General features: G+C 71.8%; 49 protein-coding genes and 1 tRNA gene (1 of these 50 running past the window's edge). 20 read left to right on the plus strand and 30 right to left on the minus strand.

Annotated elements, in window-relative coordinates; genetic code table 11:
- From DZF91_RS10895 to DZF91_RS10905, 3 genes are all read right to left on the minus strand, one after another.
- The coding region (locus DZF91_RS10895) for a sodium-translocating pyrophosphatase (protein WP_117357393.1) at positions 1-2,414 on the minus strand (2,414 nt) is incomplete at its 3' end.
- Positions 2,415-2,894: 480 nt separating this feature from the next.
- Positions 2,895-4,445, minus strand: coding sequence for a sensor histidine kinase (locus DZF91_RS10900; protein WP_235834202.1), 1,551 nt, complete (start codon positions 4,443-4,445; stop codon positions 2,895-2,897).
- Positions 4,442-5,098 carry a response regulator transcription factor gene (locus DZF91_RS10905; protein ID WP_199486552.1) on the minus strand — a complete coding sequence of 219 codons (657 nt, stop codon included), beginning with the start codon at positions 5,096-5,098 and terminating at the stop codon, positions 4,442-4,444. The genes DZF91_RS10900 and DZF91_RS10905 overlap by 4 nt, the downstream gene beginning before the upstream one ends.
- A gap of 159 nt (positions 5,099-5,257) precedes the next feature.
- Here DZF91_RS10905 and DZF91_RS10910 point away from each other — a divergent pair, with 159 nt between their 5' ends.
- The 4 genes from DZF91_RS10910 (at position 5,258) to DZF91_RS10930 (ending at position 9,088) form a co-directional block, all read left to right on the plus strand.
- The gene (locus DZF91_RS10910) at positions 5,258-5,791 is read left to right on the plus strand and encodes a hypothetical protein (protein WP_117357356.1); all 534 of its coding nucleotides are present in this window, start codon (positions 5,258-5,260) and stop codon (positions 5,789-5,791) included.
- Positions 5,788-6,882, plus strand: coding sequence for a peptidoglycan-binding protein (locus DZF91_RS10915; RefSeq protein ID WP_117357357.1), 1,095 nt, complete (start codon positions 5,788-5,790; stop codon positions 6,880-6,882). The genes DZF91_RS10910 and DZF91_RS10915 overlap by 4 nt, the downstream gene beginning before the upstream one ends.
- Positions 6,879-7,646, plus strand: coding sequence for an ABC transporter ATP-binding protein (locus tag DZF91_RS10920; RefSeq protein ID WP_117357358.1), 768 nt, complete (start codon positions 6,879-6,881; stop codon positions 7,644-7,646). The genes DZF91_RS10915 and DZF91_RS10920 overlap by 4 nt, the downstream gene beginning before the upstream one ends.
- Positions 7,647-7,900: 254 nt before the next feature.
- Positions 7,901-9,088, plus strand: coding sequence for an ABC transporter permease (locus DZF91_RS10930; protein WP_117357359.1), 1,188 nt, complete (start codon positions 7,901-7,903; stop codon positions 9,086-9,088).
- 121 nt (positions 9,089-9,209) lie between these two features.
- Here DZF91_RS10930 and DZF91_RS10935 read toward each other — a convergent pair whose 3' ends face one another.
- Together DZF91_RS10935 and DZF91_RS10940 are read right to left on the minus strand one after the other, a co-directional pair.
- Entirely contained in the window at positions 9,210-9,656 is a 447-nt protein-coding gene (locus tag DZF91_RS10935) for an ATP-binding protein (RefSeq protein WP_117357360.1), read from the minus strand.
- 16 nt (positions 9,657-9,672) lie between these two features.
- Positions 9,673-10,026, minus strand: a complete 354-nt coding sequence (locus DZF91_RS10940; RefSeq protein ID WP_026412268.1) for an STAS domain-containing protein — start codon at positions 10,024-10,026, stop codon at positions 9,673-9,675.
- Between the two features lie 257 nt (positions 10,027-10,283).
- Between DZF91_RS10940 and DZF91_RS10945 the strand changes: the two genes are divergently transcribed.
- A complete protein-coding gene (locus tag DZF91_RS10945; protein WP_117357361.1) occupies positions 10,284-12,794 on the plus strand; it encodes a DEAD/DEAH box helicase in 2,511 nt (836 codons plus the stop codon).
- A gap of 1,241 nt (positions 12,795-14,035) precedes the next feature.
- On the opposite strand, the gene DZF91_RS38860 is transcribed toward DZF91_RS10945, so the two are convergent.
- From DZF91_RS38860 to DZF91_RS10995, 9 genes are all read right to left on the minus strand, one after another.
- Entirely contained in the window at positions 14,036-15,862 is a 1,827-nt protein-coding gene (locus DZF91_RS38860) for a hypothetical protein (protein ID WP_147341101.1), read from the minus strand.
- Between the two features lie 259 nt (positions 15,863-16,121).
- Entirely contained in the window at positions 16,122-16,502 is a 381-nt protein-coding gene (locus DZF91_RS43130) for an Rv3654c family TadE-like protein (protein WP_117357364.1), read from the minus strand.
- 1,085 nt (positions 16,503-17,587) lie between these two features.
- Positions 17,588-17,926: a TadE family type IV pilus minor pilin gene (locus tag DZF91_RS10965; RefSeq protein ID WP_235834203.1), complete on the minus strand. Its 339-nt coding sequence runs from the start codon at positions 17,924-17,926 to the stop codon at positions 17,588-17,590.
- A gap of 26 nt (positions 17,927-17,952) precedes the next feature.
- Positions 17,953-18,150, minus strand: a complete 198-nt coding sequence (locus DZF91_RS10970; protein ID WP_328589156.1) for a DUF4244 domain-containing protein — start codon at positions 18,148-18,150, stop codon at positions 17,953-17,955.
- A gap of 318 nt (positions 18,151-18,468) precedes the next feature.
- Entirely contained in the window at positions 18,469-18,981 is a 513-nt protein-coding gene (locus DZF91_RS10975) for a type II secretion system F family protein (RefSeq protein ID WP_235834204.1), read from the minus strand.
- A 1,751-nt stretch (positions 18,982-20,732) separates the two neighbouring features.
- On the minus strand, positions 20,733-21,338 hold the full coding sequence (locus tag DZF91_RS10980; protein WP_235834205.1) for a type II secretion system F family protein: 606 nt from the start codon (positions 21,336-21,338) through the stop codon (positions 20,733-20,735).
- A 98-nt stretch (positions 21,339-21,436) separates the two neighbouring features.
- Positions 21,437-22,603, minus strand: a complete 1,167-nt coding sequence (locus DZF91_RS10985) for a TadA family conjugal transfer-associated ATPase (protein ID WP_117357398.1) — start codon at positions 22,601-22,603, stop codon at positions 21,437-21,439.
- A gap of 746 nt (positions 22,604-23,349) precedes the next feature.
- Positions 23,350-24,429, minus strand: coding sequence for a septum site-determining protein Ssd (gene ssd, locus DZF91_RS10990; RefSeq protein ID WP_117357367.1), 1,080 nt, complete (start codon positions 24,427-24,429; stop codon positions 23,350-23,352).
- 1,766 nt (positions 24,430-26,195) lie between these two features.
- Entirely contained in the window at positions 26,196-27,002 is an 807-nt protein-coding gene (locus DZF91_RS10995) for a Fic family protein (RefSeq protein ID WP_117357368.1), read from the minus strand.
- A gap of 389 nt (positions 27,003-27,391) precedes the next feature.
- Here DZF91_RS10995 and acs point away from each other — a divergent pair, with 389 nt between their 5' ends.
- The 5 genes from acs (at position 27,392) to DZF91_RS41930 (ending at position 32,999) form a co-directional block, all read left to right on the plus strand.
- Positions 27,392-29,359: an acetate--CoA ligase gene (gene acs / locus DZF91_RS11000; RefSeq protein WP_117357369.1), complete on the plus strand. Its 1,968-nt coding sequence runs from the start codon at positions 27,392-27,394 to the stop codon at positions 29,357-29,359.
- A 336-nt stretch (positions 29,360-29,695) separates the two neighbouring features.
- On the plus strand, positions 29,696-30,919 hold the full coding sequence (nhaA, locus tag DZF91_RS11005; RefSeq protein WP_117357370.1) for a Na+/H+ antiporter NhaA: 1,224 nt from the start codon (positions 29,696-29,698) through the stop codon (positions 30,917-30,919).
- A gap of 160 nt (positions 30,920-31,079) precedes the next feature.
- The gene (locus DZF91_RS11010; protein WP_117357371.1) at positions 31,080-31,547 is read left to right on the plus strand and encodes a phage holin family protein; all 468 of its coding nucleotides are present in this window, start codon (positions 31,080-31,082) and stop codon (positions 31,545-31,547) included.
- A 15-nt stretch (positions 31,548-31,562) separates the two neighbouring features.
- Positions 31,563-32,486 carry an alpha/beta fold hydrolase gene (locus DZF91_RS11015; RefSeq protein ID WP_117357372.1) on the plus strand — a complete coding sequence of 308 codons (924 nt, stop codon included), beginning with the start codon at positions 31,563-31,565 and terminating at the stop codon, positions 32,484-32,486.
- Positions 32,487-32,684: 198 nt separating this feature from the next.
- Positions 32,685-32,999, plus strand: coding sequence for a DUF309 domain-containing protein (locus DZF91_RS41930; protein ID WP_235834206.1), 315 nt, complete (start codon positions 32,685-32,687; stop codon positions 32,997-32,999).
- A 161-nt stretch (positions 33,000-33,160) separates the two neighbouring features.
- Here DZF91_RS41930 and DZF91_RS11025 read toward each other — a convergent pair whose 3' ends face one another.
- Positions 33,161-34,357 (minus strand): MarP family serine protease, encoded by a 1,197-nt coding sequence (locus DZF91_RS11025; RefSeq protein ID WP_199486547.1) that lies wholly within the window; start codon positions 34,355-34,357, stop codon positions 33,161-33,163.
- A 188-nt stretch (positions 34,358-34,545) separates the two neighbouring features.
- On the minus strand, positions 34,546-35,208 hold the full coding sequence (locus DZF91_RS11030) for an NUDIX hydrolase (RefSeq protein ID WP_407920903.1): 663 nt from the start codon (positions 35,206-35,208) through the stop codon (positions 34,546-34,548).
- A 365-nt stretch (positions 35,209-35,573) separates the two neighbouring features.
- Between DZF91_RS11030 and DZF91_RS11035 the strand changes: the two genes are divergently transcribed.
- Positions 35,574-36,146 carry a maleylpyruvate isomerase family mycothiol-dependent enzyme gene (locus DZF91_RS11035; protein ID WP_199486548.1) on the plus strand — a complete coding sequence of 191 codons (573 nt, stop codon included), beginning with the start codon at positions 35,574-35,576 and terminating at the stop codon, positions 36,144-36,146.
- A 70-nt stretch (positions 36,147-36,216) separates the two neighbouring features.
- Here DZF91_RS11035 and nth read toward each other — a convergent pair whose 3' ends face one another.
- A complete protein-coding gene (gene nth, locus DZF91_RS11040) occupies positions 36,217-36,963 on the minus strand; it encodes an endonuclease III (protein ID WP_117357375.1) in 747 nt (248 codons plus the stop codon).
- Positions 36,964-37,412: 449 nt separating this feature from the next.
- Between nth and DZF91_RS11045 the strand changes: the two genes are divergently transcribed.
- On the plus strand, positions 37,413-38,099 hold the full coding sequence (locus DZF91_RS11045) for a Crp/Fnr family transcriptional regulator (RefSeq protein ID WP_026412280.1): 687 nt from the start codon (positions 37,413-37,415) through the stop codon (positions 38,097-38,099).
- A gap of 278 nt (positions 38,100-38,377) precedes the next feature.
- On the opposite strand, the gene DZF91_RS11050 is transcribed toward DZF91_RS11045, so the two are convergent.
- The 5 genes from DZF91_RS11050 to DZF91_RS11070 all read right to left on the minus strand — a co-directional run bounded on the left by DZF91_RS11050 (position 38,378) and on the right by DZF91_RS11070 (position 41,408).
- A complete protein-coding gene (locus tag DZF91_RS11050) occupies positions 38,378-39,190 on the minus strand; it encodes an MBL fold metallo-hydrolase (protein ID WP_199486553.1) in 813 nt (270 codons plus the stop codon).
- 204 nt (positions 39,191-39,394) lie between these two features.
- On the minus strand, positions 39,395-40,264 hold the full coding sequence (locus DZF91_RS11055; RefSeq protein WP_235834207.1) for an NUDIX hydrolase: 870 nt from the start codon (positions 40,262-40,264) through the stop codon (positions 39,395-39,397).
- Between the two features lie 75 nt (positions 40,265-40,339).
- Entirely contained in the window at positions 40,340-40,801 is a 462-nt protein-coding gene (locus DZF91_RS11060; protein WP_117357376.1) for a RidA family protein, read from the minus strand.
- A gap of 2 nt (positions 40,802-40,803) precedes the next feature.
- Positions 40,804-40,962: a DUF4177 domain-containing protein gene (locus DZF91_RS11065; protein WP_117357377.1), complete on the minus strand. Its 159-nt coding sequence runs from the start codon at positions 40,960-40,962 to the stop codon at positions 40,804-40,806.
- A gap of 5 nt (positions 40,963-40,967) precedes the next feature.
- Positions 40,968-41,408, minus strand: coding sequence for a winged helix-turn-helix transcriptional regulator (locus DZF91_RS11070; RefSeq protein WP_117357403.1), 441 nt, complete (start codon positions 41,406-41,408; stop codon positions 40,968-40,970).
- Between the two features lie 147 nt (positions 41,409-41,555).
- Between DZF91_RS11070 and DZF91_RS11075 the strand changes: the two genes are divergently transcribed.
- Positions 41,556-42,536, plus strand: coding sequence for an NADP-dependent oxidoreductase (locus DZF91_RS11075; RefSeq protein ID WP_117357378.1), 981 nt, complete (start codon positions 41,556-41,558; stop codon positions 42,534-42,536).
- Between the two features lie 34 nt (positions 42,537-42,570).
- On the opposite strand, the gene DZF91_RS11080 is transcribed toward DZF91_RS11075, so the two are convergent.
- Positions 42,571-43,062 carry a MarR family winged helix-turn-helix transcriptional regulator gene (locus DZF91_RS11080; RefSeq protein ID WP_117357379.1) on the minus strand — a complete coding sequence of 164 codons (492 nt, stop codon included), beginning with the start codon at positions 43,060-43,062 and terminating at the stop codon, positions 42,571-42,573.
- A 73-nt stretch (positions 43,063-43,135) separates the two neighbouring features.
- On the opposite strand from DZF91_RS11080, the gene DZF91_RS11085 reads away from it, so the two are divergent.
- On the plus strand, positions 43,136-44,377 hold the full coding sequence (locus DZF91_RS11085) for an MFS transporter (RefSeq protein ID WP_117357380.1): 1,242 nt from the start codon (positions 43,136-43,138) through the stop codon (positions 44,375-44,377).
- A gap of 102 nt (positions 44,378-44,479) precedes the next feature.
- On the opposite strand, the gene DZF91_RS11090 is transcribed toward DZF91_RS11085, so the two are convergent.
- The gene (locus DZF91_RS11090) at positions 44,480-45,571 is read right to left on the minus strand and encodes a slipin family protein (RefSeq protein ID WP_117357381.1); all 1,092 of its coding nucleotides are present in this window, start codon (positions 45,569-45,571) and stop codon (positions 44,480-44,482) included.
- Positions 45,572-45,828: 257 nt separating this feature from the next.
- On the opposite strand from DZF91_RS11090, the gene DZF91_RS11095 reads away from it, so the two are divergent.
- Genes DZF91_RS11095 through DZF91_RS11100 form a run of 3 tightly spaced genes read left to right on the plus strand, consistent with a single transcriptional unit; the run spans position 45,829 to position 48,088 of the window.
- Positions 45,829-46,824, plus strand: coding sequence for an ArsA-related P-loop ATPase (locus DZF91_RS11095; protein WP_235834208.1), 996 nt, complete (start codon positions 45,829-45,831; stop codon positions 46,822-46,824).
- Positions 46,821-46,955: a hypothetical protein gene (locus DZF91_RS42640; protein ID WP_268915931.1), complete on the plus strand. Its 135-nt coding sequence runs from the start codon at positions 46,821-46,823 to the stop codon at positions 46,953-46,955. The genes DZF91_RS11095 and DZF91_RS42640 overlap by 4 nt, the downstream gene beginning before the upstream one ends.
- Positions 46,955-48,088 (plus strand): ArsA family ATPase, encoded by a 1,134-nt coding sequence (locus tag DZF91_RS11100; RefSeq protein WP_117357383.1) that lies wholly within the window; start codon positions 46,955-46,957, stop codon positions 48,086-48,088. The genes DZF91_RS42640 and DZF91_RS11100 overlap by 1 nt, the downstream gene beginning before the upstream one ends.
- Positions 48,089-48,707: 619 nt before the next feature.
- Here the strand turns inward: DZF91_RS11100 and DZF91_RS11110 are convergent.
- Entirely contained in the window at positions 48,708-49,019 is a 312-nt protein-coding gene (locus DZF91_RS11110) for a WhiB family transcriptional regulator (RefSeq protein ID WP_117357385.1), read from the minus strand.
- Between the two features lie 337 nt (positions 49,020-49,356).
- On the opposite strand from DZF91_RS11110, the gene DZF91_RS11115 reads away from it, so the two are divergent.
- On the plus strand, positions 49,357-51,675 hold the full coding sequence (locus tag DZF91_RS11115; protein WP_147341102.1) for a penicillin-binding protein: 2,319 nt from the start codon (positions 49,357-49,359) through the stop codon (positions 51,673-51,675).
- A gap of 149 nt (positions 51,676-51,824) precedes the next feature.
- On the opposite strand, the gene DZF91_RS11120 is transcribed toward DZF91_RS11115, so the two are convergent.
- Complete coding sequence (locus DZF91_RS11120; RefSeq protein WP_117357387.1) at positions 51,825-52,283, minus strand: GatB/YqeY domain-containing protein; 459 nt, start codon at positions 52,281-52,283, stop codon at positions 51,825-51,827.
- Positions 52,284-52,381: 98 nt separating this feature from the next.
- Here DZF91_RS11120 and DZF91_RS11125 point away from each other — a divergent pair, with 98 nt between their 5' ends.
- Together DZF91_RS11125 and DZF91_RS11130 are read left to right on the plus strand one after the other, a co-directional pair.
- Positions 52,382-53,281: a metallophosphoesterase gene (locus DZF91_RS11125; RefSeq protein WP_117357388.1), complete on the plus strand. Its 900-nt coding sequence runs from the start codon at positions 52,382-52,384 to the stop codon at positions 53,279-53,281.
- Positions 53,282-53,393: 112 nt separating this feature from the next.
- A tRNA-Pro gene (locus tag DZF91_RS11130) sits at positions 53,394-53,467 on the plus strand.
- A 415-nt stretch (positions 53,468-53,882) separates the two neighbouring features.
- On the opposite strand, the gene DZF91_RS11140 is transcribed toward DZF91_RS11130, so the two are convergent.
- The 4 genes from DZF91_RS11140 to DZF91_RS43240 form a co-directional block, all read right to left on the minus strand.
- On the minus strand, positions 53,883-54,944 hold the full coding sequence (locus DZF91_RS11140) for an EcsC family protein (RefSeq protein WP_158587912.1): 1,062 nt from the start codon (positions 54,942-54,944) through the stop codon (positions 53,883-53,885).
- A gap of 408 nt (positions 54,945-55,352) precedes the next feature.
- Entirely contained in the window at positions 55,353-56,528 is a 1,176-nt protein-coding gene (locus DZF91_RS11145; protein ID WP_158587913.1) for a serine hydrolase domain-containing protein, read from the minus strand.
- 84 nt (positions 56,529-56,612) lie between these two features.
- Positions 56,613-57,371 carry a L,D-transpeptidase gene (locus DZF91_RS11150; RefSeq protein ID WP_199486549.1) on the minus strand — a complete coding sequence of 253 codons (759 nt, stop codon included), beginning with the start codon at positions 57,369-57,371 and terminating at the stop codon, positions 56,613-56,615.
- Positions 57,372-57,395: 24 nt separating this feature from the next.
- Positions 57,396-57,671 carry the 3' portion of a DUF7507 domain-containing protein gene (locus DZF91_RS43240; protein WP_456236645.1) on the minus strand. It continues 189 nt past the right edge of the window, so 276 of the gene's 465 nt are visible here — the last part of the coding sequence; its start codon lies off the right edge, out of view — the gene reads right to left on this strand; it ends in the stop codon at positions 57,396-57,398.

Here is a 57,671-nt window from a genome sequence, read left to right on the forward strand (position 1 = left end):
GACGGCGTCGTCCCGGGCGCCCCCACGGCGGCCGTCCCGCCGGTGCCGGCGGGCGGGACGGCGGTCCCCGAGGCGGTCTGCGGGGGCGCGGGCGGCGCCTCCGAGGCCATCTCGCCGATCGGGTCGGCGCGGCGCTTGGAGACCACGATCGCGGCGATCACCACGGCGACCGCGACGGCCGCGACCAGGACGCGCAGCAGGGTGTTCCCGGCGTAGCGCACCACGGCGTCCGCGACCAGCAGCGCGACCAGGTTCATCACCTTGATCAGCGGGTTGATCGCGGGTCCGGCGGTGTCCTTGAACGGGTCGCCGACGGTGTCGCCGATGACCGTGGCGGCGTGCGCGTCGGAGCCCTTGCCGCCGAGCTTGCCCTCCTCGACGAGCTTCTTGGCGTTGTCCCAGGCGCCGCCGGAGTTGGCGAGGAAGACCGCCATCAGCACGCCCGCCGCGATCGCCCCGCCCAGGTACGCGCCGAGCGGCGCGTAGCCGAGCGCGAACCCGACCGCGATCGGCGTCATGATCGCCAGCAGTCCCGGCGTGGCGAGCTCGCGCTGCGCGTCCCGGGTGCAGATCGACACGACCCGGTCGTAGTCGGGCTCCTCGGTGCCGTCCATGATCCCCGGCCGGGTCCGGAACTGGTTGCGGACCTCGACCACGACGCGTCCGGCCGCCCGCCCGACCGCCATGATCGCCAGGCCGGAGAAGAGGAACACCACGGCCGCGCCGATCACCAGGCCGATCAGCACGTTGGGGTTGTCGATGGACAGCGAGAACACCTTGAAGCTCCCCAGCGCGTCCCGCGCCGAGGGTGAGGCGTGGCCGAGCGCGTTCACCACGGTCGTCCGGAACGAGCCGAACAGGGCCGTCGCGGCGAGGACGGCGGTCGCGATCGCGATGCCCTTGGTGATCGCCTTGGTGGTGTTGCCGACCGCGTCCAGCCGCTCCAGCACGGCGGCGGCCTCGCCCTGCACGTCGCCGGACATCTCGGCGATGCCCTGCGCGTTGTCGGAGACCGGGCCGAAGGTGTCCATGGAGACGATCACGCCGACCGTCGTCAGCAGGCCCGTGCCGGCCATCGCCACGGCGAACAGCGCGACCGTGGTGTTGCCGAAGCCGAGGAGGAAGGCCCCGTACACGGCGGCGGCGATCACCAGGGCGGTGTAGACGGCGGACTCCAGGCCGAGCGAGATCCCGGAGAGGATCACGGTCGCGGGGCCGGTGCGGGCGCTGCCGGTGACCTCCTTGACCGGCTTGCGGTTGGTCTCGGTGAAGTACCCCGTGAGCAGCTGGATGGCGCTGGCCAGCACGATCCCGATGAGGACGGCCCCGAGCGCGACCCAGCGCGGGTCGGCGTCCAGGCCGCGGATGCTCTGGTCGGTCACGCCTTGCAGGTCGGCGAACGAGGACGGCAGGTAGGCGAAGGCGGCGACCGCGACCAGCACCGCGGAGAAGATCGCGGAGATGAAGAAGCCCCGGTTGATCGCGGACATCCCGGACCGGTCGGACGCGCGCGGCGCGACGGCGAAGATGCCGACCACCGCGGTGATCACGCCGATCATCGGGACGATCAGCGGGAACACCAGGCCCTCGTTGCCGAACGCGTTGGTGCCGAGGATGAGCGCGGCGACCAGCATGACCGCGTACGACTCGAACAGGTCGGCGGCCATCCCGGCGCAGTCGCCGACGTTGTCGCCCACGTTGTCGGCGATCGTGGCGGCGTTGCGCGGGTCGTCCTCGGGGATGCCCTGCTCGACCTTGCCGACCAGGTCGGCGCCCACGTCGGCGGCCTTGGTGAAGATGCCGCCGCCGACCCGCATGAACATGGCGAGCAGCGCGGCGCCGAAGCCGAAGCCCTCCAGCACCTTCGGGGCCTCGCCCTTGTAGGCGAGGACGACCACGGCCGCGCCGAACAGGCCGAGGCCGACGGTGAACATCCCGGCGACGCCGCCCGTGCGGAACGCGATGCGCATCGCCCTGCGCTCGCCCCCCTCGGCGTCCCGCGCGGCGGCGGCGACGCGCACGTTGCCGCGCACCGCCAGCCACATGCCGGTGAACCCGGTGACGGCCGAGAACAGCGCCCCGACGACGAAGAAGACCGATCGGCCGATCCGCTCGCCCGTGCTGTCGGCGGGCAGCAGGAGCAGGAGGAACGGGATGACGACGACGAAGATGGCGACCGTGCGGAACTGGCGTTTCAGGTAGGCGAGCGCGCCCACCTGGACGGCGCGCGCGATGGACTGCATCTTGGCGGTGCCCTGGCCGGCGGCCAGCACCTCCCGTACCAGTCCTGCGGCGACGGCCAGTGCCAGCAGCGCGACCACGGCGACGACGACCACCAAAGTGAGGTCACCGCCGCCGAGACTGACGTCCGCGGCTTTCGCAACGGCCGGGCTCGACAGGGAAAGCCCAGACATCCGTCCTCCTCGACAGGGGCGTGGCGATCCGGATCGCCCAAACGGACGATCTTTACCGCGTACCCCGCGAGCGGCCGGTTCAATGTCTCCGAGGAGGGACGGGCCCCCTGCACCCCTCGGCGGCAACGCCGAATCAGTCACTGCGCACGGCTACGCGGGTGCCGGGAGTGTACGCAGGTGACGGCGTGTTTGAGAAGACCGTCCGAGTCGTCCGGCGGTGCGGCGGAAATGCAATACCCAGGGAGCCCGGGATTCGTCCGCGTCCACACCTCTCCGTCCATCAGGGCAGGTCAGGCAAGGTAAGATCACTCTTACCCCAGCGTCATAATTGCGCCACGCCATCCCCACGGACCCCACGCTTCCCCGTTGTAGGCATCCGTAATTGATAATTGTTCTTTGACCGATATCCGTCCGGCGCGAAGATCGTCAAGAGAACGATCTCATAACCGTTCCCACCACGCACACCAGGGGTCTCCCGAATCACTTCGGCCCCGAATTCGGCAATCGCACGGTGACCCGCAGACCACCCCGCGGATTCGGCGACGCCGCCGCCGTTCCGCCGTGCGCGCCCGCGACCGCGCGGACGATCGACAGCCCCAGTCCGCTGCCCCGGTCCGACCGCACCCGCTCCGCGCCGAGCCGCCGGAACGGCTCGAAGATCGTCTCGGTCTCGTAGGCCGGGACGACCGGCCCGGTGTTGGTCACCGTCAGCTCCGTCCAGCCGTCGTGCACGCCGGTCAGCACCCGGCACGTCCCGCCGCGGTGGTTGTGCCGGACGGCGTTCTCCACCAGGTTCTGCACCAGCCGCTCCAGCAGCACCGGGTCCCCCGCCGTCGGCGCCGGGTCCAGCTCGCCGCGGACCGTGACGTCCCGCTCGGCCGCCTCGCCGCCCTCCGCCGCCGCGAGGTCCACCACGTGCCGGGCCACGTCGGCGAGGTCCAGCGGAACCCGCTCGGTCACCTCGTTCTCGCCGCCCGCGAGGGTGAGCAGCCCGTCGATCAGCCGCTCGTGCCGCTCGTTCACCACCAGCAGCGACTCGCCGAGCCGCCGCACGTCCTCGGACGCGCCGCGCCGCCGCACCGCCACGTCCACCAGCGTCCGGTTGATCGCCAGCGGCGTGCGCAGCTCGTGCGAGGCGTTGGCGACGAACCGGCGCTGCCCGTCGAACGCCCGGGACAGCCGGCCGAGCATCGTGTCGAAGGTGTCGGCCAGCTCGCGCACCTCGTCGCGCGGCCCGTCGTACCCGATCCGCTCGGTCAGGTCGTGGCTGCGCGCCACCCGCCGCGCGGTCTCGGTGATCCGCTGGACGGGCCGCAGCGCGCGGTCGGCCATCAGCCAGCCGAGCCCGAGCGCCGCCAGCGCCACCAGGCCGAGCGCGATCGCCCCCTGCGTCAGCACCGAGTCGAGCGTCGCCTTCTGGAAGTCGACGGCCGCCCCGCCGACCGCCCGCTTCTGGACGAGGTAGGCCGTCTTCGTGCCCTGGTCGGCGCCGTCGGCGGGACCGTCGTCCCGGAAGATCCGGGCCGGCTGCGCGCCCAGCGTGGCCGCCTTCGAGCCGGGCAGCGGAGACTGCGCCCCCAACAGCGGCGACCGCATGCCCAACAACGGCGACTGTGCACCGAGCAGCGGCGACTGTGCGCCCGCTTTGGTCGGCTTCGCGCCCAGCGGCGCCTGAAGGAGCACCAGCGGGACCGGCGTCCGTCCGGCGGGGGACTGCAGCAGCCGCAGCGCGTCGGGCGTCCCGCCCGGCATCGGCCTGGCCGTCCCCCGCATCTCCTTGGCCGTGCCCTGCGCCCGCTTTGCCGTGCCCGGCGTCGGCTTGGTGTCACCCGCCAGCGAGGGGTTCCCACCCGGCTGGACGGCCTCGCCCAGCACCCTGGTGGACGTGAAGATCTGGTCCTCCAGTTGCCCCCGCGGCCCCTGCAGATTGTTCTGGACGAGCACGTAGGTCAGTGTGAGCAGCACCAGCCCCGCCACGACGAACATGCCGCCGTACAGCAGGGTCAGCCGCGCGCGGATCGTCGTCCTCATGGAATCCGGTACCCCACTCCCGGGACGGTCTCGATGACGGGCGGGTCCCCGAGCCGGCGCCGCAGCTTCATCAGGGTCACCCGGACGGTGTTGGTGAACGGGTCGGTGTGCTCGTCCCACACCTTCTCCAGCAGGCGCTCGGCGGAGACGACCGTCCCGTCCGCGCGGAGCAGTTCGGCGAGCACCGCGAACTCCTTGCGCGCCAGGTGGACGTACCGGCCGTCCCGGAACACCTCGCGGCGGGACGGGTCGAGCCGGATCCCGGCGCGCTCGAACGTCGGCGGATCCGCCGGGCGGGCGCGCCGGCCGAGCGCGCGCACGCGGGCGATCAGCTCCTCGAACGCGAACGGCTTGGCCAGGTAGTCGTCGGCGCCCAGGCCGAGCCCCTCGACCCGCGCGGACACCGACGACGCGGCGGTCAGCATCAGGACCCGCACCCGCGCCCCCGTCACCGCGACGGACCGGCACACCTCGTCGCCGTGCACGACCGGCAGGTCGCGGTCGAGCAGCAGCACGTCGTAGTCGTGCACGCCGAGCCGTTCGAGGGCCGCGTCGCCGTCGTACACCACGTCCACCGCGATCGCCTCGGCGCGCAGCCCCTCCGCGATCGAGTCGGCGAGCATCCGTTCGTCCTCGGCCACCAGCACCCGCACAGCCCCGCCCTCCTCGCGCGGCGCCCCGCCGCTCCGGGCGAGTGTCATGGATCACCCGTAATGTCCGCGTAACGCGAACCGGTTACGGCGGGGTTACCGCCCGCCCGCTGGACTTCTCGACGATCGCCGGGACGGACCCGGCACGGACGAGGAGGACCCATGCGGAACGCACGCGTCGCCGGCCTGCTGCTGGCGCCCGTCCTGGCCCTCGGGCTCGCGGCCTGCGGAGGCGGCGGAGCGAAGGACGAGACCACCCCGCAGTCGGCGAAGAAGGCAGGCGACGCGGCGAAGATGCGCGACTTCGCCAGGTGCATGCGCGAGCACGGCGTCGACATGAAGGACCCCGACGACAGCGGACGCGTCATGGTCCAGCAGACGGCCGGCGCCAACGGCGGGCCGAACGCCGACGAGCTGATGAAGAGCGCGCAGAAGGCGTGCCGGCACCTCATGCCGAACAACGGCAAACCGCGCATGGCCGGACCGCAGGAGCAGGAGAAGATGCGCAAGTTCGCGCAGTGCATGCGCCAGCACGGCATCGACATGCAGGACCCCGGCGCGGACGGCGGCGTCCGTATCACCATGAGCAAGCCGCCGGGCCAGGGCGGCTCCCAGGGCGGCAGCCCGGCGGACGACCCGAAGCTCAAGGCCGCGCAGGAGGCGTGCAAGCAGTTCCAGCCCGGAGGGATGAAGTGAGGAGGTCCCGCGCGATCGTCCTGGGCGTCCTCGCCGTCGCGGCCGTGGGAGGCGCGGGCCTCGCCACGGCCGGGCTCGGCGGCGGGGACGGCTCCGGGCCGTCCACCGGATCCCGGCCCGCCGCGACCGCCACCGTCGAGCGGACGACGCTGACCGAGACGCAGAAGGTGGACGGCAGCCTCGGCTACGGCGACACGACCACGCTGTCGGCCTCGTCCGCCGGGTCGTCGGGCGGATCCGCAAGAGGCGGGGGCGGCTCGTCCGGCGGGACGATCACCTGGCTGCCGTCTCCGGGCTCGAAGGTCGGCCGCGGCGAACCCGCGTACCGCGTGGACAACCGGCCGGTGCCGCTGCTCTACGGCAGGCTGCCGCTCTACCGCACGCTGAAGTCCGGCGTGTCGGGCTCCGACGTGCTCCAGCTCGAACGGAACCTCGCCGCGCTCGGCTACGACGGGTTCGACGTCGACAAGGAGTACACCTCGGCCACCGCCGAAGCCGTCAAACGGTGGCAGGAGGACATGGGCATGGAGGAGACCGGCGACGTAGCCCCCGGCACGGTCGCCGTCGCGCGCGACGAGATCCGCGTCGCCGCCCGCCGCGCGCAGCTCGGCGACCGCGCCGCCGGACCGGTGCTCACCTACACCGGCACCACCCGGGTCGTCACCATCGCGCTCGACGTCAAGTACCAGAAGCTCGCCAAGGTCGGTGCGGGCGTCTCCATCGACCTGCCCGACGGCGGCTCCACCAGGGGGACGGTCAGCGAGGTCGGCAAGGTCGCCACCCAGGCCCGGGCGGACCAGCCGACCACGGTGAAGGTCACCGTCGAGGTCGGGCGGCAGCACGCCCTCGGCTCCTACGACAAGGCGCCCGTGGACGTCCATCTCACCGCGGCGAAGCACGCGTCCGTGCTGGCCGTCCCGGTCGGCGCGCTCGTCGCCCTGCCGGGCGGCGGCTACGGCGTCCAGGTCGTCTCCGGACCGTCCGCGCCCGTCCGGACGGTCCGGGTGGACACCGGCGTGTTCGCCGAGGGCCGGGTGGAGATCACCGGCTCCGGCGTCGCCCCGGGGACCCGGGTGGTGGTGCCCGCATGAGCCTCCCCGAGAAGACCCTCACCTGCCCCGACCCCTCACCGGACGGGCGGAACGGGCCGGGAGCGGACCGGGACGGACCGGGCCTCCCGGTCGTCGAGCTGCGCGAGGTCACCAAGTCCTACCCCGGCGGCGTGACCGCGCTGGACACCGTGTCGCTCACGATCGCGCCGGGCGAGTTCGTCGCCGTCGTCGGACCGTCCGGCTCCGGCAAGTCCACGATGCTGAACCTGCTCGGCACGCTCGACCGTCCCGGCTCGGGGACGGTCCTGTTCGAGGGCCTGGACGTGTCGCGGCTGTCGGACCGGCGGCTGTCGGCGCTCCGCGCCCGCCGGATCGGGTTCGTGTTCCAGCAGTTCCACCTCGCGGCGGGCGTCCCGGCGCTGGACAACGTCGCCGACGGCCTGCTCTACGCGGGCGTCCCGCCGGCCCGCCGCCGCGCCCGCGCCCGCGCCGCCCTGGAACGCGTCGGCCTCGGCCACCGGCTCGGGCACCGTCCGCACCAGCTCTCCGGCGGCGAGAAGCAGCGCGTCGCGATCGCCCGCGCCGTCGTCGGCGACCCGGGCCTGCTGCTCGCCGACGAACCCACCGGCGCCCTGGACACCGCGTCCGGCGCGGTCGTGCTGGACCTGCTCCGCGAACTGTCCGGCGGCGGCACGACCGTCGTCCTCATCACCCACGACCGCGACATCGCCGCCCAGATCCCGCGCCGCGTCACCATGCGGGACGGACGCGTCGTCCACGACACCGCGGAGCCCCGCCCATGACCGCCCCCGAGACCGCCCCGTCCCACCAGGACCCCCGCCGCCCGCGCCGCCTCCCCTTCCGCCGCCGCCCCACCCTCCCGGACGACGCCCACCCCCCGGCGGAAACCACCCGTCCCGCCGAACCCCCGACCTCTATCGCCCGCGAGCCGCAACACGACCGGCTCCCGCAGCACGACCGACTCTCGGAAGGCGACCGGCGCCCCGGATCCGGGCGCGTCTCGGTGCGCGGGCGGCGGCCGTCGCGAGGACGGCGGGTGGACCGGGTGGGACGGCTCGGCGCGCGGGACGTGCTGCGGGTCGGAGCCGCCGGGCTGCGGACCCGGCCGCTGCGGGTCGTGCTGTCCTCGCTGGGCATCGCGATCGGGATCGCCGCCATGATCGGCGTGGTCGGGATCTCCACGTCCAGCCGGGCGCAGCTCCAGACGACCCTCGACCACCTCGGGACCAACCTGCTGACCGTCAGCCCCGGCCACGACTTCTTCGGCGAGAACGCCCAGCTCCCCTTCACCGCGCCCGGCATGATCGCGCGGATGCCCGAGGTGACGTCGGCCGCCGCGACCGGGAAGGTCCCCGACACGCACGTCTACCGCAACGACCGCATCGACCCCGAGGAGACCGGCGGGATCTCGGTCCTGGCCGCCGACCTGCGGCTTCCCGGAACCGTCGGCCTCACCATGCGGTCCGGGACGTGGCTGAACGCCGCGACCGGCAGCTACCCCGCCGTGGTCCTGGGCTCCGCCGCCGCCGACCGGCTCGGCGTGACGGGACCCGGCGTCCAGGTGTGGCTGGGCGGGCGCTGGTTCACCGTCGCCGGCGTCCTCGCGCCGAACGCGCTCGCGCCCGAACTCGACGCGTCCGCGCTGGTCGGCTGGAACGCGGCGGTCTCCCGGCTCGGCTTCGACGGGCACGCCACCACGGTCTACACGCGGGCCGCCAAGGACGCCGTCGAACGCGCCCGGGACCTGCTCGCGCCGACCGCCAACGCCGAGTCGCCGAACGAGATCGAGGTGTCCCGGCCGTCGGACGCGCTGGCCGCCGAGCACGCCGCGAACCAGACCTTCACCGCCCTGCTGCTCGGCCTCGGCGGCGTCGCGCTGCTGGTCGGCGGCGTCGGCGTGGCGAACACGATGGTCATCTCGGTCCTGGAACGCCGCGCCGAGATCGGCCTGCGCCGCGCCCTCGGCGCGACGCGGGGCCAGATCAGGCTCCAGTTCCTCACCGAGTCGCAGCTGCTCGCGGCGCTCGGCGGACTCGGCGGGGTGGCGCTCGGCGCGCTGGTCACCTTCGGTTTCGCGGTCGCGCAGCACTGGCCCACCGTCGTCCCGCCCTGGGCCATGGCGGGCGGACTGGCCGCCACGCTCGTCATCGGCGCCATCGCGGGCCTCTACCCGGCCCTGCGCGCCGCCCGCCTCCCCCCGACGGAGGCGCTGACCAGCGCGTAGCCCGTGGTACCCCGCGACACCACGACCAGGTCGCGGCACGCAGAAGGCCCCGTCCCCTTGGTGGGACGGGGCCTCATGTCGTGTGCCGTACGGCCGGCCCGCGCCGGGAGGAAACCGCGGGTCAGGCCGACGGAACCGCGGGCCGGTCGGTCGGCCAGCTCATCCGGATCTGGACGCCCTTGGGGGTCGTGGAGATCTCCACGTCGTCGGCGAGACCCGCGATGACGGCGAGTCCCAGGTCGGCGTCCCCCGCCAGGGCCAGTTCCAGGGAGTCGTCCGGGCGCGGCGTCGGGGGCGGTCCGCCCTCCGCCTCGTCCGCCGGAACCGAGTCGCTGACGATCACCTGGAAGCGGTGGTCGCCATCGCTCAGCTCGAGTCGCACCGGTTCATCGGGACAGTGCGAGCGGTGTGCCTCCACCGCTCGCGAGCACGCCTCCCCGACCGCAAGCCGGACCTCGTCCATGATCGCCTCGTCGACGCCGCTGCGCCGGGCCACGGCGGTCACGATCAGACGGGCCGTCCGGACGTGGACGGGGAGCGCGCTGAAAGAGAGTTCGACGGTCGCCATCTCTCTGTCAGGCCGCCTACTTGGCGCCCTTGCGCTTCTCCTCGGCCTCGGCGATCGTCTTGTGGATCCCGAAGACCTTGGTGAGCCCGGTGATACGGAAGATCTTGAGGATCCGCTCCTGGGTGCAGACCAGCTCGAGCGAGCCGTCGTGCGCGCGCACCCGCTTCAGACCGCCGACCAGGACGCCGAGACCCGTCGAGTCGAGGAACTCGACCTTCTCCATGTCCACCAGCAGGTGGAACTTGCCCTTGTTCACCAGGTCGATCAGCTTCTCGCGAAGCTTGGGGGCCGTGTAGACGTCGATCTCGCCTTCCACGGTGATGACGGTCAGGCCGTCATCGGTGGTGTAGTCGTTCACCTTCAGGTCCACAGGTCCTCCAGCGCCGTGCAGCAAAAACTTGCACTCCGCACGCCCCGATACCCCCGGTAACGGCCGGTTTCGGAACGACGGAACTCCGTCGAGATTCAACCACGCTCCGCCGCCCGACAGGCAGGTTATCGCCCAGTGGGGCGAAAGTTCGCGCCATCACGTCTGACCTGGTGATCTGCCGGTGGGGCATGGGGGGATCACCCTCCGGCGGCGGGGCGTTCCAATGGTTGTCCCCCGGCTGGCACACTGAAAACCTCATGCCCGGCCAAAGATCTCGCGCCCCTCTGGACCGCCTGCTCGCCGACCCCACCCGCCGCGGGCGGATCACGCACGTCCAGCAGGTCCCGGCACGCCGGGGCCGCCGCGCCCCCTGGCCGTCCTGGGCCCCGGCGGAGCTGGTCGAACGCCTCACCGCCGCGGGCGTCGAAGCCCCGTGGGAGCACCAGGTCCGCGCCGCCGAGCTCGCCCACGCCGGGCGCTCTGTGATCATCGCCACCGGCACCGCGTCGGGCAAGTCGCTGGCCTACCTCCTGCCGTCCATCGCGGCCGTCCACACCGATCCGGCCGTCCCCTCGCCCCGCCTTCCGGAGGCGTCCGCCGTCAGCGAAACCGAGGCCGCACCCGCCGCCACCGGCGCCGGAAGTGACGAAGCACACCTGACGGCCTCGACCTCCCCGAAGCAGGACGCACCCCACGTAGACGGCGTGGCGGTGCCCGCTCCCCGCGCCACCCGGGCGACGGGCCGCTCGCGTTCCCGCACCGCCCAGCGCGGCCGTGGCGTGGGCGAGGGCACCGTGCTCTACCTCTCCCCCACCAAGGCGCTCGCGGCCGACCAGCTCCGGGCCGTCCGGGCGCTGCACCTGCCGCGCGTCCGCGCCGCCACCTACGACGGGGACACCCCCTGGGACGAGCGCGGCTGGGTCCGGCAGCACGCCAACTACGTGCTCACCAACCCGGACATGCTGCACCGCTCGATCCTGCCCGGGCACTCCCGCTGGTCGAGCTTCCTGCGCCGCCTCCGCTACGTGGTCATCGACGAGGCGCACGGCTACCGCGGCGTGTTCGGCTCGCACGTCGCGCAGATCATCCGCCGGCTCCGCCGCGTCTGCGCCCGCTACGGCGCGTCCCCCACGTTCATCCTGGCCTCCGCGACGACCTCCGAGCCCGCGACCGCCGCGACCCGCCTCACCGGCCTGGACGTGGTCGCCGTGGGCGACGACACGTCCCCGCGCGGCCCCGCGACCTTCGCGCTCTGGGAACCGCCGCTGACCGACCTGCGCGGCGAGCAGGGCGCCCCCGTCCGCCGCACCGCCACCGCCGAGGCCGCCGACCTGCTCGCCGACCTCGTCGTCGAGGACGTCCAGACGCTGGCGTTCGTCCGGTCCCGGCGCGGCGCGGAGTCCGTCGCGCTCGGCGCCAAACGCGCCCTGGAGGAGGCCGCCCCCGAACTGACCGGACGCGTCGCCGCCTACCGCGCCGGCTACCTGCCCGAGGAGCGCCGCGCGCTGGAGAGGTCGCTGCGCTCCCGCGAACTCGTCGGCCTGGCCAGCACGAACGCCCTCGAACTCGGCGTGGACGTCTCCGGCCTCGACGCCGTCCTGGTCTGCGGCTGGCCCGGCACCCGCGCGTCCCTCTGGCAGCAGGCCGGACGCGCCGGACGTTCCGGGCAGGCCGCCCTCGCCGTCCTCGTCGCCCGCGACGACCCGCTCGACACCTACCTCGTCCACCACCCCGAGGCGATCTTCGGGACGCCGGTCGAGGCCACCGTGCTCGACCCGGACAACCCCTACGTCCTCGGCCCGCACCTGTGCGCCGCCGCCGCCGAGATCCCGCTGACCGACGCCGACCTCGACCTGTTCGGCCCGACCACCGCCGACCTGCTGCCCGACCTCGTCCGGCGCGGGATGCTCCGCCGCCGTCCCGCCGGCTGGTTCTGGACGCGCCGCGACAACCCGGCCGACCTCGCCGACATCCGCGGCGCGGGCGGCACCCCCGTGCAGGTCGTCGAACTCGCCACCGGCCGCCTCCTCGGCACCGTGGACGAGTCGTCCGCGCACACCACCGTCCACGACGGCGCCGTCTACCTGCACCAGGGCGAGTCCTTCGTCGTCCAGACCCTCGACCTGGACGACTCGGTCGCCCTCGTCGAGGCCGCCGACCCCGACTACTCGACCACCGCCCGCGACGTCACCGACATCCGCATCGTCGAGGAGCTGCGCTCCACCCCCTGGGGCGAGGCCCGCCTGCACTACGGCACCGTCGAGGTCACCCACCAGGTCGTCGCCTACCAGATGCGCCGCCTCCAGACCGGCGAGATGATCGGCGAGAAGCCCCTCGACCTCCCCCCGCGCACCCTCCGCACCCGCGCCGTCTGGTGGACCCTCTCCGCGGACCAGGTGGACGCCCTCGGCGACCTCGACCTGGCCGGGGCCGCCCACGCCGCCGAGCACGCGTCCATCGGCCTGCTCCCCCTCTTCGCCACCTGCGACCGCTGGGACATCGGCGGCGTCTCCACCGCCGTCCACCCCGACACGGGCCTGCTCACCGTCTTCGTCTACGACGGCCACGAAGGCGGCGCCGGCTTCGCCGAACGCGGCTACCGCGACGCCCGCGCCTGGCTCACCGCCACCCGCGACGCCATCGCCTCCTGCGAGTGCGACTCCGGCTGCCCGTCCTGCATCCAGTCCCCCAAGTGCGGCAACGGCAACGACCCCCTGGACAAACAAGGCGCCCTGACCCTGCTGGCCGAACTCCTCCCAACCCCCTGACCGCACCCCTCCAACCCAGGTAGCCGCAGCCCACACCGCCCCGACCACCAACCTGCCGCCGCGCCACCTCCCCACACCCAGGCACCTCGCATCCCACCAAGCCCGCCCCAACGCCCCACCACCTCCGTCGAGCATCCACCCGCAAGGCGCAGGTGAACCCGCGCTCAGAAGCCCGTGACGCCCCCGCCTCACCTCGAAGCCCACGGGAAGCAAACCGAAAGCCGAACCGCCACCTCGCCCCGGCCCCAACCCGCAGCGCTCCTCATCCCCCATCCCCGAACTCCACAGCCGAAGCGCACAGACGAGCGCGTACTCACAAGCTCATGACGCCACGACACCGCCGTCTCAGAGGGCCTACGGGACGCGAACCAGAGCCGAACCGGCACCTCGCCACCGCCCCAAACCTCAGCATCACTCACCACTGACCACGGCGGCCCTATACCCGGCGCACAGACGAGCCCATGTTCAGAAGCTCGTGTGCCAGCACGCGCCCAACTCGGGGGCGAGGGACGAACCGGAAGCCGGACGGCGCCCCGCGTCTGTACCAAGTCACAGCGCCCCTCCCCGCGCGTCCGCGAGGAGCGCCCACCCGAGCCGCACAATGAGCGTGGTCAGAACGTGACGCCAGCACGCCCCATCTCGAAGCGCCATCGGCTAAACCCGAAGCCGAACTAGCCCTCCACATCCGCCCCGAACCACAGCGTCACTCATCACCCACCCACCACTCCCCCACCCGAAGCGCACAGGCAAGGCTCACAGCCGAGCGCGTTCCCACAGCTCATGACGCCAGGCCGCCGCGTCTCAGACATCTATGGGACGCGACCAGAAGCCGAACCGGCACCTCGCACCCCCACCAAGCCCCGGCCGCTCGCACCACCCACCCACGACAAGCCCACAACCGAGGCACACAGGCGAGCGCATGCCCACAAACTCGCGACGCCAGAACGCCGCCGTCTCAGACGTCCACAGGACGCGAGCCAGAAGCCAATCGCCACCTAGTACCCACACCAGGGACCAGCCCGACGAGCTTCACCACCGAGGCGCACGGGTGAACTCGTGCTCTAGGAGTTCGTGACGTCGGGCGCTGCCAGGTCATCCCTACCGGCGTGGAGCCGGAGGCAAAGTCGGGCTGCGTCTGCAGCGCTTCGCACTGCGGGATCGCCGTCCTTCAGTACTTGAGCTCACGAAGCCGGGCGTACTGCGGCGAGCGACGGGTTCCGGTTCAGGGCGCTCGACCGGAGCTACTTCTTACGCCGCCGCGCGCGTCCGGAACGACGTCCGCTCGTCTTATCCGTCGAGGACGAGGCATCACTCGAAGACGAGCCGGACTCGTCACCGACGGCCGACGGGACGCTGAAGATGTCGGGTTGCTTCACCGGACGTGTGCCGGCGTTCGCAGCACTCTCCGCAGCGGCGCCAGCCGAACCAGTTCCCGAACGCTCCGCCGTGCCGGACGTCTCGGCCTTCGCGGCCGGGGGAGCGTCCGTCGCACTCCCCGGAGCCTTCACACCCGAGTCCCCGGACACCGGGGTGCCCGCTGGAGCTTCGACCTTGTCGGCGATGCGGACATCGGCTCCGCCTGGCCGCTTGCCGAGCCGGGCCGGGCGACGAGACGACCGCCGCGGGCCGGGCTTGGCGGCTCCCTGAACCACGCTCGAAGCCCGAACAGCGCCCTTGGAGGTGTTACCGGCGCCAGTACCAAGAGCGGCCGGAGCAGCGACGCCACCAGTAGGCGGCGCGACTCCTGCCCCGTCCGAACCGGCATTCGCCGGCCCGGCACTCGCCGGCGTTGATGCCGTGGCGTCCGCACTCGCGGCGCCACGGGCCGTCGTCCCTGCGGTCGCGGCACCTGCACTCGCCGCGTCCGCGTCGGCCGACTTCGCGTCCGCTGTTCCTGCGGCCACCGTGCCGAGGGCCGAGGCGGCCTTGTCCGCGCCGCCCGCTGTCGCCGTACCGGCTGCTCCGTCTGTGGAAGCGGGAAGGACGGCGGTCTTCGCCATGGCCTCGGCCTGGGCGATGTGCTGCTTGGCGTTCCGGACGCGGCTGCGGGCCGATCCGCTGCGCGCCAGCCTGGCGGCCATGCCCCTCTCGCTCACCCCTGCCTGGGCCGTGCGCAGACGACGCGTCCAGGTGCCGAGGTGCGCGGCCACGATGAGCAGCACGAGCGCGATGCCGATGCTGCGTCCCCACTGGAGTTCGGTGGACGCGGCGGCGTTGGCCGCCTTCGGCGCCTGGCTGGAGGCGACCTGCGGCGTCGGGTAGGTGAAGCCCTGGGTCGCGTCCGACGGCTGGACGGGGGGCAGCGTCAGCGGCGACTGGTTGTTGAAGGGCGTGAGCGGCGTGTTCGAGTTGCGGTTGCCGCCCGGAGGGTTCACGTTCGTGCCGGGTGGCACGCTCGTGGTCGGGCCGTTGCCGTTACCGCCGCCCACGGACACCATCGCGGACGAGGACACGGACGGGACCGAACCGCCGAGCCCGTTGGACCGACGCGCCTGGACCTGCACGGACACGTTCCCGCTCGCCGACCCGAGAGGGACCGACGCCGAGCAGCCGGAGCCCGAGCACAGCTTGCCCACGCCGCCGCTCCTCGAGCCGCCGCCGGGCGCGGAGACCACGTATCCGATCAGGTCGTCCTCGGGCCCGAGGTTCCAGCTGACCTTGATCGTGCGACCGGACACCGATGCGGTCACCCCGGTCGGCGCGGACGGTGCGACCCGGACGGTGAAAGTGCTGGACGAGTAGACGCGCTTGGTCTGGCCGCCCTTGAGGTAGACGGTGTAGCGGCCGTTGCGTTCCAGTGAGAGCGGCGCGGTGAGCGAGTGATCGAGCACTCCGCCCGAAGTCAGGAAGGTGTCACCCGAGCCCGGCTTCTTGGCCCACAGCTGCATCTGGAACGCGAAGTCGTACTTCGCACGGACGGTGACCCCGGACCCGCTGGTGATCACGCTGCCGTTCTGAGGCGCGGTGATGCCGGTGGACGCCTCGGCGGGAAGCATGCCGAACACGGGGAAGGCCATCGCAAGGGGCGTCGCGAGAGCGATCGCGCCGATCCTGCGAATCCTCGTCACAGCCACATACCTCCAACAGCACCCGACCGGACCCGCACCGTCCGCGCAGCCGAGCCCGTCTGGGGGTGTCCGGCCTCGGGAGGGGCGAGGGGCCGTAGCAGCCACCGTGTCACGCGATAACTCTGGGCTTACGGCAGCGTAACGTACTACTTGGTAGCGAAAAGTCACGGAAGAGTGACAAAGCCCGGGCCTCGTCCTGCTGCGGCCGCCGCCGCTCTTCCGGTCTTCTATTGACATCCGGTTCAAGAGTCGAGTCCCGTCAGGGTACGCCGTCCCGTCCCACAGGACCAGCCCTGGCCCGCGCGACGACTCGAACCACTCGCATCCCGAACGGCAGCCGCACCACGGCGTCCGTCGAGACCTCCACGATCCTTCCACTCACGACACAGGACGCCATCCGTCCGCCGGAATCCGCCGCGACTTCACGCGCCGCCCCACACGCCGCCTCCTCACCTTCCCCCACACGACCGGCACCGGCCAGCGCTCCCAGATCAGCCGCCGCCTCCACCCGATGTCGAGCGACACGCACACCTCCGACGACCATCGCGGCGACACCCACCGCCCAGATCACCCCGAGAAAGGCCAGAACCCACACCGTCCCCGACCCCCGATCACGCACCCCCGCACACCACCGCCCCATCCGTCACACCCCCATACGAGCCACGTCCCCGACTCACCCGACTCCAGCCCTCGACCATGTCCCCGCACCCTTCCTTGCCGTACGCCGCCCACACCCCCTCCGCCCCCTGACCGCACACGACCCCTCCCCCTCCGCTGCGCACGACCCTTCACCTCCCGAACGGGCACGCCCCTCACGCCCGCCGGGCGCGACCTCTCACCCCAATCGGCGCCCCTCACCTCCAACGCACACGCCCGCTCCCTCCCGCTCAACCACACACCCCCCTCATCCCCGACCGGGCGTGATCCCCTCCCTCCTCCCGTCCGACGGCCCCTCATCCCGCAAACGCACATGCCCGCTCCCTCCCGCTCTGCCGCACACGCCCCCTCACGCCCGACCGGGCACGACCCCTCCCCCCAACCGGCACGTCCCCCCGCCGGGCGCGTCCCCTCACCCCGCCCTTGCGGAACCTCTCACCCCGGCCTTGCGGAACCTCTCACCCCGGCCTTGCGGAACCTCTCACCCCGGCCTTGCGGAACCTCTCACCCCGGCCTTGCGGAACCTCTCACCCCGGCCTTGCGGAACCTCTCACCCCGCCCGGGCGCGACTTCTCACCGCCAACCGACGTCCCTCCCCCTCCAACGCACACGTCCGCTCCCTCCCGCTCAGCCACACGCCCCTCACCCTTTACCGCGCACGAGTTCTCCTCCTCCGCCGGGCGGTCCGCTCGCACTCCCGGACGGGCACGCCCTCACCCCTCGACCGGGCACGTCTCCACCCCGACCTGGCGAGACCTCACCCCCCCACAACCGGCGCTCCCTCGCTCTCCGCCGCGCACGACTTCTCGCGCTCCACTGCTCACACACCGCCGCGTCTTTCGCCACGCCCACGCCGCTGCGCCTTCCACCGCGCAAGAAGGTCGCCCTGACCGATCGATCCGGGTGGCGCCCCGTTCCAGCAGGCGCTCAACTCGAGCTCCCATCGGTCCCGTGGCCCTCGCCATCCCGCGCCCACCGAACAGCGCCCGACTCAGGCTGAACTCCGAGACGGCAGCCAGACCGGCTTCCCCGTGCCCTGACGAGGCGCAACGCCTTACTCGGAAGCACTTACTCGGGTTGAGCACCCGGCTCCGTCTCCGCCTTGGCGTGGGCTTGGACGCTCAGGGGCGGCAGGCCCGACAACGCTGGAGGACGGACGGTCGTCGAGACCGTCACCTGGACGCTGTCAGGACCGCGCTCCACGGTGACCGTCGCGCCTCGCGGCGCCGACCGGGCCACGACGGCCCGGACGGCGTCGAGAGACTCGCCGCGTGCGGCGGCACGGGATCCGGCGCGGGCCGCGTCCACACAGGCCAGGTGTGTGGACGCGACCGCCACCGCCCACAGGGCGAGCACCGTGACGAGGACCAGGGCGGGCAACGCGACCGCGATCTCCGCGGTGGCCATGCCGCGATCGTGCCGCCACCGCATGGTCACTGCGCCAGCTGAAGGGCCCGCTGGATGATCCCTAACAGGGCCTTCTGGACCTCCGAACTCGTCACGATCTTGTACAGCAGGCCGGCGAAGGCGGTGGCGGCAATCGTGCCGACCGCGTACTCGGCGGTGGACATGCCGGCGTCTCGCGCGCGACCACGACAGCGACGGAGTGCCCGAGCGATCCTTCTCATCATGCTCCCTTCGATCCGGGCTCTTAACGCCCTGTAACCAGGGTGCTACCTGCCGATCGTCATCCCAAGCCGTCCACCGATCTGTGGATAACTCTCCGACCCAGCCGACTGGAGCAGCGAATTCGCAGGTCAAGCGGGTTCGTCTTCTGTGTGGGTGCCAGCCGAACGCGGGATGCCTGCACGATCGCTTGCATCTGCGTTGAAAAGGCCACGGACGAGGCATGCGCCCGCCATCCACGGACGGCCTTAAACGGCGGTACGGCGGCAGAAATCCCGACTCGCGTAGGGCGGGATCCGGCCGCGCGTGAGAATTGCAGGGATTCACCAAGGAAGCGTCATCGAGGACGCAATCCCAACAATGGCCGGGACGATCCCCAGCAACACGAAGGCCGGCAGAAAGCACAAGCCCAATGGCATCAGCGCCCTAATGCCGGCCGAACGCGCTCGTGCGGCGGCTGCGGTCCTCGCCGTCCGCCGCTGTTCCTGTGCGAGACGTCCGAGCGAGACGGCGAGTGCCGTTCCGCTGCGCGATGCACGGACGGCGGTACGCGCCAACGGGGCGAGCGGCGGCTGGCGTTCACCCAGTTGAAGCCACGCCCGCACCGGATCCGCCCCCAGGCGGATCTGCACGGAGACCGCACCGAGCTCTTCGCCGAGCGGACCACCGATCGTGGACGCCACCGCCTCGACCGACTCGTCCCACGGCATCCCACCCCTGAGGCAGGCGGCCAGCAGGTCGACGGTGACCGGCAGCTCAAGGACGATTCGACTCCGTCGATCGCGATCGTCGGCCTTCCCCACGTTCGCCGACCACTTGGCGAACAGAACCGCCACCACGGCTCCCATGACCCAACCGCTCGAGCCGCCGATCACCCAAACCGCAACCAGGCCTGGGACGACGGCTGCCGCTCCCCGCAATATCCGTTCCCGGCCCCTACTCACTGCGGCGGTTTCTCCCGAAGAGGACGAAGCGCCGCTTCGATCACTCCCGCCAGCCCCTCCGTGGTGGCCGCCTCCCCTACCTCGGTCGAGCCCGCGACCGCTGCCCCCTCCCGGCGACGAGACGGACCTGGACGACGACTCGTACCTTCCTGCCCATGGCTGGAGAGTGCCCGGCGATGCTGCTCCGCCCGAAGCGCGCGCTGGATCGACTGGCTGCGCCGACTGCTCCCGCGACCACCTGGCCACTCGCTCGAACGGAACGTTGCCGATCCCGTGGTCACCAGCCCGCAGACGAGGAACTGCCGCAGGTGAAGCCCCCGGAGGAAGACCCGCCTTCCTTACGTCAGCGGCTCCGCGTGGCGAACGGAGTCTGGGAGGCCCGTGGCAACTGATCCTTCCCGAGGACAGCCACTCCAGCAGGCTCCGCCACCCTGTCGCGCGTCCGCTCCACCGACTCTGCGACTCCTGCCCCTTGAAGCGCCCCGATGACCGGACGTCGGCCAAGCGCCGACTCGCCGACCGGGACGGTTCTGACGCCAGATACGCGCAGATGGCGAAGCAGAGGACCGCTATCCACAGCATGTGTACTCCTGAACGACGTAGTGATGAGTACCGGTCGAGGGCCGCCCTCTCGCCCTGTCCATGGCGCCCGGAGCCCGTCGAGACGCGATTGCACGAGGGCCGTGACGCCCAAAGCCTCGGCCTTGGACGCTCACTGGCGAACGGGCCTGCGAGCACAAGAGAGGTCCCCGCCAAGCGACCCGCCGCCGATGCTCGCCCGGGTGGCCTGGCTGTCGTCATCACCGGCACAGGGCCAAGATCCCCTTGCGGATTCCAGCGGTTGACCAGGCTGGTGGCTTGGGATTTCTCGCATCCCACGCGCCACCAGCCAGAGCGCCCGCCCCGGAGTCCCAAACCGGTCCGGACGTCGGACTGCCGGGCGGCGAGGCCACTCCATCAACCGGAGCGCATGACCCGGGCTTCCTGGCTGGTGCACGCGTCGAAGTGCCGGACGGCGAAAGCCACCCCACCAGCCGAAACGCACAACCCGGACTTCCCGGCTGGTGCACGCGTCGGAGTGCCGGACGGCGAAAGCCACCCCACCAGCCGAAACGCACGACCCGGACTTCCCAGCTGGTGCACGCGTCGGAGTGCCGGACGGCGAAAGCTACGCCACCAACCGAAGCGGCCCACCCAGAGTTCCGAGGGGTGACCTGGCTGTGCCCCCGGCTGGCGGCTCTCCTCGCTACCGGCGCTGCCGAATACGAACCGACGACGCCCTGCTTGCACGACTGCTCCGGCCTGCTGCACGTCGTACCAGAGGGCCGTGGTTTGCCTCGGCGGATGGTTACCCGCGTGGTCGCCGCACTGGTAGAGCGGCATAACCACCGTGGCAATGCGGCGGTATGGAGCTGGTGCAGAGCAGCCTTTGAGGGGGTTGCCCGCCGTATGACCGCCGGGCGAGAAGTCCGATCTCGGGGCTCCGGTGGACGAGAGGATTCGGTGGACGGAGGGTCAGGTCGGGTGGTCTGACGAGCTGCCGGAACGACACCTCCCAACCGTTGCCAGTCGCATCGAGCACGATTCGACCGTTGCGACTTACGACATCGAGGCGGGCCTTGTGGGCTGCTCCACGCCGCCGGTCAAGGGTGGGCGGCCTTGGTGGCCAGGTGTCGCGTCCACCAGAGGCCGGTTGCGTCCAAGGCCAGGGCGGTGGCCAGGCAGGCCAAACCGGGGCCGGTGGTGAGAAGAAAAGGGAGCGGGTTGGTCCCCATGGCCGTGGCCATGGCCAGCCCCAGGACCGGGAGGATCGCCAGGAGGCGGGCCGTTGCCCTGGGCGCGGCCAGGTGGACGGCGATCTCCTGTCGCTGCGTTTCCTCATCGCGAAGAGCTGCGGCGAGGCCGTCCAGGACCGTGGCCAGGGTGCCGCCCCGCTCTGCTCCCAACCGCCAGGTCGCGGCCAGGAGGCGCAAGGACTCCGCGCCGGCCTGCGTGGTCGCCACCGCGTCGAGGTGGGTGATGGAGTCATGGTTCGGTGGGGCTCGGAGGGCCTTGGCCACCGGTCGTGGCAGGACGGCGACCGTCGCGGAGAACGCCTCCTCCGGGGATCTGCCTGCGGCGAGTTCGGCGGCCATGCCTTCGCACAGCTCGATCACCGAGGCCCGCCAGCGGGCAGGTGCCCTGCGTCTGTCCAGCAGGGTGGTCCGGAGGGCGGCCGCACGCTGGAGCAGATGAATGACCGGAGACACCTCGGAAGGCGGCGGAAGCGCGCGTCGCAGGCGAGCCGCCGCCGGGGGCGGCCCACAGAGCAGCCAGGCTGCCAGAGCCGCGCAAGCCATAGCCGCAGTCACCATGGCAGCGGCCAATGCGGGTGAAGAAGTTGGGACAGCGCCGCCGCCGCTTCGGCGGGCTCCAGTGCGCCGGACGGCGCGAAGGTCACCGCGGGAACCGCCGTGACCAGCCCGTCGGAGGCTCGCCGCAGCATGCAGATCTCGGCGACGCGGCGCTTGCCGGTACCGGGAGCCCGGACCAGGTGGACGACGACATCCAGCGCGGCGGCCAACTGGCTGTGAACGGCTTCGCGGCTCAGGCCGGCAGCGCAGGCCAGAGCTTCAAGCCGAGCCGGGACGTCGGTGGCGGCGTTCGCGTGCAGGGTGCCGCAGCCGCCTTCGTGCCCGGTGTTCAGGGCGCTCAGCAGATCGACGACCTCGGCGCCGCGCACTTCCCCCACGACCAGACGGTCGGGCCGCATTCGCAGAGCCTGCCGGACAAGCTGGTGCAACGTCACCCCGCCCGCGCCCTCGACGTTCGGCGGTCGCGTCTCCAGCCGGACGACATGCGGATGGTCCGGGCTCAGCTCGGCCGAGTCCTCGACCAGGAGCAGGCGTTCGGAATCGGCCGCCAGCCCGAGCAGGCAGCTCAGAAGGGTGGTCTTGCCCGTACCGGTGCCTCCGCTGATGAGGAACGCCGCTCGTGCCTTGACGAGAGCCGAGAGGAGGGCCGCTCCGGCAGGGGGAACGGTCTCCGTCGCGACCAGTTCGTCCAGCGTGAACGCGCGACGGCGAGGAAGCCGCAGCGACAGGCAGGTGCCCGTGGGGGCGACCGGCGGCAGGACGGCGTGGAGACGGACACCGCCGGGCAGGCGTGCGTCGGCATAAGGGGACGCGTCGTCCAGCCGACGTCCCGCAGCGGCGGTGAGGCGCTGGGCGAGCCGGCGCAGTGCGGCCTCGTCGGCGAAGCGCGTCCCCGTCCGGACGAGCCCGGAACCGGCGTCCACCCACACCTCGTCGGGGCCGTTCACCAGGACGTCGGTCACCTCCGGGATGCGCAACAAGGGCTCCAGCGGCCCCGCGCCCACGAACTCCGCGCGTAACTCGTCGGTCAGAGCCAGCACCTCGCGGTCGCCGAGGAGGCGTTCCTCGGCCCGCAGGGCCACCGCCACCCGCCCCGCGGTGGGCTCGACGCCGCCCTCGGCCAACCGGCCGCGTACCGCCTCCGAGAATCTGCTGTTCATCATCAAAACTCCTTCGCTGTAGATCCGGTCGTTCGATTCTCGGTCATCACTGCTCTCGCGCCGCGTCCCATCGGGCTGATCGAGACGGCGACGGTCTTCCCAGCGGGCCGAATGCCGAGCTGGCAGGCATGACGGCTTCGTTCGAGAAACACGCGTCGTACAGGGCATCGGTTGGGCCATAGCTCTCACCGAGCTTGTAGGCGAGGACGACCCGACCGTCCTGGAGCCGCCCGGTGTCGCCACACCGCCTCACGACGATGCGGTCCCCTCCTGGTCGGCACGCTCCCGTCCTGCCAAGGGCTTGTCGGGGTCACCCCACTCCATTTGCCGGCCCCTTCCACCGGCCACGACGCCCCGCCTGACACGGGTCGCCCGGCCCCCGACGGCCAGACATGGCCCGGTGCACGGTGGGCCAGGTCGGGCTCGGCGGGCGAGGTAGCCGACGTCGGGTCGGCGCGGCACTGGAACCGGCACTGCGGCGCCTCCGCCGACCGAAGCAGTTCCTGGGCCAGGTCGGGCTCGGCGGGCTGGGTAAACGACGTCGGGTCGGCGCGGCATCGGAATCGGTACCGCGGCGCCTGCGCCCGGCCGAAACAGATCCGCAGCGACTCCTCGAACGCCGCGCCGCGCGCTCCATGCCGCCAGCACGCCGCGGCCGGGGAGCTCTGCCAGCAGGGCGCAGTTGGCAACTGCGCGCCTCGACAGAACCTTGCTGGTCAGGAGGTCCGGGATAGGTGCCTGGCGGGTTAGGCGGCCTTGGCTGGACGGGGCGTGGCCGGGGCCAGGGACTGGGCGTCCAGGAGGTGGTCGCAGAGGTCGCGTAATGCGCCTCGGCGGGTTATTCGGGACAGGTCGCCCTGTTCGAGAGCGGGTGGGACGCGGCGGTCGCGGTCGAGGGTGCCGATGCTGGGGAGGTCGAGGTGGCGGGCGACCGTGTCGGGGCGGAGGCCGCCGGGCGGCGGGCCGCCGACGATGAGCCGGACGTCGGAGGTCTCCCGGCGGAGGAAGCCCGCCAGGACATCGGCGGCGACCGTGGCGCGGACCTCGGCGGGGACGACCAGGTAGCACGTGTGCGCCGCACGCAGGGCGGGACGGCCGATGTCGCCCAGATAGCGGGGAACGTCCACGACGGTCAGGTCGAAGCCGCGGGCCGCCGATCCGAGCAGGGAGCGCACCGAGTCGGACGACACGGCGACCGGCTCGCGCTTGCTCCACGACAGGACCGACAGCTCGCCCTGGCTCGGCAGTGAGTCGCGAAGGGTGGCGACGCTGATGCGGCCCTGACGTTGGGCGAGGTCGTGCCAGCGCGCGCCCTCGTGCCCTTCGAGGCCGAGCAGCAGGTCGATGCCGCCGCCCAGCGGGTCGCCGTCGATCAGCAGGGTGCGCAGGCCGTCGCGGGCGGAGCGCTGCGCCAGGGCGGCGGCCAGGACGCTCGCGCCCGCGCCGCCCCGCGAGCCGGTGACGCAGACGACGACACCGCGGGCGTCGTCCGGCTCGGCCGCGGCGGCCATCGCGTCGGTCAGCCAGGGCTCGTCGTCCGGCAGGACGGCGACGTCGCCGGCGCCGACGCCGAGCGCGAGGCGGTAGACGTCGGGACCCTCGCCGGGCCGGGCGACCAGCACGACGCCCGAGCGGCGGTGCGGGCCGGCGGCGGCGAGGCCGTCCGCGACGTCGGTGCCGACGAGCACGAGCGGGGCCTGGTACCAGCCCGCCCGGGCGTCGCCCACGGAGCCGACGACCTCGGCGGGCGCGTCGGCGGCGGCGGCCAGACGCAGCAGGTCGTCGGCGGTGGCCGGGTCTTCGGTGACGATCAGCGCGGCGGTCATCGCGCTCTCCTCTCGCATCGGTGGAGTTCCACGATGCGCCGCCCGCGGCGTCCACCGGAAGTGCGCTCCCGAACTGTGGACAACTCCCGTTCGATCACGAGAAATGCCAGGTCAGGCCCTGGATGGGGAGGAGATTTGTGAAGGCCCGGGTGGGGGCTCCGGGGGGTTGGTAACCGCCACCCGGGCCGTTCACGTAAGGCGACCCCCGCCGGGGGGGAGAGCGGGGGTCGCCGAACGGTCCGGCTCCGGGGGGGTAGAGCCGGCCCGTTTTCCCAAGAAAGTCTCGGTCAGATCGCACTAAGTGGTACACCAGTTTGATCTACGGGAGTAGCAATCTCGCCAACTACAGTCTAGGCAGATACAACATATGCTGCCCGATCGCAGAGAGTTCCGTCGAGCGGGAAAGTCCCTCTGCCCGGACGAATTTTCTAGCCTGGTTGGGAAGACGGTACTCCGGGACCCGCCGACAGCCCGCTCTCGCCCGCCGATCCGGGGCGCCGGAGCGGCGCGCGCCCGTCGCAGCAGGCGTCCACGCGCCTCCACGGAGACGGCCGGACGAAAAGAAACATGGTCACACTGAGTGATCAAAATCGACGATCGGGAAGTGTCGGAGAATGGCGCGTTCCACGCTCGGCGCGCCCTCCGAGCCGCAGCGGGCCACTCTTCCGTTACCCGCGCGCAGCCACCCCGGTGGAGGTTTCTTTTACCGATCCAGGGCTTGTCAACTGGACATATGTGGCGTAGACAGGTTCTACGGACCGAGTGTCCGTGCACGGCAGCCGGGCACCCACGCGCGACCAGCCGCGGGAGGCGCGTCGAGACGGGCTTGACCCGCTCCGACGGATACCAGTTGCACGCTTGGTAACCCGGTGTGACGTGACCAGGGCGGCGCCCCGCCGAGCGCGGGGTGCCGTTCATTTGTCTCGGGCGCTTCCGCCACGGACGGGTGCCCTCGCACGCACCCCCGAGCCGGACGCCACGTCCCGCGCCCAACCCCGGGCTCCACGCCCGCACCCGCCGCCCCCGACGCCCCGCACCCGCCGCGCCCCACGTCCCGCACCCGCCGCGCCCGACACCCCGCACCCGCGTCCTGCGTCGCACACCCGCGTGGCGCGACGCCGCTCGGTTTCCGTCTACCTCTCGGCGGCCGGGAGTCCGTCAGCCGCAGGGTCGCCGCGGGCGACCGACACCCAACCGACGGACATCAGGCTCGTGCGGCCACTCCCCTTCCTCTCGCGCGCGTCCGACCCCGACGCAAGCAGACGCCTTCGCACTCGCACAGACGCCTCCGCGCTCGCGTGTCGCGCCGCCCACTCGATCACTGCGTCTACGTGCGCTTTTGCCACATCAGCGCCCAGCTTCTTCAGGCTGCGGAGGTGTGCAGTCACCAACTCTTAGTGCACGGCCGCCCGGACGCATGACTCCATTCATGCGCAAGCGCACGAGCCGATTCCGCGCATACGCACGAGCAGCCACTCGCGCGCTTCCCGCCACCCACCTGCGCACCGTCACTCAAGGCAATCGCGACCACACCGCAGGGCAGGAAATCGAGCGCGGAGAGCGCGCCAGAAATAGCGCACTGACCAGCAGCAACGCCAAACAGGCGCGCCGCCGGAACGTCCGCCCGAAGGGCCGACCACCTGGGAGCCGGCAAGACAGCAGTCAGCCGCGCAGGGCTCAGCCACGCAGGAGCCAACGCGGAAGACTCAACCCGGAAGGAGTCAGCCCCGGACGAGCCGACCGCGCAGGAGCCAACCGCGCGGAACTCAGCCGCGGAGGTAGGCCTCGCAGATGGCCTGGGAGTCGCGGGCGGCGGCCACCGTGGCGTCGGCGCAGTGGCGGATCCACCGGACCATGCCCTCGGCGGTCCCCGACGCGTAGGCGCGCAGCGCGTCCGGGTAGTCCGCGGCGAGTTCCAGGTGGCCGACCTCGGGCGCCGTGAGGGACTTGGGGTCGAGGCCGCGCGCGACGAACGTGAGCCGCTCCGCCGCCCGTGCGATCACGCCGTCCGCCACGCCGAACGGACGGAGCGTCAGCAGCTCGCCGTGCACCAGGGCGGCGACGATCAGCGCCGGGGCCTTGCTGGGACGGACGAGCAGGTCGCACAGCGCGTCGAGCCGCTGCCCCACCTCCACCGGGGACGGCGGCGCGCCGAGCTCCAGCGGGTCGGCGATCTCGACGGCGGCCTCGGCGCCGCGCGGACGGCCGAGGGCGGCCTGGTCCACCAGGTCGGCGGCGGCCAGGACGTGCAGGCGGGCGAGCACCTGCCGCGGGGCCTTGCGCCAGGTCTCGGCCAGCGAGCCCAGCTCGGCGCTGACCCGCAGCGAGCCCTGCACGATCGGGGCGGCGTGGCCCTCGACCGCGGAGCGCAGCTCGTCCATCGTGACGGACGCGCCTTCCAGGACCGCGGACGCGCGGGCCCCGCGGAGCGCGGACTCGGTGGAGACCTCCGCGCTGCGCCGCCTCAGGATGCGGTGGCCCAGCAGGCGGTCCACCGCCTTGCGGGCGTCGGCCACGGCCTCCTCCACTCCGGGCAGGTCCGCGACGTAGGCAAAGGCATCGACATCGGTCACGCGCCCGACCTTATGCGGTCACCGCCGCGGCTCCGTCAGCCGCCCTCCGCCCACGCGCGGCCCGCTCCCCGCGGCTCCGCCCTATCGGGCCCTATCGGCCGAAACCGGAAAGTTTGTTTCAAGTAATCCCGATCACCCTCGCGCCACGTCTCCGCAGGTCACGATGGTCGCGTCCGCTTCTCGAGCAGAGGGGCGATCTTGCGCGGATTCCCGAACACTGAACCTGGGAAGGCCACGTGTGGCTGGCATCACATAGCATCCAACCCGAAGCCGGGGAGCCCCTTTCGCCCCTTGCGCCCACAAAACCGGCAAGCCCTTGTCCGATCCGGACGTTCGCTGATGGAGTGGGCCGTGGAAGGCGCCCCCTCTTTGAACAGCGAGGAGTACGCGTGAGCGAGAGCCAAGAGACACTGTCGAACCTCCTGCAGGAGACGAGGCGCTTCCCCCCGCCGGCCGAGCTCGCGGAGTCCGCCAACGTCACCGCCGACGCCTACGAGCGGGCCGCCGCCGACCGCCTCGGGTTCTGGGCGGAGCAGGCCGACCGGCTCGCCTGGGCGAAGCGGTGGGACGAGGTGCTCGACTGGAGCAACCCGCCGTTCGCCAAGTGGTTCGTCGGCGGTGAGCTGAACGTCGCCTACAACTGCGTCGACCGGCACGTGGAGAACGGCAACGGCGACCGCGTCGCCTACCACTGGGAGGGCGAGCCGGGCGACACGCGCACGCTCACCTACGCCGACCTCCAGCGCGAGGTGGCGAAGGCGGCGAACGCCCTCCTGGAGCTGGGCGTCCGCAAGGGCGACCGGGTGGCCGTCTACATGCCGATGATCCCCGAGCTACCGATCGCGATGCTCGCGTGCGCGCGTATCGGCGCCACCCACTCGGTGGTGTTCGGCGGGTTCAGCGCCGACGCGCTACGCACCCGCATCCAGGACGCCGAGGCGAAACTCGTCATCACCGCGGACGGCGGGTACCGGCGCGGCAAGCCGTCCGCCCTCAAGCCGACGGTGGACGAGGCCGTCAAGGACACCCCGTCCGTCGAGAAGGTGCTGGTCGTCCGGCGGACGGGCGAGCCGGTGGCGGAGACCGGGCGCGACGTGTGGTGGCACGACGTCGTGGACCGGCAGGACGACAAGCACACGGCGGAGCCGCACGACTCCGAGCACCCGCTGTACATCCTCTACACGTCCGGGACGACGGGTAAGCCGAAGGGCATCCTGCACACGACCGGCGGGTACCTCACCCAGGTCGCCTACACGCACCACGCGGTCTTCGACCTGAAGCCGGAGACGGACGTGTACTGGTGCTCGGCCGACATCGGCTGGGTGACCGGGCACTCCTACATCGTGTACGGGCCGCTCGCCAACGGCGCGACGTCGGTCATGTACGAGGGCACCCCCGACACCCCGCACCGGGGACGCTGGTGGGAGCTCATCCAGAAGTACAAGGTCTCGATCTTCTACACCGCGCCCACGGCGATCCGGACGTTCATGAAGTGGGGCGACGACATCCCCGCGCAGTACGACCTGTCCTCGCTGCGCGTGATCGGCTCGGTCGGCGAGCCCATCAACCCCGAGGCGTACGTCTGGTACCGCGAGCACATCGGCGCGGACCGGTGCCCGGTCGTGGACACCTGGTGGCAGACCGAGACCGGCGCCATCATGATCAGCCCGCTGCCGGGCGTGACGGCGGGCAAGCCGGGCGCGGCGATGCGCCCGCTGCCGGGCATCGCCGCGGACGTCGTGGACGACCAGGCGCGGCCGGTCCCGAACGGCGGCGGCGGGTTCCTGACGCTGCAGGAGCCGTGGCCGTCCATGCTCCGGACGATCTGGGGCGACGACGAGCGGTACGTCAAGACGTACTGGTCGCGGTTCGAGGGCCTGTACTTCGCCGGCGACGGCGCGAAGAAGGACGAGGACGGCGACATCTGGCTGCTCGGCCGGGTGGACGACGTGATGCTGGTGTCCGGCCACAACATCTCCACGACGGAGGTCGAGTCGGCGCTGGTGTCGCACCCGAAGGTCGCCGAGGCCGCCGTCGTGGGCGCGACCGACCCGGTGACCGGGCAGGCGATCGTCGCGTTCGTGATCCCGCGCGGCTCCGCCGGCGAGGACGTCGAGGGCGAGGAGTTCCTCAAGGAGCTGCGGAACCACGTCGCGCACACGCTCGGCCCGATCGCCAAGCCGCGGCAGATCATGATCGTGCCGGAGCTGCCGAAGACCCGCTCCGGGAAGATCATGCGCCGGCTGCTGCGGGACGTGGCGGAGAACCGCAGCATCGGCGACGTGACGACGCTGGCCGACAGCACGGTGATGAACCTCATCTCCGAGAAGCTGCCCAGCGCCAAGTCGGAGGACTGACCCCCTCCGAGTCGAGGGGCGCGGTCCCCTGAGCGCGGGCACTTCGCGATCCCCTGAACGCGGGCGCTTCTCGGGCGCTTCTCGGGCGCTTCTCGGGCGCCCGCCGCGCAGGCGCCGACCCGCGCGCAACGCCGTGACGGGCGCCCGACGGACCACCGTCGGGCGCCCGTTTCGCATGGTCAGCGGCGGGCACAACGGACATAGGCGGCGATCATCCGGGTAGGCTCGGAGCCAGGTGTGCCGGGAAGTCTGGTCGGCGTGGGGACGAGTCGCCTCCGTGTTCCGCACGGGCGAAGCGTCCCCGAGATGACGATTCGCCTGCCACCCGGGGGATGCATGACGCGCGCACGCCACAACCGGCCCGTCCGACCGACGATCCGCTACGCCAGGCACGTGGCCGGGGCGCTGCGCACGGAGACCGTGGGCGGCGTGGTCATGCTCGCGGCCACCGTCATCGCCCTGATCTGGGCGAACACCCCCTGGTCGAGCGCGTACAAGAGCCTCCAGACGCACGAGCTCAACTGGCTCGGCCTGCACCACATGGATGTCGCGCACTGGGCGTCCGGCGGTCTGCTCGCGGTCTTCTTCTTCATCGCCGGACTCGAACTGCGCGAGGAGCTGACGCACGGCGAGCTGCGCGACCCGCGCGCCGCCGCGCTGCCGGTGATCGCCGCCGCCGCGGGCGTCGTCGTACCCGCCCTGATCTTCCTCGCGGTCACCGCGGGGACCGGCGACGGGATGCGCGGCTGGGCCGTCCCGACCGCGACCGACATCGCGTTCGCGCTCGCCGTCCTCGCCGTGACCTTCTCCGACTGCCCGGGACCGCTGCGCGCGTTCCTGCTGACGCTCGCCGTGGTGGACGACCTGATCGCCATCACGATCATCGCGCTGTTCTACGGCTCGGACTTCGTCCCCGGCGCGCTGCTGCTGGCCGTCGCGTGCGTCGCGGTGTACGGCGTGCTGCAGGCCAGGGGCGTCCGGACGCCGTGGGTGTACGTGCCGCTCGCGCTTCTGGCCTGGTACTTCACGCAGCGCAGCGGTATCCACGCGACGGTCGCCGGGGTCGCGCTCGGCATGCTGACGTCCGGCAAGGAGACGCCGGACGAGCGTCCGACGAACGCCGAACGCGCCGACCACGTGCTGCGGCCGATCTCGGCCGGACTGTGCGTGCCGCTGTTCGCGTTCCTGAGCGCGGGTGTGGCGCTCAGCGGGGACGCGCTCAACGGGGTGTTCCACGACCGCGTCGCGATCGGGGTGATGCTCGGCCTGGTCGTGGGGAAGTTCGTCGGGGTCCTCGGCGGCGCGTGGACGGCCGTCCGGCTCGGACTGGCCAGGCTCGGCGGGGGCCTGCACTGGCGCGAACTGGCCGGTGTCGCCGTGCTGGCCGGAGTGGGCTTCACCGTTTCACTGCTGATCGGCGGTTTGGCCTACCCCGACCCGGCACAATTCGAGAGAGTGACGACGGCGGTCCTGATCGCGAGCGTCACCGCCTCGGCGGTCGCGTCCGCGATCTTCCGGCACCGGGTGCGGCAGCGCGCCCGCTCGGTGGAGGTGACCTGATGGCCGTCCCCGGAGGCGGCGGTGCGCACGGCGTGCCGGAGCGGACCGCCGGCGTGGACGGCGGACGGCCCGTGCGCACGGGCCGAGTGGGCGGAGCGGCGGAGGAACTGCCAGGCTGGGTGCGGCCCTGGTGACCGGGGTCCTGGAAGGAGAGAGCGCTATGTCGGAGGCACACTTGCCGGGCGGCCGCATGGAGGACAAGTCCCTCGGCGAGCTCGTCGCCTTGGCGTCCAGCAACGTTTCCAGTCTGATCCGGGCCGAGATGGACCTGGCCAAGCTGGAGCTGAAGGACGACGCCAAGAAGGCCGCGCTGGGCAGCGTGATGTTCACGATCGCCGGGCTCTGCGCCGGGATCATCGTCATCCTGCTGTCGATCGCCGCCGCGTACGGGCTTGTCGCGCTGGGCGTCTGGCACTGGGCGGCGTTCCTCATCGTCGCGGGCGTCTACCTGCTGCTCGCCGCCGCCCTGGTCGGCATCGGCTACCTGCGCATCCGCAAGATCGACGGGGCGAAGCAGACGCGCGCGCAGCTGCGCGCGGACTTCGACATGATCCGGCACCGCGGTGACGGCGAGGACGCCGGCGGCTCCGTCGAGGCGGGCGCGGACGCCCGGGCCCTGACGGACTGAGCGGACACGACGACGATGGCCGCGCCGGACGCCTCGCTGGTCGAGATCGAGGGCCCCTGGACGCACCGCTCGGTGAGCGCGGGCGGCACCCGCTTCCACGTCGTGGAGGCGGGTGAGGGGCCCCTCGTCCTGCTGCTGCACGGGTTCCCGGAGTTCTGGTGGTCGTGGCGGCACCAGCTCGTGTCGCTCCCCGCCGCCGGGTTCCGCGCGGCGGCCGTCGACCTGCGCGGCTACGGGGCGAGCGACAAGCCGCCGCGCGGCTACGACCTGGTGACGCTCGCCGCGGACGCCGCCGGCCTCGTGCGCGCGCTCGGCGAGGCGAACGCGATCGTCGTGGGGCACGACTGGGGCGGGCTGCTCGCTTGGACGATGGCGGCCTACCATCCCAAGGTCGTGCAGAGGCTCGTGACGGTCGGCGCACCCCATCCGTTGCGCCTGCGCCAAGCGCTCCGGGGCGATCCTCGCCGACAGCTCTGGGCCACACGGCACACGCTCGGTTTCCAGATTCCGCTATGGCCAGAGCGACGTCTCGTACAGAACGACGCCGCTCTGGTCGGACGCCTACTGCACGACTGGTCCGGCCCCGGTTGGCCGGACGAGCGCACCGAACGTCTCGTGCGTGACGCGATACGCATCCCCGGTGTGGCGCACTGCGCGCTGGAGTACCACCGCTGGTTCGTCCGCTCGCAACCGCGTCCGGACGGCATCCGCTATGCACGACGTATGCGCGTGCCCATCCACGTTCCGACTCTCCAGTTGCACGGCGCTCTCGACCGGTGCACGCTTCCCTCCAGCGCGCAGGGCTCCGGACGGTACGTCACCGCGCCCTACCGCTGGAAGCTCATCGAAGGCGCGGGCCACTTCCCGCACCAGGAACGTCCGCACGCCTTCGACGCCGAACTCATCGGCTGGCTCAACGACCCCGAACCCGAACGCTGACCCATGACGGAGCCGACCCCCCGGGGACAGGACTCGAACTCGGCACGGGCCCAGGATCCGAACCCGGACCGCGACCGGGACGATCGGGGACGGGCGCGTAACGCTCGTCCGCGCGACGCCTATGGACGTCCGCTTCCGCACGGTGCGTCCGGCATACCGACGACACCGGACGACCTGGACCTTCCACCGGACGAGGCGTTGGCCGAAGCGCAACGCCTCCTCGACAGCGACCGTCCCTTCCACGCGCACGAGGTGCTGGAGGCGGTCTGGAAGGCGTCACCGGAGAACGAACGTGAGCTGTGGCGCGGGCTGGCGCAGGTGGCCGTCGGCATCACGCATCTGCGCCGAGGCAACCCGCGCGGTGCTCAAGCGCTCCTGTCACGTGCGGCCGACCGTCTCGACGAGTACGCAAACGGCACGCACGGCATAGACCTGGCCCGGTTGACGGCGGACGTCCGCTCCCTGGCGGAGGCCCTTCCCCTCGACGCCCCGGTCCGCCTACGCCTGCGCTGAGCCCCACCCGCAACGCCGGTCGGCGCCGCCTGGTCGGCGCGGCCCGCCCTGCTGGTCGGCGCGGCCCGCCCTGCTAGTCGGCGTAGCCAGCCTTGCTAGTCGGTGCAGCCTGCTCAGCTAGTCGGCGCCGCCTGTCCTGCTAATCGGTGCAGCCTGCTGTGCTAGTCGGCGCAGCCTTCGGTGGAGACGGAGATGGTCGCGCCCTGGGCGGCGCGCGCGTCCGGCGCGACCTCGTTGGCGGTGAGCGCGTATCCGGTCTGCGGCGAGTCGAGGGCGGCGGCGAAGATGACGCCGAAGACGCGGCCGTCGCTGGACAGGAGCGGTCCACCGGAGTTGCCCTGCTCCACGTCGCCGCGGATGGCGTAGATCTCGCGGGTGACCTGCGGCGAGTGGTAGATGTCCGGGGCCTTGGAGATCTGCCGGGCGCGGATGCGGGCGGCGAGCGCCGTGAACGGACGGCTCTTGGGGTACCCGGCGATGATGGCGTCGTCCCGCACCCGCGCGGGACCGGCGAACTTCAGCGGCGTCGAGGCCAGCCCCGGCACGTACAGGACGGCCACGTCGCGCTGCGGGTCGTAGAGGACGACGCGGGCGTTGCGGTGCGTGCCGTCCAGCGAGTCGATCCGGGACGGCCCGCGCGCGCCCGCGACGACGTGCGCGTTCGTCATCACGCGCTCGGGCGCGAACACGAAGCCGGTGCCCTCGATGCGGCGCTGGCAGTCCGGCGCGGTGCTGGTGATCTTCACGATGGACTGCTTGGCCGCGCGCAGCGCGCCGGTGTTGAGGATCGCGTCGTCGGGCGGCGGGACCTTGGCCACCGACTCGCCGCCGAGGCCGTTGAACACCTGCGGGAACTCGCTGCTGGCGACGAACCCGCGGAAGGAGGAGAACCAGGTCTGCGCCTCCTGCGGCATCACGTCGTTGACGCCGCGGATGATGGACGACCCCTTGACCTGCGTGCGCACCGACTTGAACTCGGAGTTGGCGACCAGCGACCCGAAGAACCACGCGACGATGAGCAGCGACAGGACCGAGACGAAGCCGCCGCCCACCGCGTCGGCCGTGCGCGCGTTGTTGTCGGTCACCCGGTTGCGCAGCACCGCGCCCAGCGAGGACGCGAGCAGCTGGCCCAGGGTGGCCGCGAGGAAGGCGATGACGATGGCGAGCAGCGCCTGCTGCGCGGTGCCGCTCACCGTGGCCTCGGCGATCGGCGGGGCGATGAGGACGCCCACGACGCCGCCGCCGACGAAGCCGACGAAGCTCAGCAGGCTCACGATGAAGCCCTGCCGGTAGCCGGACACCGCGAACAGCAGTATCAGCACGAGCAGGATCAGGTCCAGAAGGTGGTCGCCCAGCACCGCTTCACCGTATAGCGACTACGGGGCTGCGCACGTCCCCTCGCTGTACCAGTTTCACCGGACCTGTGTAGTCGTGCAGGGCGATGTTCGGAGCCGTGCGGACCGGTGCGGGACACGGCGAACGCGGGTACGCGGCACCCTGAGCGCCGGTGGGACGGGACGTCGCGCGCTCCCCGCGGACGTGTGCGTCAGCCGCGCGCCGAGAGGGAGAGGACGTCCGGCGGAAGGTCCTCAACGTGACCGGTGTCCCACGGACGGTCCCATCCGCCCGCCGCCAGGACGGCCGTGAGCAGCCCCGCGGTGAACCCCCACACGAGCATGCCGCCGACGCGGAACGCGGGACCGAGCCGCAGCCCGGACGGATGCCGGACGGTCAGCCGGTTCGCCGGGTCGGTCAGTTCGGCGATCGGGACGCGCGCGACCGTCGCGACCTCGCCGGGATGGCCGGGCGCCACCTCCGACGGCGCGCGCCACCAGCCCGCCACCGGAGTGACCCGGTGGTCACTGTGGGACAGGTACAGCTCGGGCAGCGTGGCGAGCACGTCCACGCCGGACGGCACGACGCCGGCCTCCTCCTGCGCCTCGCGCAGCGCCGCGGCGACCGGGCCGTCGTCCTCCGGGTCGATCCGGCCGCCGGGGAACGCGGGCTGGCCCGCGTGCTTGGTCAGCGTCGCGGCCCGCTCGGTGAGCAGCACGTCCGGACCGTGCGGGCCCTCGCCGAACAGGATGAGGACCGCCGCACGGCGGCTGCCCGCGGCGGGCCGCATCCCGTCGGGGACCTGCATCCGCGGGGCCTCGCGGACGAAGCGCTCCAGCCAGGCGGGATACGAGGAGGGTGCGGCGTCGATCACATCTCTCCCAACCCGGCGGCGGGCTCGTTGCTTCCCGCCGCCGCGATCCGGCATCCGGAACCCGGGGCCGGACACTGTCCGAAATCACACTGTCCGATATCCGTCGCGGCCCCCTCGGGGACCGGAACACCGATACCCAGGAAGCCGCTCGCCATCACCCTGGCACGCCGCCCACTCGCCGCGCCCCGGTCACACGCCCCCCGCCGCGCGCCGGTCACACGGCCCGGCGCCGCGTGCCGGTCACGCGGCGCGTCGCCGCCAAATCGATGCGTGCAACCACTGCCAAAGCCCTTCGATTCGCGATAGAAACCCCGATGACCGGCCTTGATCGTTTCAAGTCGGCAGCCGACGCGCAGGAGCATGACATGACCAACTGGCCGATTCTGGCGCAGTCCCACGACGCGCTGCGGACCGCCGTGGCCGCGGTCGCCGACTGGGGCGCCCCGACGCCCTGCGCGGACTGGACCGCCGCCCAGGTGTTCCAGCACGCGGCGGGCGACCAGATCGGGTTCGCGGCGTTCCTCACCGGCTGCCCGGGACCGTCCTACGACCCGTTCGCGCCGTCCGGGGTCCTCGACGGAGAACCCCGGGACCTGCTCGAACCGGCCCTCCGGCTCGCCGCCGAGGCGTGGGCGGGCGTCGCCACCAGCTCCGAGCAGGTGCACGTTCCGGTCCCGCCGAACGACATGCCCGCCGGGCTCGGCGTGGGCGCGTGCGCGCTCGACGCCGCCGTTCACGCCTGGGACCTCGCCAGGTCCGCCGGAGCCCCCTCGCCCGTGCCGACCACGCTCGCGCGCGACCTGCTCCCGGTGGCGCAGCAGATCGTCGAGCCGCTGCGCGCCTTCGGCGCCTACGCGCCCGCGCTGCCCGCGTCGTCCGGCGACGAGGTGGCCGCCCTCATGCGCTACCTGGGCCGCGACCCGAACTGGACGGCCTGACCCGCCCTTCGTGGCAGCCCGCAGGGCGGCACGTCAGCCTTCGGGCCGTCCGCGAAAGACCGGGACCGGGTCAGGCGAAGGAGCGGTCGCGGACGAGTTTCGCGGCCGTCACCGGGTCGGTCGGCCCCTCGCCGTAGGACGGGCAGAGGGGGGCGATCGCGCACGCCCCGCAGGCCGGGCGCTGCGAGTGGCAGATCCGGCGGCCGTGCCAGATCATCCGGTGCGACAGGATCGTCCACTCCTTGCGCGGGATGAGCTCGGCGACGTCCTGCTCGACCTTGACCGGGTCGTCGGACGCCGTCCAGCCGAACCGGCGGGCGAGGCGGCCGAAGTGGGTGTCCACGGTGATCCCCGGGACGCCGAAGGCGTTGCCGAGGACGACGTTGGCGGTCTTGCGTCCGACGCCGGGGAGGGTGACCAGGTCCTTCAGTTTGGCGGGGACCTCGCCGTCGAACCGTTCGACCAGTGCTTTCGACAGCCCCATGACGGACTTGGTCTTGGCCCGGAAGAACCCGGTCGGCTTCAGGATCGCCTCGACGTCCTCGGGGTTGGCGGCGGCCATGTCCGCGGGGGTCGGGTACTCCGCGAAGAGCTCCGGCGTCGTCAGGTTGACCCGCTTGTCCGTGGTCTGGGCGGACAGGACGGTCGCGACCAGCAGCTCGTACGGCGACGTGAAGTTCAGCTCGCAGTGGGCGTCCGGGTAGAGCTCGGCCAGCTCCCGGTTGATCCGCCGCGCCCGCCGGACGAGCCCCAGGCGCGTCTCCTCCTGCCATTTGCGCGCGCGAGGACGCGGCTTCTTCTCGGTGTTCGTCGCCATGGCGTTCAGCCTAGGTCGCCGCGGTCACCCGCCGGGCCCGCGAGCGATACCGGGTCGGGGCGGCCTCCGACAACGTGACGAGCATCACGCTGTCCGGCCCTCTCGGCGGATCAGAAGCACCCCGGGAGGCGTCCGCTTCCCTTTGGGCAACGGCGATGCATCGACTTCGGAACGTCCGGGCAAACGGCGCGTGAGCGAGGGGTAATCACGTCCGAAGAGGAGAAACGGTACGTTTGTGACCGCATTCACCCGCGGTTCCGTACACTGGATGCGCAGGTGACGTTCAGGAGACGGGGCGCCGCCGCGGTGGCGATCCGCCGGAAGCACCGCCGCCCGCGGCGGTACGGACGGCCCGGAGCGTCCGGTATCGGCGCGCCGTGGACCCTGCCTTCACGTACGCGGTGGGACGTACGTCACACTATGCATGTGGGTGTTCGAGGAGGAGAAGCGTGACCGACCGCGACGTGGACGTTCTGAGCAGGGCTCCGCTGTTCGAGGCCCTGGACGAGCAGGGTGCCAAGGCGCTGCGCGCCAACGTGACCGAGGTGCGGCTCGCCCGCGGTCAGACGCTGTTCAACGAGGGTGAGACCGGCGACCGGCTGTACGTGGTGCTGGAAGGCAAGATCAAGCTCACCCGGACGGCGCCGGACGGCCGGGAGAACCTGCTGAGCGTGCTCGGTCCGTCCGAGATGTTCGGCGAGCTGTCGCTGTTCGACCCGCGGCCCCGCACCGCCAGCGCGGTCGCCGTCACCGAGTGCCGCCTCGCCGGCCTCGGCCACGACGACCTGCGGCCGTGGCTGACCGGCCACCCGGAGGTCGCGGTGCAGCTGCTCCGCGCGCTCGCGCAGCGGCTCCGCAAGACCAACGACGTGATGGCCGACCTGGTCTTCACCGACGTCCCGGGCCGTGTCGCCAAGGCGCTGCTCGACCTGGCCGAGCGGTTCGGCCAGCCGTCGGAGGCCGGGCTGCACGTCCACCACGACCTCACCCAGGAGGAGCTGGCGCAGCTCGTCGGCGCGTCCCGGGAGACCGTCAACAAGGCCCTCGCCGACTTCGCCCAGCGCAACTGGCTGCGCATCGAGGCGCGTGCCGTCGTCATCCTCGACATCGAGCGCCTCCGCAAGCGCTCCAAGTAGCACCGGCGCCACGGCGCCCCGCTCCGGGCGGTCACCGACCGCCCGGGGGCCGAGGCGCCGTTCCGGGCATTCCGGACTCGGCCGCCACAAGGTCACGCCCAACCCGACGAACGCGCCCGCCGACCCGCGGGCGCGTTCGCGTTTCCCGTCACCCACGACCACAACCCGGCCAAACCAAGGCACAGCCCCACCCAACGCAGGCACTGCCGCCTTCCCGCGCGGGCACATCCGCCTAACGCCTCGTACGGCCGGCCCGGCCCGCACACGAGCGCCGAGCGTCAGGCCGGGTCCTGGGGGCGGTTGCGGGCCGCCAGGTAGTCCAGTTGGCTCTGGACGGACCATTCGGCCGCGGGCCACAGGTTGCGGTCCACGTCGGCGTAGACGATCTCCACGACCTCCCGGGCCGTCCGGGCGCCGGCCCGCACGGCGGCCTCGACCTGCGCCAGGCGCTCGCGGCGGTGGGCGATGTAGTGGTCGATCGCGCCGAGCGGGTCGTCCAGCTTGGGACCGTGGCCCGGCAGGACGGCGGCGGCGTCGTTGTCCTCGGCGAAGCGGCGCAGCCGGTCCAGGGACGCCAGGTAGTCGCCGAGCCCGCCCTCCAGCACGGTCGACCCGTAGCCGAGCACGGTGTCGCCGGTCAGGATCGCGCGGTCGGCGGGCAGCCAGAACGTCAGCGAGTCGTCGGAGTGGCCGGGCGTCTCCATGATCCGCAGGTCGAGCCCGCCGGCCGTCACCACGTCGCCCTCGACCAGGCCCTCGTCGCCGAGCCGGTGCCGGGGGTCGAGCGCCCGGACCTTCACGTCCGGCCCGGCCATCCCGGCGAACACCGCCGCACCGGCGGAATGGTCCGGATGGCCGTGCGTCAGCAGGACGAGCCCGACGCGCCGGCCGCCCGCCTCCGCCTCGGACAGGACGCGGCGCAGGTGCACCCGGTCCTTGGGGCCGGGATCGACGACCACGACCTCCTCGGCGCCGGGCTCGCAGAGGATCCAGGTGTTGGTGCCGTCCAGCGTCATGGGGGACGGATTCGGAGCGAGCACGCATCTCGCCCGATCCGTGCCGCTCCCGTCGATATCGCTCACGCGCCCCATCCTGCCCGACCGGCCGCGGAACCGTCCGGCGCGGGCCAGCCGCCGCGGCACCGACGTCCCGGCCAGCCGGAGGCCGAGTGCCCAGGTCAGCCGCGCCCGCGCCCCGGTCACACCGTCACACCGCCCCCGTCACACCGTCACACCGTCACACCGCCCCGTCACGTCGGCCCCATCACGCCCTCACACCGCCATCCCGCCACGGCGTCACGCGTCGTAGCGGACGGCGTCCTCGGGCAGGACGAGGTAGGGGTCGCCGTCGATGATCCGGCCCTGCGGCTCCAGCACGACGATCTCGCGCGGCGCGGCGAGGACGTCGGCGACCGTGTCGAAGCGGGCCAGCTCGTCCAAGGTGGCGAGGGTCGGGGGCAGCATGGGCCACTCGCCCGCCCGACCGCGCGCGGCGGCCTCGGCCGGGCGCACCCACGCCACCCGGTCGGCCTCGGTGCTGACGTCGCGGGCGCGCTGCCCGGCGGGCATGGCCGCGACGAAGAACCGCGTGTCGTAGCGCTTCGGCTCGATCGCAGGGGTGATCCAGTGCGCCCAGGGACGCAGCAGGTCCGACCGCAGGACGAGCCCGCGCGCATCGAGGAACCCGGCGAACGAGAGGGAGCGGTCCAGCAGCGCCTGCCGGTCCCGCTCCCACTCGTCGCCGCGCGTGTCGTCCACGACGGTCCCGCCGGTCGGCCCGGCGAGCAGCACGCAGGTCTCCTCGAACGTCTCCCGGACGGCCGCGCAGACCAGCTCGCGGGCGAGCTGCTCGTCCGCGCCGAACGCCCGCCCCCACTCGGCCGGGGACGGCCCGGACCAGCCGAGGCCGATCTCGCCGTCGCGCGGGTCGACCGAGCCGCCGGGGAACACGTACGCGCCGGGGGCGAACGCCATCGACCCCACGCGGCGCAGCATGAACGCCTGCAGCCCGTGCTCGGCGTGGTCGCGGAGCACGACCACGGTCGCGGCGTGCCGCGGCCGGACCGGCTCGATCGTCCCGGCCTCGATGCCCTCGATCTGCTTCCGGAACTCCGCCGGCAACCTCAACCCGTTCATGACGCCCCATTCGGGCATACCGAATGACATTCCGTCAAGATCGGCCGCCGGCCCGGACGAGGCGCCCGCACGACCGCCATGGACGGGAGGAGGCCGTCCAGTGGGTCAGGAGACCTCGGCGATCAGTTCGACCTCGACCGGCGCGTTCCTCGGCAGTACCGCGACGCCGACCGCGCTGCGCGCGTGCACGCCGGCCTCGCCGAACACCTCGCCCAGCAGGTCGCTCGCGCCGTTGACCACCTGCGGCTGGCCGGTGAAGTCGGGCGCGGACGCGACGAACCCGACGACCTTGACGATCCGCACGATCCGCGACAGCTCGCCGACCTCGGCCTTCAGCGCCGCGATCGCGTTCAGCGCGCAGACCCGCGCCTGCTCGGCCGCCTGCTCGGGGGTGACCTCCGCGCCGACCTTGCCGGTGACCGGGAGCTCGCCCTTCACCAGCGGGAGCTGCCCGGCGGTGTAGACCAGCGATCCGGTGCGGGCGGTCGGGACGTAGGCGGCCAGCGGACGGGCCACCTCGGGCAGTTCGAGCCCCAGCCCGGTGATCCGCTCTTCGGGAGTGCTCACGCTTACGGCTCCACTTCGCGCTTGAAGTAGGCCACCAGGTTCTCCGGGTTCGGCCCGGGCAGCACGGTGACGAGCTCCCACCCGTCCTGGCCCCAGTTGTCGAGGATCTGCTTGGTCGCGTGGACCAGCAGAGGCACGGTCGCGTACTCCCACTTCTTCATGGCGCTCAGCCTAGCGATCGCGCGGGGGCCGGAACGGGGTCCCCTGCCCGCGCGGCGTCGTAGGCGCCGCGCGCCGCCTCCACGTCCGGCATGTGCCGGTCCGCCCACTGCCGGACGGTCGCGACGACCGGCATCAGGCTCTCTCCCAGGACGGTCAGCGTGTAGTCCACCTGGACGGGGACCGACGCGGTGACGTGCCGTGCGACCAGGCCGTCCCGCTCCAGGGCGCGCAGCGACTGGGTGAGCACCTTGGCGCTGATCCCCGGGACGGCCCGGGCGAGCCGGGCATGGCGCATCGTGCCGTTCTCCGCGAGCCGGGTCAGCAGCATCGTCGTCCACTTGTTGCCGAGGACGGCCATCAGGCGGCTCGTCGGGCACGTCTCCATGTAGGCGTCGAACTCCGCCTTCGCCCACGCGCGCCGCTGCTCGGCGGTCATCGTCGGCATGTCCTCCACCTCCGGTCACTCGCGGACCCCACCTCCGGGTGAGGTACGCACCCGGAAGTAACCCCTTCCGGCGCCAGCCTCTTCCGCCCAGACTCGGAGGCGGGCGAGATTTTCCCGAAAAACCCATCTGACCAGGGAGTATTTGGCATGCGCGCGATCAGTGTGACGGAGTACGGCGGTCCGGAGACGCTGCGGGTGCGCGCGATCAGTGTGACGGAGTACGGCGGTCCGGAGACGCTGCGGGTGGCGGACGTCCCCGAGCCCGTTCCCGGGCCCGGAGAGGTGCGGATCCGGATCGAGGCGGCCACGGTCAACCCGGTCGATCTGGCGGCCCGCGCCGGCCACCTGGCGGCGCTGGCCCCGGACCTGCCGCTCGGCCTCGGCCTGGACGCGGCCGGCGAGATCGACGCCGTGGGGCCGGGTGTGGACCGGCTGGCCGCCGGCGACAAGGTCATCGGCCTGCGCGACCGGCTGCCCGTGCCGACGGGCGCGCACGCCGAGGCGATCGTGCTGGACGCGGCGGCCGCCGTCCACGCGCCCCGCACGCTGGACGCCGCGCACGCCGCCACGCTGCCCCTGAACGGCCTGACCGCGCTCCAGGGCCTGGACCTGCTGGACCTCCGCCCCGGCTCGACAGTGCTGATCACAGGCGCGGCCGGGGCCGTCGGGCGCTTCGCGGTGGAGCTGGGCGCGCTGCGCGGGCTCCGCGTGGTCGCCTCGGCGTCCGCGTCGGACGAGGCGGCGCTGCGGGAGGCGGGCGCCGCGCTTTTCGTCGGCCGCGACGAGCCGCTCGCACGGGCCGTCCGCGCCCTGGTCCCCGGCGGAGTGGACGGCGTCCTGGACGCGGCCGGACTCGGCATCCGCGCCCTGGACGCCCTCCGGAACGAAGGAGGGTTCGTCGCCGTCAACGGGGGCGCGGCGGTGCCGGTGAACCTTCGCGGCACGCACGTGCGGAACGTCTGGTTCCGGGCCGACACCGCCCAGCTGGAGTACCTGGTCCGCCTCGCGGACACCGGTCACATCAGCACCCGCGTCGCCGACGTCCTGCCCCTGGAGGACGCCGCGAGAGCGCACGTCCGCCTCGCCGAAGGCGGCCTGCGCGGACGCCTCGTCCTCCGCCCCGCCTGATCACCGCCGCCCGCCGCCACCGGCGAGCGGACGGTCAGCGTTCCTCGGCGCGGATCATGACGCGGCGGAGCAGGTCGGACAGCACGTGCCGTTCGTCCGGGTCCAGGGGGGCGAGGATGCGGCGCTCCTCGTCGCCCACGGTCCTCATCGCGCCCAGCCAGGCCGCCCGGCCCTCCTCGGTGAGCTCGACGTCGACGCGGCGGCGGTCGGTCTCGGAGGGCGTCCGGTGGACGAAACCGCGCGCGGACAGGCCGTCGAGGCGGCCGGTGACCGAGTTCGGCGCGATGCCGAGGTCCGCCGCGAGCTGCGAGGGGGCGGCGCGGCCCTTCCGCGCCGCCAGCGCGCGGAGCGTGTCGTACTCGTGCACGTGCAGGTCGCCGGCCGCCAGGGCCCGCTCCCGGACGCGCCGCAGGTGCCCGGAGATCTTGAGGAGGCGGATCACGGCCCCCTCGATGTCGGGGTCGAGGTCGGGGACGACGGGGGTCCAGCGTTCGACGTGGTCGTCCACCTTGTCGCGCGGCTGCATGGCGCACAAGGTATCAGCATCCGGCGAACTATTCGTTGACGAATAATTCGGTATCGATCTACTATTTCCGGCCATGACGCACCCCCTGCGCGACCGGGACTTCCGGTTGCTGTTCACCGCGCGGACGCTGTCCCTGTCGGGGGACGCCGTCGTCCCGGCGGCGCTGGCCCTGGCGGTCCTGCGCGTGACCGGGTCGGGCTCCGCGCTCGCGATCGTCCTCGCGGCGGCGATGCTGCCCCGGCTCGTGGCGCTCCCCCTCGGCGGCGTGCTCGCCGACCGCCGCGGCGCGCGGTCGATGGCGATCGGCACGGACACGCTCGCCTGCGCGGCCCAGCTGTGCACGGCCCTGCTGCTGCTCGGCGGACACCCGTCCCTGTGGCAGCTCGCCGCCGCGCAGGCCGTCGGCGGCGCGGCGTCCGGGCTGGCCCTTCCGACCCTGTCGCCGCTGGTCGTCGGCACCGCCCCCGCGGCGTCGCTGGGCCGCGCGAACGCGCTCCTGGGGACGGTCGCGGGCGCGACCCGGCTGCTCGGACCCGCCATCGCGGGCACCTTCGTGCTCACCGTCGGCCCCGGCTGGACGTTCCTGCTCGACGCCGGGTCCTTCGGAGCCAGCGCGGTTCTGATCTCGTGCGCACGGGTCAAGCACAGGGCCTCTGAAGACGGCGAACCGGCAAAGTCCCTACGCGCAGACCTGCGGCAGGGCTGGAGGGAAGTCCGCGCACGCGACTGGTACTGGACGAGCCTCATCGCCCACGCCGCATGGAACGGCGCACAGGGCGCCATGCTCACCCTCGCGCCGGTCATCGCCGTCCAGAGGCTCGGCGGAGAGACCGTCTGGATCGTCACCACCGAAGCCGGTGCGGCCGGACTCGTCCTCGGGTCCCTGATAGCGGGACGCTACCGGCCGCGCCGTCCGGTGGCCGTCGCCAACGCGGGCTTGGCCGCCTACGCGATCCCACTGACGGCGTTGGCGTTCTATGCTCCGGCCCCGGTTTTCGTGACCTGCTACGGCTTGGCGTTGGCGGGGCTCGGTTTCCTCAATCCCACATGGTCATCGACCGTGCAGGCCATCATCCCCGCCAAATCGCTCGCAAGGGTCTCGTCCTACGACTGGCTGTTGTCGCTGGCAGCCGCGCCTCTCGGCTACACGCTCGGCCCCTGGGCCGCGTCCGCGTGGGGGCCGCGGGCCCCGCTGCTGGTCGCGGCCGTTCTGGTCGCCGCGTCCTGCCTGGGCACGCTGGCTGCCCCGGGCGTCCGCCGCCTCACCTTGGAACCTCCCAAGGCCGCACCGACGCCCGAGAAACAACCTGTCTGAGCTTCTGACAACACCGAGCGCTTGGGCAACACGAGCGTTTCCGGCAACACCGAGAGGTGGGCGGCCCCGGGACCACGGCGGTGACCGGGGCCGCCGACTCCGCTACCGCGGAGGACGAGGGCCGGACGGGTCCTCGCCGCCGCCCCCGATCCCCCTCTGGTCCTCCGGACGCGCGAGACCGGGCGCCTCCTCACCGCGCTTCGCCTCGTCCAGCTCCTGCTGCCGCCGCGCCGACTCGTCCAGTTCGTGGTGCTGCGGCTCGTCCAGGCCCAGCACCGGCGGGACGTCCTCGACCGACTGCATCGGCGGGGCCTGCTCGGTGGCCTTGGCGAGATCGTGCTCGGCCTTGGCGAGCCGCTCGCTCAGGTCCTGCTTCGGCTCGCCCGCGCCCGCCTGCTGCGCCGCCTGCGAACCGCCCGCCGCGCGCTCGAAGAACCGCAGGATCTCCACCGGCAGCGGCATGACCAGCGTGCTGTTCTTCTCCGCCGACACCTCGACGACCGTCTGCAGCAGGCGCAGCTGCAGGGCCGCCGGGTCCTGCGACATGATCTCGGCCGCCGCCGCCAGCCGCTTGGACGCCTGGAACTCGCCGTCCGCGGTGATGATCCGCGCGCGCCGCTCCCGCTCGGCCTCGGCCTGCCGGGCCATCGACCGCTTCATGCCCTCCGGCAGCGACACGTCCTTGATCTCGACCCGCTCGATCAGGATGCCCCACGGGTCCTGGGTGATCGTGTCGATGATGCCGCGCAGCCGCGCGTTGATCTTCTCCCGCTCGCCCAGCAGCTCCTGCATGTCGGACTGGCCGATGATCGACCGGAGCGAGGTCTGCGCGACGGTGGACACCGCGTAGCCGTAGTTCTGCACGTTCACGATCGCCTTCACCGGGTCCACCACCCGGAAGTAGACGACCGCGTCCACCCGCACGCTCACGTTGTCCTGGGTGATGCCCTCCTGCGCGGGCACGCCCATGGTCACCGTCTGCTGGTTGACCTTCTGCATCCGCTCGACGAGCGGCAGGATGACGGTCAGGCCGGGTTTGCGCACCGCGCCCGGGCGGAGCTGGCCGCCGCGCTGCACCTGGCCGAACCGGAACACGATGCCGTGCTCGAACTGCTGCACCACCCGGACCGCCGACGCCAGCCCGATGAGCGCGACCACAGCGATCGCTATGACAAGGAAGAGGACCACCGCCATGGCGGGCCGCCTTTCAGCCGACTTGCCCCTGGGCCCGGCCCCCGGGCCCGGGCGGACCGGCCGCCTCGGCGGCCCGCGGGTCACCCGGTCCGGTGATCGGGCGCGGCGGGCCGGCGTCCGGTTCGCGTTTCCCAGCTAACCCGGTGGGCACGTCCGAGACAACGGTCCGCACCCGGAGTGACACCGTGTCAGGGATCACTTATGTACCGGGAGCCGGACTCCGAGGTCCTTGCCGAGCGAACGATATGGTCGATCGGGTGAGCGCGAGAGACACCGACTGGGACGGCGTACGCCTCCACGTGGTCACCGGGAAGGGCGGCACCGGCAAGACCACCGTCGCCGCCGCCCTGGCCCTGGCCCTGGCGGCGGGCGGACGCAGGGTACTGCTGGTTGAGGTCGAGGGGCGGCAGGGGATCGCCCAGCTCTTCGACGTCCCGCCGCTGCCCTACGAGGAGCGCCGCGTCGCGGTCGCCCCGGACGGCGGCGACGTCCACGCGCTCGCGGTGGACACCGAGGAGGCGCTCATCGAATACCTCGAGATGTTCTACAACCTCAAGCGCGCCGGGAAGGCGATGACCAAGCTCGGCATCGTCGACTTCGTCACCACGATCGCGCCCGGCCTGCGCGACGTCATCCTCACCGGCAAGACCTCCGAGTCGGTGCGGCGGCGGAACAAGGACGGCTCGTTCATCTACGACGCCGTCGTCATGGACGCCCCGCCGACCGGCCGCATCACCAAGTTCCTCAACGTCAACGAGGAGGTCTCCGGGCTCGCCAAGGTCGGCCCGGTCCGCAACCACGCCGACACCGTGATGAAGGTCGTGCGGAGCCCGGAGACGGCCGTCCACTTCGTCACGCTGCTGGAGGAGATGCCCGTCCAGGAGACGATGGACGGCATCCACGACCTGCGCGAGGCCGGACTCCCGGTCGGCGGCGTGTTCGTGAACATGGAGCACAAGCCCGTCCTGCCGCCGGACGCCCTCGCCGCCGCGGCGGCCGGGGAGCTGGACACCGACGAGATCGTCCGCGGCGTCAAGGCCGCCGGCCTGGAGAACGGCGCCGAGCGGATCGCCGCCGTCCTCGTCGCCGAGGCCGCCGAGCACGCCCGCCGCACGACCCTCCAGGCCCGCGAGAAGGAGCGCCTGGAGAGCCTGGACATCCCCCGCTACACCCTCCCCCTGCTCCCGCACGGCATGGACCTCGCCGGCCTCTACACCCTGGCCGAGGCCATCCGGACCCAGGGCGCCGCATGACCGCCCCCACGGACGCGGCGACCGCGGTGGGCGTGACGGACGCGGTGACCGTGGCGGACGCGCGGGAGCGCGCGCAGGAGGGCGGCGTCCGGACGCGCCGCATGACCCCTGGTTCGACGGAGACTGTCTGATGAGCCCGACCGGCAAGACCCCGCCCGCGCTGGACGTCGACGAGCTGCTGGACGACGCGCGCACGAAGATCATCGTGTGCTGCGGCTCCGGCGGCGTCGGCAAGACCACCACGGCCGCCGCGCTCGGCGTGCGCGCCGCCCGGCGCGGCCGGGACGTCGTCGTCCTCACCGTGGACCCGGCGCGGCGGCTCGCCCAGTCGATGGGGCTGTCGGAGCTGGACAACAACCCGCGCCGCATCGAGGTCGGCGGCGACGGCGAGCTGCACGCGATGATGCTCGACATGAAGCGCACCTTCGACGAGATCGTCGAGGCGCACGCCGATCCGGACCGGGCCCGGCAGATCCTCGCCAACCCCTTCTACCAGTCGCTCTCCTCGTCCCTGTCGGGCACGCAGGAGTACATGGCGATGGAGAAGCTCGGCCAGCTGCACCGCTCCGGCGCCTGGGACCTGATCATCGTGGACACCCCGCCCTCCCGGAACGCGCTGGACTTCCTGGACGCGCCCGAGCGGATGGGCCGCTTCCTGGACGGCCGGTTCATGAAGATCCTCGCCGCCCCGGCCAAGACCGGCGGCCGGTTCGGGGTGAAGGTGATCAGCGCCGGGTTCGGCATGTTCACCGGCGTCATCAACAAGGTGCTGGGCGTCCAGCTGCTGCGCGACGTGCAGACGTTCGTGGCCGCGTTCGACACGATGTTCGGCGGGTTCCGCGAGCGCGCCGAGAAGACGTTCCGGCTGCTCCAGACGCCGGGCACCGCGTTCCTGGTCGTCGCCGCCCCCGAGCCGGACGCGCTGCGCGAGGCGTCCTACTTCGTGGAACGGCTCGCCGAGGAGCGGATGCCGCTCGCCGGGCTGGTGGTGAACCGCGTCCACGAGGCCGACGACCTGCTGTCCGCCGCGCGCGCCCAGGCCGCCGCCGAGACGCTGGAGGAGCGCGGCGAGCACCCGCTCACCGCCGCGCTGCTGCGCCTGCACACCGACCGCGTCCAGCTCGCGGCGCGCGAGGAGCGGCTGCGCGAGAACTTCTCGTCCGCGCATCCGACCGTCCCGGTCGTCGCCGTCCCCGCTCAGGCGGAGGACGTCCACGACCTCGACGGCCTGGACCGCGTGGGCGCCGATCTGGCCGGCGCCTGACCTCCGACCCGCGAGGGCCGCGCGCCTGCCTGGGGACACGACAGCCGTGCGCCTGCCTGGGGAACCGACGGCCGTGCGCCTGCCTGGGGACGCGACGGTCTCGTGAGCCGCTTGTACGGCCTGACCTGGGGATTTACAGGCGCTTCTTGGGGAAATGACGCGGCGCGCCACAAGCTTCGGCGCGTGTCGCGTTATACGGCGAATGCCCGGTGGGTGAATGGCTCCCACCGGGCATTCGTCGTCCTATGACCGCGATGCGCGTCAGAACGGCACTTCCCCTATCTGAAGGCGGGCAAACCGCAAGATCATGGCCGGATCCGGTCATCGGGGTCGCAAGGACGCCTCCAATGCCCTTTCCGGCCCGTCCGAAATAGGCTGTGACCTGGCACGACAACGGCTGCGGTCCCGTCTCGCGATGATCGGGGGACCGCAGCCGTGTGCTCTTGTCGGTGCTCTTGGGAGCTCGTCGGTGCTCGTCCGTGCCGGTGTCCGGGCGTTCACGTTCGCACCCGCGGAGTTCGCGCACGTCCGGCCAACCCGGGCCGGACGCCCTCCCCACGAGAGCGCGCCTCCGCCGAGGGGCGAACGCTCGCCTCGCCGGGACGCCGGAGGACGGGGCCTAGCTCGCGACGAGCTCGCTCTCGTCGCCGTCGACCGACCGCTCGTACTCCTCCTTGGCGGTCTCCAGCAGATCGCGCCACGAGAGCACGTCCGGTCGCCGCCGCAGCAGCGCGCGCCGTTCCCGCTCGGTCATCCCGCCCCACACGCCGAACTCGATCCGGTTGTCGAGGGCGTCGGCGAGACATTCGGTCCGCACCGGGCAGCCGCGGCAGATGAGCTTGGCCCGGTTCTGCGCCGCACCCTGTACGAACAGGGCGTCCGGATCCGCGTTACGGCAGGCGGCGCGGGCGGTCCAATCCGTGATCCACATCTTGGCCCCACTCCCCTAGGGTCTGTGTCGATTTGCGCTCTATGGCCAGACGGGCGCGGACGTCGGGCCGCCAAACGAAAGCCGTGGGGAAGAACTTACGGAAGCGAGGGACGATTCAACAGCCCCCGATGGGCCCATTCTCGATATAGCCCACCGGGGCCATACCGCCGGAACGGACTAGTTACCTGTACTTGACGCGCGTGCCACGCCGCGGGTTGTCACCCTTGGGGCGGCCCTACGGGAACACAGCGGTTGGGGGGACTATGTTCGGGCTAAATCGCGGCGGGGCGGGGCAACCCGGCCCGAATGCACTGGTGGCGCCGCGTACTCTAGTCCCGTGCATGATGCGAACGAAGGTCGGGGGAACGCCTTCTCCACGCTGTTCCGGTTGCTCGCGGCGAGCATCGCCGCCGGAGTCCTGGTCGCGCTGATCGCCCTGCCGGGCGTCGGCTCGACCGGCATGACGGCGCGCGACGCGGCGGAGAACTTCGAGAGCATGGACAGCAAGCTCGACTCGACACCACCGTCGGAGAAGACGGTCGTCTACGACGCGAGCGGCACCCAGATCGCGACCTTCTTCGACCGGTACCGCGAGTCCGTCCGGCTCGACCAGGTCGCGCCCATCATGCGCACCGCGATGGTCGACATCGAGGACTACCGCTTCTACCACCACGGCGCGCTCGACCTGAAGGGCACCATCCGGGCCCTGGCGTCGAACGTCGAGTCCGAGGGCACGCAGGGCGGGTCCACGCTCACGCAGCAGTACGTCAAGAACATCCTGGTCGACCGGGCGCGCAACCAGAAGGAGTACCAGGAGGCGACGGCCCCGACGGCCGGCCGCAAGCTCCGCGAGCTGCGCTACGCCCTCGACATCGAGCGCAAGATGTCCAAGGACAAGATCCTCGAGGGTTACCTCAACATCGCCTACTTCGGCGCGGGCGCCTACGGCATCCAGGCCGCGGCCATGCGCTACTTCAGCAAGCCCGCCGCCCAGCTCACCCTGGACCAGGCCGCGCTGCTGGCGGGCATCACGCAGAACCCGAACGCCTACGACCCCATCCGCTTCCCGGACGCCGCCAAGAACCGCCGCAACACCGTCCTGCGCCGCATGCAGGAGCTCAACCACATCACCAAGGCGCAGGCGGACGCCGCGGTCGCCAAGCCCATCCGGCTGAACCGCACCGACCCGACCGGCGGCTGCGAGACCAGCAAGGCCCCGTTCTTCTGCGAGTACGTGAAGTACGAGATGCTCAACGTCCTCTCGGACGGCAAGTACTGGTCGCTCCCGGGCAAGCGGCAGGTCGAGTACGTCAACAAGCTCAACCGCGGCGGCTACACCGTCCGCACCACGCTCGACATGGACGCCCAGCGCTCCCTCGACTCGGCGCTGCGCGGCACGGTCACGCCGTCCGGCAACCGGGTCGCGGCCGAGGCCATGGTTCAGCCCGGCACCGGCAAGCTCCTCGCGGTGGGGCAGAGCAAGCGGTTCGGCGACTCCAAGGGCCGCACCAGCCTGAACCTGGCCGCCGACACCGCGCACGGCGGCGGCGCGGGCGTCTCGGCCGGCTCGACCTTCAAGGTCTTCACCCTCGCCGAGGCACTCGACCAGGGCATCCCGGTCAGCACCACGATCAACTCGCCGCAGACCACCTCGGTGAACTATCCGATGTGCAAGATCGGCAAGCTCAGCGGCGGCGGCCCCTGGCCCTCGGTCAGCAACGCCGGCGACTCCGAGGCGGGCAACTTCAACCTCAAGAGCGGCACCTGGCACTCGGTGAACACCTTCTACGCCGAGCTGGAGAAGCGGGTCGGCGTCTGCAACGCGGTGAAGATGGCCGAGAAGTTCGGCCTGCGCAAGGCCACCGGCGCGCCGCTCGACCCCAACCCGTCCCAGGTGCTCGGCACCAACGACGTCGACATGGTGCACCTCGCCGCCGCCTACGCGGGCTTCGCGGCGCGCGGCCGGTACTGCTCGCCGGTCGCCATCACCCAGATCGTCGACCCGCAGGGCAAGTCGCTGAAGCTCCCCCCGCAGGACTGCCACCAGGCCGTCGACTCCAGCGTCGCGGACGAGGTCAACTCGATCCTCACCGGCGTCCTCACCAAGGGCACCGCGAAGAACATCGGCGGGATCGGCCGCCCGGCCGCCGGCAAGACCGGCACCTGTGAGAACTTCACCTGCGCCGTGTTCGCCGGCCACACCCCGAACCTGGCCGCCGCGGTCGCCTACTGGGACTTCCGCGGCCCCTGGAAGTACCCGGTCTACGGCGTCTACGGCGCCGACATCCCGGCGCCGATCTGGGCGCGGTCCATGCGCGGCGCACTGGCGGGCAAGCCGTCCCCCGGCTTCACCTCGCCGACCAAGAACTTCGGCGACACGACCAAGGTCCCGGACCTGAAGGGCCAGTCGGTCGGCGCTGCGACCGCGGCGCTCAAGTCCGCCGGTTTCCAGGTGAAGGTCTCGCCGCGTCCGGTGAACTCCGACCAGCCCAAGGGCACGGTCGCGTCCACCTCCCCGGGCGCCGGCTCGGACGCCGACCTCAACACCGTCGTGATCCTCTACCTCAGCAACGGCTCCGCGAAGAAGCCGCCAGCCGGCCAGAAGCCCGGCCAGCAGCCCACCCAGGGCGCCAACGGCTGGCCCTGGCCCTTCTGACCCGCACGACGACGAGGCCCCGGCAGCACTCGGCTACCGGGGCCTCTCCATGGACACCAGGACGCTCAGCGGACGACGCGATGCGCCGAAACCGGTGCGGCGTCACCAGGACGCTCAGCGCCCGGACCTCTCACCCGCGACGCCCGTGATCAGGACGGGGCGAGCTGACGCTTCACCTCGGCGGCGACGCGTCCACCCTCGGCGCGTCCGGCGACCTTCGGGTTCACGACCTTCATGACCTGCCCCATGGCCCGCGGACCGTCCGCTCCGGTCTCCGCGATCGCGTCGGCGACCAGCGCGGTCAGCTCGACGTCGGAGAGCTGCGCGGGCAGGTAGCCGTCCAGCACTTCCTGCTCGTCGCGCTCGGCCTGGGCCTGCTCGGTACGGCCGGCGTCCGCGAACGCCTGCGCGGCCTCGCGCCGCTTCTTGGCCTCGCGGGTCAGCACCCGGACGACGTCCTCGTCGGACAGCTCGCGAGCCTGCTTCCCGGCGACCTCCTCGTTCTTGACCGCCGTCAGCGCCATCCGCAGGGTGCGGGTGCGCACCTCGTCGCGGGCCTTCATGGCGACCGACAGGTCGGCCTCCAGCTTCTCCTTCAGGGAACTCATGGTCACATGATGCCCGCTGCGTCCCGGTGACCTCATCAGGATTACCGAGCGGTCCGGGACTCTGGAACGATTGGAGGGGAGCATCCGGAGGGAGAACCGTGCGAAAGCTCTACAGCGTGCCCCTGGCCCTGGCGGGGACGGGCGCCGCGACGTTCGGCTACGCCTCACTGGTGGAGCGGAACTGGTTCCGCCTGCGCCGGTTCGAGGTCCCCGTGCTGCCGCCGGGCCGTCCGTCCGTCCGCGTCCTGCACATCTCGGACGCGCACCTGACGCCCGGCCGCCGCCGCCTGATCGACTGGGTCCGGTCCCTGGACGCCCTGGAGCCCGACCTCGTCGTCAACACCGGCGACTCCCTCGGCCACCGCGACGCCGTCGGCCCCTTCCTGGACGCCCTCGGCCCCCTCCTCGACCGTCCCGGCGCGTTCGTCTTCGGCTCGAACGACCTGTACTCGCCGACGTTCAAGAACCCGCTCCGCTACGTCTGGCGCACCAGCAAGTCCGACTACGCCAAGCGCCGCCGCGAGCCCGACCTCCCGTACCGCGAGCTGGCGTCCTCGCTCCGCGCCGCGGGCTGGCTCGACCTCAACAACCGCATCGGCCGCCTCAAGGTCGGCGACCTGGACGTCGAGTTCGGCGGCATCGACGACTCCCACATCAACCGCGACCGCTACGACAAGATCGCGGGCCCCGTGGACCCCCAGGCCGACGTCCACCTCGGCGTCACGCACTCCCCCGAGCCCCGCAACCTGGACCGGTTCGCCGCCGACGGCTACGACCTCCTGCTCGCGGGCCACACCCACGGCGGCCAGGTCTGCGTACCCTTCTACGGCGCCCTGGCCACCAACTGCGGCATCGACCGCCCCCGCGTGAAGGGCCTGCACCCCTACAACGGCGCCTGGCTCCACGTCTCCGCCGGCCTCGGCACCTCCCCGACCGCCCCCATGCGCTTCTGCTGCCCCCCGGAGGCGAGCCTCCTCACCCTCGTCCCCCGCACCTGACCGGCAAAGGGGCGCACTTCACCCCGATAACCCGTCCACAGCACTCCCCGACATCCGCTAGAGTTGGTTCAGGCGCCGGGAGGAACGTACGACTTCCCGGGCAGCCACCAACCGGGGTGTAGCGCAGCTTGGCAGCGCGCTTCGTTCGGGACGAAGAGGTCGTGGGTTCAAATCCCGCCACCCCGACGCCATGTCAAAGCCGCCTTCCGATCGTGGAAGGCGGCTTTGACGTTTTGCGTACAGCAGCCGGATACAGCAACGCGCCCTGACGACTACAGCCTGAACGCGTCCCCAAGGGCTTCAGCGCCTCCACCGTCTTCTCGTCGGTGGCCTGCGTGTAGACCTCCATGTCACGTCGATCGCGGGGCATGGCGCAGGATGCGCATGGCCATGCGCGGGTGAACGTCCAGGGCCGCGAGCAGTGTGGCGCAGGTCGCACGCGTGTCCCCGCACCTTGATCAGGCGAACGCTCGCATTTCCGACCCCGATTGGCGAACTGTTGGGCATGGGAGTTCACTGCCCTTTGTTCACAGGACGGGATTGTCGGCGTTGACCTCGGCTGGCCCTCGCTGGCGCAGTCCAATGAACTCGTCCGGGGGACTCACGTGCGCTCGTCGCCTACTGCTGCCGGCGTGGGGTCGTCGTTGGGGGGCTCGTTGTCCTCATCGAGGATCTCGGCGTCAACGATATTGACGATGTCGACAACTTCGTCGGAGTCCGCATCGGCGGCAGACGAGTCGGCGACCGTCTCGATCCCGTAGCGCTCACGCAGGAACCGCTCGCGGTAGAGGTGCTCTGCGTCGTCCGTGATGCGCTTCAGAAGTATCGTGTTCGCCCCCGCACCGAGCGCGATGCCCATGATCGGTACCGCCTGTCCGAGCTTCTTCTTCGTAAGAGTGAAACCGAAACGTGTGAAGACCTTCTGCACCACCTTGGTCACGACGTTCTGGTTGAGCTGATCCCACGTCGCACGCCGGGCAAGCGCTTGAACGAGCTTGTTGATTTCCGCATAGGCAGCGAGCTTCGCGCCCTCGGAAGCCGTGCCGAGGCCGAGGATGCCGAGGACGAAGAGCTGCTCGTCGGGATGCTCGGCGTCGTAGCCGTAATATGCACCGATGTGCGCGACGGCCCGGTGGCCCGCGACGAGAACCGCCGCAGCGTCGGCCACCAGCGTCCCCATGAACAGTGCAGCACCGGGTGCGGCCCCCGCTCCGGCGCCGGCGACGGTGCCCCCCGCGGCGAGCAGACCGCCTCCGGAGGCGGCGAAGCCCGCTCCTGCACCTTCGGCGGTGGCGAAGGTGGTGTAGCGAAGGCCTAGCCGCGGCTTGACCTTGTCGATCAGTTCGAGATCGAGTGTCCGGATGTCCTCAAGATCGTCCACGTCGCCGCCGCGCTTGCGATACGCCTTGACGACGGAGGCCTTCGGCACGGTCGCCATGGCCGCCCGACCCCCCAATCCCGCCAATGCTTCCAGCGACCCGACGAAGATGCTCTCGAAGTCGGGCAGACCGGGCAGGACTCTGACGGAGTTGCGGACCTTCCGTCCGGCGACCCGAAGGCGCTCTCGTGTCCCTTCCGACACGACACGGGGCGTGCGCACGGCCAGCCGCTTCTGCCGCCACTCCTCGATCTCGTCCCACGCCTTGCGATCGTACGGCGTCATATCACCGGACATTCGTTTCCGTTCGTCGTTCCCCTGAGAATTATTAGAGGATTTTCGCGGGCTATGGCATCTTTTGCTTCCGGCCCGGTTGTCGTATAAAGGCCGTCCCCTTAGCGGCGCCAGGCCGGCATCAGTTGGCGCTCGTCCGCGCCAGCTTTGGTCAGGTTGCTGCACTCGGGGACGCGCCCGACGATCTCTGACAGGTCATCCCATGAAAGGCGGACGGCGTTTTCGGTTTGGGGTTGCGTTGAGAGGAACCGTGTGAGGCGGGCCCACTCGGCTCGTCCGCTGCTCTCACTCGGCACGATGTTCCGCCTTCCGAACGTGAGGCCTTTCCCACTCGGTACGCGTTTTATTTCGGCGTGGTGCCACGATGCCACGATGTCGTCGACTGCGCTAGCGGAAGCTTCAATTGGGGCAGAGGGCGTTGTTCACGAGGGTGTTCTCGGCTTGGGAGATGCGGAGGACGTCTTGTGGAGTGGCCGCCTGGACGCCGGAGAGGGAGACTGCGACTGTGCGGCCGTCGGGGGTCGTGCCGGTGGCGGTGATCCAGCCGGAGTCGCCGCCCTCGTGGCCCCAGTAGGTGCCGCCGCAGGTGAGGGGGTGGGAGAAGATCCCCAAGCCGTCGCGGGCGCCGGGCATGAGAGGTTCGAACTGCTTGCCGATCGGGACGGTCGTCTTCATCTGGGCCAGCTGCGCCGGGGGCAGGAGGCGTCCCGTCAGGAGAGCGTGGAAGAACGTGGTGAGGTCGGCGGTCGTGGAGACGAGGCCGGCCTCCCCGTTGTTGACCAGGCTGACCTGGTCGGTGACGTCCGTGATCGGTTCGCTGGGCTTGAAGCGCTGGTAGGTCTGGGCGTGGGGCTGGGGCAGTTTGGGGGACGTGCCCGGCCAGGTCGTGTGCTGGAGGTTCAGCGGCCGGACGATCCGGTTTCTCACCTCTTCGTGCCAGGGATGGCCGGTGACCCGCTGGATGATCAGGCCGAGCAGCGTGTAGCCGGTGTTGGAGTAGATCCACTGCTTGCCGGGGGGCTTGAAGTCCGGCTGGTGGCGCATGGCCCGGGCGACGATCTGCTTGGCCGTGTAGGTGTCGTAGCGGTGCTGCTGGAAGTCCTTCGCCGACGTGTAGTCGGGGAAGTCGTCGTGGATGCCGCTGGTGTGCTGGAGCAGGTGGCGGATGGTGATCGTGCGGCCGTCGTTGCCGCTGCCGGAGACCGTGCCGGGCAGGTGGCGCTCCACCGGGTCGTCCAGGCCGAGTCTGCCTTCGCCCACCAGCTGGAGGATCACGGTCGCCGTGAACGCCTTGGTGACGCTGGCGATCCGGAAGTGGCCGTCCGGGGAGACGGGACGGCGGGTATTCAGGTCGGCGACGCCGCTGGTGGCGGTCAGGTTCCGCCCGTCCGGGGTGATCACGCGGGCCTGGACGCCCGTCACGCCGAGCGCGGTGATCGCGGCGGCGTCCCGCTCGAGGACGGAGGGTCCGCGGACGGTGCTCGTACCGGAGCCGCAGCCCGCGGTGAGGGTTACGGCCGCGAGGGCGGCCAGGGCCAGGAGGGATCGGCCGCGCCGAATCGGTGAGCTCGTCATGGGCATCGACGCTAGGTCCGGCGGAAGGGCGCGGACGATACAGCTCACCAGCCGGAAGATGGGGTGGCGGGCTGTAGTGCAGTGTCAGCGGGTGACGTCCACCGGGGTGCCTGGGGGGACGGCGCGGAGGCGGAGCAGGGATCTGTTGTGCAGGCGGATGCATCCGTGGGAGATGCGGGCACCCCAAGTTCCGATGGCACGGTCGCGGCCGAGGGGGCCGTGGATGCCGATGACGGCGTCGCCCGAGCCTTCCCAGTTGGAGATGCGGCGGGAATGGGCGGACGTGACCAGGATGAACGGGCCGTAGCCGTTGTTGGGACGGGGCGGCCCCTGGCGAAAGGCGACGAAGAACTTGCCGATGGGTGTGGGGTCGTCGGGGGCTCCGACGCCGGCCGGGGCGGACATGACGCGGCGGCCGTTCTTGTAGAGCTTCAGGTGCTTGCTGGAGAGGTCGATGACGATGCGGTAGGGCGTGCTGGTGAGTTTCACGTCCTCGCGGCGGAGCCAGGTGGTCGAGCCGTTCGGGCGTTGGGCCAGGCGAACGCGGACCCAGCCGGGCCGGGACGCGATCACCGGAAGCGCGGACGGACGGCCGAACCAGTAGACCGGGACTTCGCCTTTTTCGCGCTTCCCGGGACGGACGTACCGGGGGGCGTCGGTGTTGAGCGTGGCGACCTGGGTGATGTCGGAGCGCGGCATGAGCTGTGGGCGGGCCGCGCTCGCCGGAGTCGGGTGGACGATCGCCAGCATCGCGGGAGGGACGACCAGGAGCGTCCGGCGCGCCGTCTTCCGGTACCGCCGCGGGTGCGGAGGCCGCGGGCTGTGCAGGTCCTGGACTTCCACGTTCTCCCCTACGCTTCGTGATCGCTACGCCACCGAACGTCTGTCACCTTCAGGAAGGCTCTCATGTCCCCGCTGGTCAGGGGGCATGGTTGGGGACACTGCCCGAGGGCCTGATCCCGGGTTCGGGATCAGGCCCACATGCAGGGTGCGGTGTGGCGTCAGCCCGTCACCGGGACGCGTCCGTAAGCGACCGCCCAGGCCGGCCGGGACACGACCGGGACGTGCGGTCCCGGCGGTGTTCCTTCGGCGACGGAGCGGTTCCGGACGACCTGCCTCTTCAGGTCCTTGGCGCGGACGCGG

Origin of the sequence: Actinomadura logoneensis, assembly GCF_003428695.1 — a bacterium.
Lineage (GTDB): Bacteria > Actinomycetota > Actinomycetes > Streptosporangiales > Streptosporangiaceae > Spirillospora > Spirillospora logoneensis.

What these genes read in the sequence shown, in the direction of transcription:
- DZF91_RS10900 (WP_235834202.1), bottom strand. Translation starts at nt 4,445, where the DNA reads ATGAGGACGACGATCCGCGCGCGGCTGACCCTGCTGTACGGCGGCATG.
- DZF91_RS10910 (WP_117357356.1), top strand. Translation starts at nt 5,258, where the DNA reads ATGCGGAACGCACGCGTCGCCGGCCTGCTGCTGGCGCCCGTCCTGGCC.
- DZF91_RS10920 (WP_117357358.1), top strand. Translation starts at nt 6,879, where the DNA reads ATGAGCCTCCCCGAGAAGACCCTCACCTGCCCCGACCCCTCACCGGAC.
- DZF91_RS10935 (WP_117357360.1), bottom strand. Translation starts at nt 9,656, where the DNA reads ATGGCGACCGTCGAACTCTCTTTCAGCGCGCTCCCCGTCCACGTCCGG.
- DZF91_RS10945 (WP_117357361.1), top strand. Translation starts at nt 10,284, where the DNA reads ATGCCCGGCCAAAGATCTCGCGCCCCTCTGGACCGCCTGCTCGCCGAC.
- DZF91_RS43130 (WP_117357364.1), bottom strand. Translation starts at nt 16,502, where the DNA reads ATGGGGCGGTGGTGTGCGGGGGTGCGTGATCGGGGGTCGGGGACGGTG.
- DZF91_RS10965 (WP_235834203.1), bottom strand. Translation starts at nt 17,926, where the DNA reads ATGGCCACCGCGGAGATCGCGGTCGCGTTGCCCGCCCTGGTCCTCGTC.
- DZF91_RS10970 (WP_328589156.1), bottom strand. Translation starts at nt 18,150, where the DNA reads ATGATGAGAAGGATCGCTCGGGCACTCCGTCGCTGTCGTGGTCGCGCG.
- DZF91_RS10985 (WP_117357398.1), bottom strand. Translation starts at nt 22,603, where the DNA reads ATGAACAGCAGATTCTCGGAGGCGGTACGCGGCCGGTTGGCCGAGGGC.
- ssd (WP_117357367.1), bottom strand. Translation starts at nt 24,429, where the DNA reads ATGACCGCCGCGCTGATCGTCACCGAAGACCCGGCCACCGCCGACGAC.
- nhaA (WP_117357370.1), top strand. Translation starts at nt 29,696, where the DNA reads ATGACGCGCGCACGCCACAACCGGCCCGTCCGACCGACGATCCGCTAC.
- DZF91_RS11010 (WP_117357371.1), top strand. Translation starts at nt 31,080, where the DNA reads ATGTCGGAGGCACACTTGCCGGGCGGCCGCATGGAGGACAAGTCCCTC.
- DZF91_RS11015 (WP_117357372.1), top strand. Translation starts at nt 31,563, where the DNA reads ATGGCCGCGCCGGACGCCTCGCTGGTCGAGATCGAGGGCCCCTGGACG.
- DZF91_RS11035 (WP_199486548.1), top strand. Translation starts at nt 35,574, where the DNA reads ATGACCAACTGGCCGATTCTGGCGCAGTCCCACGACGCGCTGCGGACC.
- nth (WP_117357375.1), bottom strand. Translation starts at nt 36,963, where the DNA reads ATGGCGACGAACACCGAGAAGAAGCCGCGTCCTCGCGCGCGCAAATGG.
- DZF91_RS11050 (WP_199486553.1), bottom strand. Translation starts at nt 39,190, where the DNA reads ATGGGGCGCGTGAGCGATATCGACGGGAGCGGCACGGATCGGGCGAGA.
- DZF91_RS11055 (WP_235834207.1), bottom strand. Translation starts at nt 40,264, where the DNA reads ATGTCATTCGGTATGCCCGAATGGGGCGTCATGAACGGGTTGAGGTTG.
- DZF91_RS11065 (WP_117357377.1), bottom strand. Translation starts at nt 40,962, where the DNA reads ATGAAGAAGTGGGAGTACGCGACCGTGCCTCTGCTGGTCCACGCGACC.
- DZF91_RS11070 (WP_117357403.1), bottom strand. Translation starts at nt 41,408, where the DNA reads ATGCCGACGATGACCGCCGAGCAGCGGCGCGCGTGGGCGAAGGCGGAG.
- DZF91_RS11075 (WP_117357378.1), top strand. Translation starts at nt 41,556, where the DNA reads ATGCGCGCGATCAGTGTGACGGAGTACGGCGGTCCGGAGACGCTGCGG.
- DZF91_RS11080 (WP_117357379.1), bottom strand. Translation starts at nt 43,062, where the DNA reads ATGCAGCCGCGCGACAAGGTGGACGACCACGTCGAACGCTGGACCCCC.
- DZF91_RS11085 (WP_117357380.1), top strand. Translation starts at nt 43,136, where the DNA reads ATGACGCACCCCCTGCGCGACCGGGACTTCCGGTTGCTGTTCACCGCG.
- DZF91_RS11090 (WP_117357381.1), bottom strand. Translation starts at nt 45,571, where the DNA reads ATGGCGGTGGTCCTCTTCCTTGTCATAGCGATCGCTGTGGTCGCGCTC.
- DZF91_RS42640 (WP_268915931.1), top strand. Translation starts at nt 46,821, where the DNA reads ATGACCGCCCCCACGGACGCGGCGACCGCGGTGGGCGTGACGGACGCG.
- DZF91_RS11100 (WP_117357383.1), top strand. Translation starts at nt 46,955, where the DNA reads ATGAGCCCGACCGGCAAGACCCCGCCCGCGCTGGACGTCGACGAGCTG.
- DZF91_RS11110 (WP_117357385.1), bottom strand. Translation starts at nt 49,019, where the DNA reads ATGTGGATCACGGATTGGACCGCCCGCGCCGCCTGCCGTAACGCGGAT.
- DZF91_RS11120 (WP_117357387.1), bottom strand. Translation starts at nt 52,283, where the DNA reads ATGAGTTCCCTGAAGGAGAAGCTGGAGGCCGACCTGTCGGTCGCCATG.
- DZF91_RS11140 (WP_158587912.1), bottom strand. Translation starts at nt 54,944, where the DNA reads ATGACGCCGTACGATCGCAAGGCGTGGGACGAGATCGAGGAGTGGCGG.
- DZF91_RS11145 (WP_158587913.1), bottom strand. Translation starts at nt 56,528, where the DNA reads ATGACGAGCTCACCGATTCGGCGCGGCCGATCCCTCCTGGCCCTGGCC.